We start from the raw sequence: 55,304 nt of genomic DNA, 5'->3' as shown, positions 1-55,304 counted from the left end.
ACCTTCGCGCTGCTGGTAGCGCACGTCGGGCGAGCGGCCCAGGCCCAGCAAGAAGATGTGCTCGCGCTCGACGTCGGTGAGCATCAGCGCATGCGCGATACGCTCGAGCACCTCCGCCGAGGGGGCGCCGCCGCGCCCCTGCTCCAGCCACGTGTACCAGGTGGGGCTGATGTGGGCGCGTTGCGCCACTTCCTCGCGCCGCAGCCCCGGCGTGCGCCGGCGCAGCGCGGAATAGCCCAGCGCCGCCGGGTCCAGCTTGGTCCGCCGGACTTTCAGATACGCGCCGAGCAAGCTCTTGTTGGCAACAACTACCAATGGACTGGCCCCCTGATGAAATCGATGGGCTTCCCCGGTTTCCCGGACGCCCGACTTGGCCCTTCAAGCGCTGTTGCTCGAATTGAACCGGGCTGAGGTCGTTCAATTTTGAGTGTTTTCTGAGCGGGTTGTAAAACCGCTCGATGCAGTCGAACACATCGGCCCGGGCTTGTTCTCTCGTTCGGTAGACGCTGCGCGTGCAACGTTCGGTCTTTGAAGTCGACAAGAAGCTTGCCGCGCCGCGCCGCGCTTCGGGTCGACGGCGGCGTGGTACCAACCCTCGCACAGCGGGCAACTGCGAGCCGACGAAAAGAATCGACTTCGGTGGCTCACCATGGGCACCGGCGTGAGGCCCGGCGGACTAGAATGCACGCCTGTCTAGCATTGTGGATGCCTAGGATGAAGTCGATTGCATTCTTGCTGGTCGCCCTCTGCGTCGGCGCCACTTCCGGCATTGCGTCATCTGCTGATGCGCCAATCGGCGGCATGCCTGCGAAGGCCAAGCCCGACCTGGCCAAAGGAGAGCAGGCTTACAGCGCCAAGGCCTGCGTCGCCTGCCATGCCGCTGACGGGAACTCGAGCATTCCAGCCAATCCCAAGCTCGCGCAGCAGCATCCCGAATACCTTCTCAAGCAACTGACGGAGTTCAAGTCGGGCAAGCGAAAGAACGCCATCATGAGCGGCATGGCCGCGACCTTGACCGACGACGAGATGCGTGATGTGTCATGGTTCCTGGCCTCCAAGGTTGTAAAGCCGGGCTTCGCCAAGGAACGCGACCTGGTCACCATCGGCGAGAAGATCTACCGGGGCGGCATTGCAGAGCGCAGCGTGCCGGCCTGCGCGGGCTGCCACAGTCCCAACGGCGCCGGCATTCCGGCCCAGTACCCGCGCATCGCGGGCCAGCATGCGGACTACGTCGCCGCCCAGCTCACCGCATTCCGCGACGGCGTTCGGCTCAACAGCGTGCCGATGACCGGCGTGGCGGCCAAGCTCAACGACCGCGAGATCAAGGCGGTCTCCGACTACATCGCGGGCCTGCGCTGAGCCTTCAGCGATCGCAGGCGGCAGCACACGTCCTCTGCTTCACCCAGGCCCTCGCGTTCCTTTGCGCGCAGCGTTTTGCAAGTCCGGGCGTCGGGCAAGGCTCGGACGCCGATCGGACGACCGGCCGCCCGCTCGGCCAGCACAGCTCGCTGAAGATCACCGGCCAGAACTGGCCCCGGTCGTCGGGCACGATGCAATACAAGAACGACCAGCCGCGGTAACTGAACGGCTCGAAGTCCGGCGTGCTCGACAGCTTGCGTCCGCTTTTCATGCGCGCCTCATCACATCGTTCAGGCGCGAGCGGTGCAGCGCCCGAACTTTTGCCGCAATCAGGCCCGGCATCTCTTCGTGCGCAAGGTGTCCAGCACCGTCCAGCCGGTCCAAGCTCGCACCCGGCACCCGTTGCTGAACCCACCGTGATTGGGCAGGCGGCACGGCGAGGTCCGATGCGCCGGCCAACAGGTGCAGCCGCGGTCCCAGTTCCGGCAGACGCGAGCACAGCGGCGCCACGTTCCAGCGCGCCATCATGTGCAGCGCGGCGGCCACATGGACCGGGTTGCCGACCAGCCGCGCGTAGAGCGCCACGCCGCGCGCGTCGAGCATGGAACCCGTGTTCCCGATCAGGCGCCGCACGGCCTTGGTATCCGCGGCGCTCCAAGCGAAGAGCCGAGCGGCCATCGAGTTGACGGACATCGCCCGCGCGACCTTCGGAAGCAGCAGGCCCGCGAGACCGGTGAACGGCAAGAATGCGCCGTTAAGCGCCACCACGGCATCCGCGTCGAGGTGCTCGAAGAGACACAGCTGCGCCGCGATGGCGGCCCCGGCCGAATGACCGACGACCACCTCCGGCCTCAGCTGCAGCTGCGCGAGCAGCGCGGTCACCATGCGGGACATGCCGTCCAGCGACATGTGCGCGCCGGGGGGCATCGAGCTAAAGCCATGTCCGGGCAGGTCGATGGCCACGCAGGAGAAATGCGGCGCGAGCAGCGGCATGAGGTCGCGCCACGAATGGCTCGCCGCACCGGTGCCGTGGAGCAGCAGCAAGACCGGCCCGCGGCCCATCTGCTGCACATGCCAACGGATGCCCGCGGCCTGCACGAAGCTGCTGTGCTGGCGGTGCGGCCAGTCCAGGCCGTCCACGTTCCAGTCCAGCGCGCGGCTCATGGCGCAGTCCGGTGCACGACTGCGGCGCGAACGACCCGCGACATTTCCAGCGCGTCGGCATGCGGCAGCGGCAGGTAGACCGCGCCCATCGCCTCGGCCAGCTTGCGTGCCGGCGGTTGCGGATGGGGCGAGGTGTCGAGCACCAACGTGCGGATGCCCGAGGCGCGCATCAGCCGTGCCGAGTGGAGCGCCTCCAGCCCGGCACGCTCGCGGCCACCGGTGCCGTCGAGCGCCACGTTCGCGCAGCCGTCGGTGAGCAGCACGGCCACCGGCGTGCGGCCGCGCCGCCGCGTGACTTCGGCCAGCGCGAGCGTCACATCGATGGCGGTGGCCAGCGGCGTGCCTCCGCCTCCCGCCAGGCCCGCCAGGCTGCGCCGCGCCCGCACCAGCGACCGCGTGGGCGGCAGCAGCACCTGCGCCGACCGTCCGCGAAAGGCGATCAGCGAGACGCTGTCGCGGCGCACGTAGCAATCGGCCAGCAGCAACTCGACCGCGCCCTTCGCCTCGCCGAGGCGATGCAGCGCGGAGGAGCCGGACGCGTCCACGGCGAACACGGTCGTGGTTTCGCTGCGCTGCTTGACGCGCGCGATGCGGAAGTCTTCGCGCCGCACCAGCACCGCGGGGTGGGTCTGTGCCGGGTCGGGCGGCGCAGCGTTTCGGCGGCGCAGCGCCTGCCAGGGGGCCGCAGCGCGCAGCGTGTCGATGAGGCTCAGCCGCGCACCCTCGCGCGGATGGCCTGGCCGCACGCCGTCAGGCCGGCCGCGCAGGCCACCGGACACCGGCGTTCCGGCGCGTCCAGCGCTGCGAGGCTGGCGCCGCTCGGCGTGCCGCGAAGTCAGCAGCGCAAGCAGCCCGGGCGGGAGCACGGCGGATGCCGCTTCAAGCACGCGGTCCTCCGCCGGCATGCTCGCATCGCCCGGCGCGGGGTCGGTTTCGGTATCGGTTTCGGCATCGGTGCGCGGAGGTGCCGGTGCTTCCTGCGGTCCAGGCTGTGTGTCGTTCGCCGGGGCGTCGTCCTGTTCGTCCGCCTGCCGATCCGGTTCGGGCGCCGACTCTGCATCCGGCAGGACCGTGGCCCGCGGCAGCAGCACCAGCCGCGCCGCGAGCGTTGCGTCCGACGCGTCGGCTTCCCGGCGCCCATGCAGCGCCGCATGGGCGCGCGCGGCACGCACCGCGAGCACCGAGCCGCGCATCGAGTCCACACCGAGCGCCAATGCCGCCGCGCACAGCGCTTCGCGCAACGCGGCGGGCACCGCCACATCGGGCAGCAGCGCGCGCGCATCCGCGATGTGCTCTCGCGTCCAGCCGTGCACGGGCCCGTCGTCGGCCACGGCGCGCTGGTGCGAAAAGTCGAGGCTGAAGGCGAGCCGGTCGCGCAGCGCATCGGCCAGGCGTTCGTCCGCGGCGATGCCTTCGTCCAGCGCGACGAGCCCGATGCGCGCCGGATGGCAGCCGGCCACGCCCTGGCGCTCGATGCGGACCTGCTGCGTGTCGAGCACCGCGGCCAGATGGGCCGCCGTGCGCGGCGGGATGCGCTCGGCCATGCAGGCGATCACGATGCCGCCGTCGGACTCGACCAGCAGCCCGCTCTGCGCCACCGGCCGGCCGGCCCGCAGGGTGGCGGCGAGGTCCAGGCCGCCGAGCAGCCGGTCGTCCTGCACATGCAGCGGCAGCCGGCGCAACGGCGATCCTTCGGGCAGCAGTGCCGCGACATCACGCAGCCACGCGTCGCGCGCCGATCCGGCGGGCGAGCGGACGACAACGCCGCCCAGCCCGACCGCATCCAGGCACAGCAGCGCCGCCACCAGGGCCGCATCGCTGGCCGGTGTGGCGGCCGCCGCGCCCGCGCTCATAGTCCCAGCAATTCTTCGACGGCCTTGCCGACCCGCACGGTCGAGCCGCTGTCGTCCAGCGGATTGCGGCGCAGCCGGTGGCGAAGCGCCAGCGGCGCGACGCGTCGCAGGTGGCTGGCGTCCAGCAATTCCTGGCCGTCGAGCGCGGCCAACGCGCGCGCCGCACGGATCATCGTGAGCTCGCCGCGCAGGCCGTCGGTGCCCAGGCTGATGCACAGGCGCGCCGCGCATTCCAGAACCGCGTCGGGCACCTGCACCCGGCCGAGCAAGGCCTTGGCGGCCAGGATGCGCCGGCGCACCTTGGCGTCGTGCGGCAGCCAGTGCCGCAGGAAGGCTGCCTCGTCACGATCGAAGGCGTCGCGCCGCCGAATCACCTCGACCCGCACCGCCAGGTCGCGCGGCGTGGTCACCTCCACCGACAGGCCGAAGCGGTCGAGCAGCTGAGGGCGCAGTTCGCCTTCCTCCGGATTGCCGCTGCCGATCAACACGAAGCGCGCCGGGTGGCGCACGCTCAGGCCCTCGCGCTCCAGCACGTTCTCGCCCGATGCCGCAACGTCGATCAGCAGGTCGACCAGATGGTCTTCCAGCAGGTTCACCTCGTCGATGTACAGAAAGCCGCGGTGCGCGCGCGCCAGCAGGCCGGGCTCGAAACGCTTGACGCCCTGGGACAGCGCGCGCTCCAGGTCGAGCGCGCCCACCACACGGTCTTCGGTGGCGCCCAGCGGCAGGTCGACCACCGGTACGGGCACGCGCTCGGTGCGCATCGCGGTCTTGGCCTTCTTCAGGGCCGCGCAGTGCTCGCAGGCGGCGCCCGAGGCGGCGGGGTCGCAGTGATAGGGGCAGCCGGCCACGGCCTGCATCGGCGGGAGCAGCGCGGCCAGCGCGCGCACGGCGGTCGATTTTCCGGTGCCCCTGTCGCCGAAGACGAGCACGCCGCCTACAGCGGGATCCACCGCCGCGATCAGGATCGCCGTCTTCATCTCGTCCTGGCCGACGATGGCCGAAAAAGGAAAGACCATGGCTGCACTCCAAGCCTGAATCAGTGGTTCATAGGCGCAAGTGTCATATTTAATTGACAATGCAACGTGTCAGACTATACAACGGTTCCTCCGAAGCCCGTTTGATAAAAAGGACCATCCCATGAGCAACCCAAGTCGCAGGACGTTCGTGATCAGCGTCGTCGCCGGCAGCGCCGGCCTCGCCGCGTCGCAAGCCTCGGCCCAGGCAGCCACGCTGACCGAAACCGACCCCCAGGCTGCCGCGCTCGGCTATAAGGCCGACGCAACCAAGGTCGACAAGGCCAAGTACCCCCAGCACCAGTCCGATCAGATTTGCAGCGGCTGCCAGCTCTTCCAGGGCAAGGCCAGCGATGCGACCGGCCCGTGCCAGCTCTATGCCGGCAAGATCGTTGCCGCCAAGGGCTGGTGCAGCGCGTGGGTCAAGAAGGCCGCCTGAGCATCCTTGCGGAACCTTGACCGCGCGCGTCCCGCGAGGCCGCGCGCGGACGCGCCGAACCGGGCGCGATGCGGGCGATGCGCGCATCCACCAGTTGCTGGCCCTGCGCGCACAGGAATGCCTCGAAAGCCCTTGCCACCGGCGAGAGCTGGCGGGTCGCCAGGTGCATCACATGCCAGTCGCGCTCGATCGGATTCTCGGCAATCGGCAGCAGCGCGAGCAGCCCGGCATTCATTTCGAGCACGCAGGTGTGCAGGGACAGAAACGCCACGCCGAAGCCGGCGGCGCACATCTGCTTGATGGCCTCGTTGCTCGAGAGTTCGGAGCCGACGCGCAGCGGCAGCGCCGCGTCCTTGAACATGCGTTCGACCGTGGCCCGCGTGCCCGAGCCGCGCTCGCGCACCAGGATGCTCTCGTCGGCCAGACGCTCGATGGCGGGCCGCCTGTCGGCCATGAGCGGATGCCCGGGCGCGGCCACGAAGGCCATCGGATGTTTCGCAAAGGCGTGCGACTCCGTCTTCAGCTCGGCCGGCGGCCGGCCCATGATCGCCAGTTCCACGCTCTGCCCCGCCAGCATGCGAACCACCGCATCACGGTTGCCTACCTGCAGCTTCACCTTGACCTTCGGGTTGGCATTGGCGAAGTCGACCAGCAGCGGCGGCAGCAGGTACTCGGCGGTGGTGACCGCGCCCACGCGCAAGGTGCCCGAGAACACGCCCTGGAGCGTGGCCATCTGGTCGCCCGCTTCCTGCCAGAGCGCCAGCAGCCGCGCCGCGTAGTTCGCCAACAGTTCGCCAGCCTCGGTCAGGCGGATGCCCCGCCCCGATCGCTGCACCAGCGGCGTGCCGGCGGAGGCCTCGAGCGCGCCGATCTGGATCGACACGGCCGGCGGGGTCAGGTGCATCTCGGCGGCGGCGAGCGACACGCTGCCAAGGCGCGCCACCGCATCGAAGGCGGCAAGCTGCCGGAAGGTGGCATTGCGTGCAAGCGTCATCGATTCATATTAGGAAAACCTTAGGTGTTCGTAAATAGATTTAACTTTTCGTGATGCTTCGGCTTGCCTACATTGGGCTCCTTGTCGGCCCGCCACGGCCGTCCATCCACCATCCTCCAAGGAGCGGCCGCATGCGGTACATGAACGCGCCGGACACCCGGGAGCCCGGCATGCAGATCGATGCCCTCATCTTCGACGTCGACGGAACCATCGCCGACACCGAGGAGGCGCACCGCGTCGCCTTCAACCGGGCCTTCGAATGGCATGGCCTCGGCTGGCACTGGCCGGCCGCGGAGTACCGAGAACTGCTGAAGGTGGCCGGCGGCAAGGAGCGCATCCGCAGCTACCTCGATGCGCTGCCGGTGTCCGACGCCGAGCGCGGCCGCCTGGGCACCATGGTGCGCGACATCCACTTCGACAAGACCCGGCTCTACAGCGCCGCCATCAAGGACGGCGGTGTACCCCTGCGCGTCGGCGTGGCGCGCCTGCTCGACGAGGCGCTGGCGCGCGGCTGCAAGCTCGCCATTGCCAGCACCGCCACCGCCGCCACCATCGACGCCTTGCTGCAGTCGGCCTTCGGCCCGCGCGGGCTCGACATGTTCACCGTGATCGCATGCGGCGACCATGTGGCGCGCAAGAAGCCGGCCCCCGACATCTACCAGCTCGCATTGCGCGCACTCGAGGTGCGGCCCGGCCATGCGGTCGCTTTCGAAGACTCGGCCCACGGGCTGCGCGCGGCCACGGCGGCGGGCCTGTGCACCATCGTCACCTCCAACTTCTGGACCGAGCAGCACGACTTCGTCGACGCCGCGCTCGTGCTGCCCCACCTGGGCGGCCCCGAGTTTCCGCTGCCCGGCGAGCCGGGCCGGCAGCTCAGCGGCGCGGCATGGCTCACCTGCGAGGAGGTGGCGCGCATCGCGCTGCGCCATGCGTCCATGGTGCAGTGAGGCACCGCGCGCGGCGCGCCCCGATCCCCCGCTCTTCCTACGTGCCGGCGGCGCGGCGGCGTACACATGGCAGGTGTTCTGCGACGGAAAGTGCGCTCCCCAAGACAAAACTGGAGCCGCGATGTCGCATGCCTCCAAGACCGCTTTGCGGCAGCTCGCGGTCCTCGCATTGGTCAGCGCTGCAGCACTCATGTCTTCGGCCGCAGCGGCCGCAGGCAACGCCACGACGGACGAGGTGCGGCGCGGCGCCTACCTGGCCAACGCGGGCGACTGCCTCGCATGCCACACCAGCAAGGGCGGCAAGCCCTTCGCCGGCGGCCTGTACATGGACACGCCCTTCGGCCAGATCTCCACACCGAACATCACGCCCGACAAGCAGACCGGCATCGGCAACTGGAGCGACGAGCAGTTCTACCGGGCCTTGCACGACGGCATCGGACACCGCGGCGAATATCTGTATCCGGTGATGCCGTACCCCTGGTACACCACCGTCACCCGCGACGACGTGATGGCCATCAAGGCATTCCTGATGACGCAGCCCGCGGTGAATAATCCGCGCCCGCCCCTGAAGCTCACCTTTCCGTTCAGCGTGCGCGAATCGCTGCTCGCCTGGCGGCAGGTGTTCTTCAAGCCGGGCACCGTCGTGCACGACCCGGCCGCGACCGACGAAGTCAACCGCGGGCGCTACCTCGCCGAAGGGCTGGCGCACTGCGGCGAATGCCACAACGCCCGGCCCGTGGCCGGCACGTCGAAGTGGAAGGGCTCGCTGCAAGGCGGGGTCATCGACTCCTGGTACGCGCCCAACATCACCTCCGATGCCCGGGACGGCGTCGGCAAATGGAGCAACGCGGAGATCGCGAACTACCTGAAGACCGGCATCGCGCCCGGCAAGACGCTGGCCCTGGGGCCGATGGCGCAAACCGTGCACAGCCTGAGCCAGCTGAGCGATGCCGACCTGCTCGCCATCGCCGCCTACCTGAAAGCCACGCCGCCCGCGGCAGTCAAGGGCAACGACCAGAAGCTGGCGCTCTTCAAGGGCCGCGACGCGCGCGGCGGCGAGGCCTACCTGAACTTCTGCGCCTCCTGCCATGGCCTGGACGGCAAGGGAATGGCAGGGGTGATACCCGCGCTCGACGGCAACGGTGCCGTCACTGCCAAGGGCCCGCAGAACGTGATCAACGTGATCGTGGGCGGGCTGGAGGCCCGCGAAAAGTACGCGCCGATGCCAGCCATCGGCGCGGGCATGTCCGACCAGGACATTGCCGACGTCACCAACTACGTGCGCCAGACATGGGCCAACGGCGCGCCCGCCACGGCGGAGGCTGGCATGGCCGCCGAGGCGCGGCGCAAGGCCGACACGCTGATGAACGCAGGCGGCGCGAGCGGTTGCCCGGCGGTGGACACGCCGAGCCTGGGCAAGGCGCTGGAGAGCCAGCAGGCCGACATCGCCGCGCAGCTCTCGGGCATGACCGACGCGACGATGCCGGCCCGGGCGCAACACATGGTGGCGCAGCTGCGGGCCCGCGCGCCCAAGGCGAACCATGCGGAGCTGATCAACGGCCTGTCTTTGGCCTACTGCAATGTGCTGCGCGGCGACAAGAAGATCGAGGCGAGCGAGCAGTCGTTGCGGCTGGGACGGTTCAGCCAGCTGGTGTTCATGGCTGCGGACGGACAGAAGCTGCACTAGCCGCACCGGCCGCACCGGCCGCGGCAGTCCAGCGCTTCCACATGTCGGCACCGTGGGCCGCGCCGGCGGCCATCAGGCACAGCGCAATCCACAAGGTGCCGGTGCCGCCCATCGCGCACCGCAAGGCAGCCATCAGGCACAGGCCCGAGACCAGGTTGAGAAGATAGCTGCCGGGCCTCGGACCGCCGCCGGTGAGCCGGTGGTGCGCGAGCAGCACGATGCCTTCGACGGCGGTGAGCACGATCACCCCGTCGACCAGCCAGAGAAAGTTCAAGCCGGGGTCCATGCGAACGCGTTCAGCGGAAGGGCCCGTTGAGCCGCACCGTTTCCCAGTTGAGCACCGCCGCAATGGCCACCCACAGCAGGTAGGGCAGCAGCAAGACCGCCGCCACCCTGGACACCCGCACCAGCAGCAGCACCAGTGCCAGCACCGACAGCCAGAGAAAGGGCACCTCGATCAGCGACCAGTCCGGCCGGTGCAGCCGGAAGTACAGCAGGCTCCAGAGCACGTTGAGAAAGCCGTTCAGCGCGAACAGCGCCAGCATCCACTCGCGCACGCCGCCGCGCGGCGCGCGCCGCCAGCCGATCACGCCGGCGCTCGCGGCCAGCGCGAAGATGGTGGTCCAGATCGGGCCGAAGGCCGCGTCCGGTGGCTTCCACGCCGGCTGCACGAGGCCGCGGTACCAGGGGCCCAGGTCGGTCATGAGCGCACCCAGCACCGCCACGCACAGCGCGGCGAGCGCCGCCACCGCCACCGGCTTCCACAGGCGTCCCCGGCGCGGCGCCGTCATACGCGCGCGAACCCCAGGAGGTGCGCGACGTCCTTGAAGAAGATGCGCACATGGGCCATGGGTTTCTTTCGCACCAGCGTCTTGTTCATGTACGACTCGAAGGTCAGTTGCTGCACGTCGCGGTCCTCGCAGATCTTCACGAAGCGCTCGCGGCGACGGTCGGTGCAATACCAGAACCACTGCATCACGCCCAGCACGCGGAACACCGTGCCGTGCGCCTTCATGAAGCGCTGCCGGGCCTGCCTGAGGCATCGCGCGTCACCGCCTTGCAGCAGCTGCGCCACCGCTTCGGCGGCGAAGCGCCCGCCGGCCATGGCGTAGTAGATGCCTTCGCCCGACGCCGGCGCGACCACGCCCGCCGCATCGCCCGCGAGCACGACGTCGCGGCCGTTGTCCCAGCGCGGCAAGGGCTTCATCGGCAGCGGCGCGCCTTCGCGCCGCAGCGTCGCGGCATCGGCCAGGCCGGCGGCCGTGCGCAGCCGGCCGACCGCCGAGCGCAGCGAGAAGCCCTTGTCGGCGCTGCCGGTGCCGATGCTCAGCGTGTCGCCGTGCGGAAACACCCAGCCGTAGAAGTCGGGCGACAGCTGGCCCTGGTAGTACACGTCGCAGCGCGATCCGTCGTAGCCCTCGGGCTTGGCCGCCGGCGCCTGCACTATCTCGTGGTACGCGAACACATAGCGTGCCGTGCGGGCCCGCGGAATCGCATCGGCCGCCACGCGGGAGCACGCGCCGTCGGCGCCGATCACGCTGCGCGCCCGCACCCGGCCGGGCTGCGTGCCGGCCTTGCAGCGCTCGGGGCGCCCGGCATAGTGGACGATGCTCACACCGTCCTGGTCGCGCGCGAGGCGCTCGAAGCTGCCGATGCGCCGCACCGCGCCCGCCTGCGCCGCGCGCTCGCGCAGCCACTCGTCGAAGACCTCGCGGTCCACCATGCCGACGAAGCCGTTGTCGATCGGGATGTCGACGCACTTGCCGCTGGGCGCCACCATGCGCGCTGAGCGCGCCCTGGCGACCAGCAGGGCATCGGGAATCTCGAAGTCCTTGATGAGCCGCGGCGGTATCGCGCCGCCGCAAGGCTTGACGCGTCCGGCCCGGTCCAGCAGCAGCACCGAGCGGCCCTGCCGCGCCAGGTCGTGCGCCGCCGTGGCGCCGGCGGGGCCGCCGCCGACGACGACCACGTCGAAGGTCTCGACATCGGAATCCAGGGGTTCCAGGGATTGCATGACATCACCTCGTTTTCAGGCCCGCCTCGACCACACCCGGGGACACGGGCCGGGCGGCGGGCTCGCGTCGGACTTTTCCGGCCAGGCCGGCCGCGAGCACGAACAACACCGCCTCGGCCGCGAAGACCGCGGCATAAGCCAGGCCCGGCGTGCCGATGAAGACCCGCGCCAGGTCGCTCGCGGCCGTGCCCAGCAGGCCTCCGAGCCCGAAGGCCACCGCCTGCGCCGCGCCCCACAGGCCCATGCGCACGCCTTCGCGCGATGCGCGGCCTTCGCCGGCCAGCGACATCATCGCGGCGATGGCCGCGATGGAGAACGCACCGTTGGCCACGCCCAGCACGAACACGTTGGCCCTGAACGGCCACGCCGTGCCGACGATGCCCGCCGCCACCAGCCCGAGCAGCGCCACGGCCGACACCAGGCAGCCGCCGACCTGCCAGGCGCGCAGCGACCCGAAACGACGTGCATTGCGCCCGCGGCCGGCCAGCGCGGCCGCCAGCATGCCCAGCAGCACGCCCGCATGCTGGGTGCCCGACAGGCGCGTCGATTCGCCCGGCGTGAAGCCCAGCGCCGAGCCCGCGAAAGGCTCCAGGATCAGGTCCTGCGCGCTGTAGGCAAGCATCGAGATGAAGACGAAGAGCGTGAAGCGGCGCGCCGCGGGCTCCGCCCAGACCTGGGCCAGCGCCTCGCGAAACCCGACGCCGGCGGGTGCTGCGCGCGCCGCATCGGCGACCGGAGCCGACCTGTCCGACCTGCCTTCGATGCCGGCCATCGCCACGCAGGTCAGCACGAAGGCCGCGACCGACACCGCCGCGCTGACCGCCACCAGCCGCGCTGGCGAGAAAGGATCGAGCAGCGAACCGGCCACGCCGGCCGTGACGGCGAATCCGGCGATCATCATCAGCCACACCGTGGTCGCCGCCGAGGCGCGCTGCGACGCCTCGACGCGCTGCGCCAGCAGCACCAGGAGCGAGGTTCCGGCCGCACTCACGCCGATGCCCAGCACCGCGAAGGACAGCACGGCGGCGAAGATCCCCGCGACCGGATGGCTCGCCATCGATGCCGTGGCGCAGGCCGCGCCGAAACCGCCGGCCGCCAGCATCGCCATGCCGCCCACGATCCAGGGCGTTCGCCGCCGCCCGCTGTCCGAGCCGTGGCCCATGCGCGGGCGCAGCACCTGCACCAGGTAGTGCATGGCCACCAGCGCGCCTGGCAGCAACGCCGGCAGCGCCAGCTCGACCACCATCACGCGGTTCAGGGTCGAGGTGGTCAGCACCACCACCGCGCCCAGGCAGGCCTGCACGAGCCCGAGCCGCAGGATCGCCGGCCAGCCAAAGTTTGCTTTCATGGCGTGCTCCCGGCGCCGCGAAGCGCGAAGGCGCTGATCATCATGCCGCTCACGAAGACCGGCACGCCGAAACCGCTGTACCAGCGCGCGCGCGCGCCGACGTCCTGCAAAAAGTAGTCCATCAGCACCAGCTGCAGCATGACAAGCAGCCCGATGACCACCGCATGCGCGGGCCGGTGCCAGTGCACCAGCAGCAGCACCACGGCCCACTGCGGCAGCGCCATGAACCAGCAGGCCACGCGCGCCGCGCGCTGCGCGCCCAGCTGCACCGGCAGCGAGCGCACGCCCATCTGCCGGTCGCCCTCGATCGCCTTGAAGTCGTTGAGCGTCATGATCCCGTGCGCGCCGATGCTGAACAGCAGGGCCAGCCACAGCGAGCGGCTGCCGGGCATGGCGCCGCCGGCCATGACCGCCGCGCCGGTGATCCACGCCAGGCCCTCGTAGCACAGGCCGCAGGCCGCATTGCCCCACCAGCCGTTCTGCTTGAGCCGCAACGGCGGCGCGCTGTAAGCCCAGGCCAGCGCGAGGCCGACCACCGCCGCAACAAAGGCCCATCGGCCGAGCAGCGACGCCCACGCCAGCGACAGCAGCGTCCAGCCGATGGCCACATACAGGCCCCAGCGGCCCGGCATGCGGCCCGAGGGAATCGGGCGCTGGGGCTCGTTGATCGCGTCCACATGCCGGTCGAACCAGTCGTTGACCGCCTGGCTGCTCGCGCACACCAGCGGGCCGGCCAACACGATGCCCATGATTGCGACGGTCCAGCGTCCATCGAGGCTCGCTCCGGAGGCGATCACGCCGCAGGCGAAGGCCCACATCGGCGGAAACCAGGTGATCGGCTTGAGCAGCTCGGTAACCGCGGACAGCGCTGGACGGGGCATGCGAGCAAGTGTCTCGCCTGACGCACCAGACTGTCAACCGAGATTTACACTCGCCGCCGTCCGGCTACTGTTTTTCGCTTTCCGGGGAGAGCTCGCCCAGGCCGTAGCGCCGCAGCTTCACATACAGGCTCTGGCGCGACACGCCGAGCATCTCGGCCGCCGCGGCGCGGTTGTCGCGGGTGAGGTCGAGCGCTGCCTCGATGCACAGCTGCTCGATGAGGTCGGTGGTCTCGCCCACGATGTCCTTCATCGGCATGCGGCCGACCAGCTCGGACAGCTGCCCGGCCGAGTGCGGCAGCTCCTTGGCCGCCCGCGCGTCGATGCCCTGGCGGCGGCTCACGTCGCGGATGGTGAAGCCCAGGTAGGCCTCGTCGTTGTCGCGCACCAGCGTGGCGGAGATTTCGACGTTGGAGACCAGCCCGTGCTCGCAGCGCAGGCTGGTGGGAAAGAGCCGCAGCGACCCACGCTGGCGCAGGGTCGATATGAGCACGCTGAGCTCGACGCCGGTGCGCCCGATCCAGCGGCCCAGCGACTCGCCGCGCACCTGCTCCTCGTTGGCCAGCTGCACCACCTCGACGAAGGCCTCGTTGGCCGAGATGACCTGTCCGTTGATGTCCGTGACCACGATGCAGTCGGGCGCGCTCTGCACGATCTTGAGCAGTACCGCATTGGCATTGGTCCGGTCGGGCGACACCACCTCGGCGGCCACGCGCGAGAGCCGCACCACCATCAGCACGCCGTTCTCCTGGCGAAAGACCGAGCCCGAGACGGTGACTTCGCCGCCGCCGTCGGCCACGTGCGCCTGGACGTCCTCGGCCCGGCCCGCCGTGCGCAGCGCCGCGACCATCGACTGCACCGCCGCATTGCTGCGCGCGTCCAGCCCGGCCGGAAAAGTGGCGCCCACCAGCCGGCGCACGTTGTCGCCGAACAGCTGCACGGCGGCGGGGTTGGCTTCAACGATCTTCTGCGTCGCGGCATCGACGATGAGCACCGCATCCGACACCGCCTGAAACAGCTGCCGGTAACGCGACTGCGCATCGCGCAGCTTCCAGTGGTCGTGCAGGTTCTCCTGCTGGGCGTCGACCACGGCCTGCTGCAGCGCCGTCATGCCGCGAAGGTCGCGGCCGAAGACGACGGTACGGCCGATGTCGCGGTAGCGCGCCTTGGCGCGCAACCGGATGGCCGTGCTGCTCAGCTGCAGGTGCGCGCCCTTGGCGTTCTCGCAGGTCAGCTGCCGCCATTCGAGGGGCTCTTCAGCCGCGGCATTGCGAAGCAGCCACTCCGCGTTCGCGCGGGAGTCCTTGGCGACGCTGTCGACCCAGGGCTTTCCTATCCAGTCCTCGCAGCCCAGGTCATCCAGGCTGTTGCCGCCCAGCGCGAGATCGCGGACCACTCCGTCCGCATCGAGGATCAGCACCACATCGGAAGACGCGGCGATCAGTTGTCCGATCAGTCCAGCCGGCAGGTCGCCCAGGTGCTTGGCGTGAGCCGCAAAACTCTTCATGGCTGAAAAGCAGTTCTCGCATCGTTCTTCAAGAATGACCTTCTGGTTCAGGCGCGGTTGTCAATGGCTGTGCAGACGCAATGCGATCAATTGTTCGGCCTGGACGGGGGCCTTTTTCCCGTCGAGTCCGCATGCATCGGCGCCGACGAACTTTACACGCTCGGGATGCCCAGCAAAGATCGGACCACCCACCATCACGCACACGTCCTTGTTGCGCGAAACCTGACGCACGTCCAGGATGGTGCGGCGCAGCGGCTGCAGCCGCGTCTCGCTGCCGGCGGCCAGGCCGATCACGTCGAACCACTCGGCGTGGGCCAGCTCCACGGCGCTGTGGTCCAGCGGCGCATGGCCGCGGTCGACCTCCCAGCCCGCATGGTGGAAGAACTCGGCCACCATCGACAGGCCGAAGGTCTGCTGCTCGCCGCAGGCCGGCAGCAGCAGCACGCGCCGGGCGTTGCCGCGAAAGGGCCGCTGGCCGCCGTCGGCACCGTTCAGCGAAGGACTCAGCTCGTGCAGCAGTTGCTGCAGACGCGCCAGGCCGAGCGTGACATGCGTGAAGTCGCACAGGTCCTGTGTCCACAGGTAGTTCAGGTGCTGCGCCGCCGGCGCCAGCAGGTCGAGATAAATGGTTTCGACCGACATGCCGCGCTGCCCGAGCAGGTCGACGAACGCCTGCGCGGGCGGGTGTTCGCGGGCCAGCACCAGCTGGACGAACTCTTCGACGTCGCGGGCGGTGGGCCGGTGGCCGCTGCTCTCGTCGGGCGGGCTGGACGGGGCCGGAACCCGATGCACGTCCACCAGCCGGGGAATGATGTCGAACTCGAGGGTGCGGGTGAGCCTCGTCTGCCGGTCGCTCATGGCGACCCGGTCGTTCGGCGCCCGGCTCCAGGGCGGCGGTGATGCGTCCGATGCCCAATCGGGTGCCGCTTCGGGCGGCTGCATCGAACCATCGAGATCCAGAGCTTGTCGAGCCAGTCGAGGCATGGCTTGTCTCCTGGTGGGGTTGTCTCTTCGCGATGTTGTTCTTGACGGCAATTCCGGCGACGGATCATGACGCACGAAAGCCGCGCTGTCGACTGTCTGCTCCAGCACGCCCGCTTGCGGCTTGCGGCGCCGGGCCTGGTCGCTCCCCAGTCCGAAAAGCGGCAGCACGTTGCTCGCCCGCGGCGCCTCCCCGCGGCCGGCGGCGGGCTTGGGTGCTGGAGCGATGTCGCGGGGATGCTTCATGGCGGCGTGTTGTCTGACAGGCATGTCATCGACGCGATGATTCCGCGCCGCCGGCCGACTGTCAATTTTTATTTACGTCCAATCTAGTTGACACACCGTGCGCGCCGATCTAGATTGGCCGCATGCGCAACCAGACATCTCCGACGGGCCTCAGCCGCGGCGCCGTGCGTGCACCGAGCCGGCCGCTCTACACGCCGGAGGAGCGCCGCCGCCGCGATACGTCGGGCTGGACGCTGGTGCAGGGCGTGCTGGCCCCGTTGCAGTTCCTGATCTTCGCGGTCAGCCTCGCGCTGGTGCTGCGCTACCTGTGGACCGGCCAGGGCCACACGGCCGCGGTGACTTCGGTGGTGGTCAAGACGCTGGCGCTCTACGCCATCATGGTGACCGGCTCCATCTGGGAGAAGGTGGTGTTCGGCAAGTATCTGTTCGCGCCGGCCTTCTACTGGGAGGACGTGTTCAGCATGCTGGTGCTGGCCCTGCACACCGCGTACCTCGCGGCGCTGGCCACCGGCGCGCTGGGCGACCGGCCGCTCATGTACCTGGCGCTCGCGGCCTATGCGGCCTATGTGGTCAATGCCACGCAGTTCGTGCTCAAGCTGCGCGCCGCCCGGCTGGACATGGCGCGGCAGGCGCTGGAACCGCAGACCGACACTGCGCACAACGGCGGGGTGGCCGCATGAGCGCCGTCGCCAGCGCCGTCATCGCGATTCGCGAACAGCCGCGCGCCGGCGGCTGCGAAGACGCGCCGGTACTGCGCGAGCGCGGCCAGCGCGAGGTGTTTTGCGGCCTCACCGGGATCATCTGGCTGCACCGCAAGGTGCAGGACGCCTTCTTTCTGGTGGTGGGTTCGCGCACCTGCGCGCACCTGATCCAGTCGGCCGCGGGCGTGATGATCTTTGCCGAGCCCCGTTTCGCCACCGCGATCATCGACGAGCGCGACCTCTCGGGCCTGGCCGACGTCAACGACGAGCTCGACCGCGTGGTCACCCGCCTGCTCGCGCGCCGCCCGGAGATCCGGCTGCTGTTCCTGGTGGGCTCCTGCCCCTCGGAGGTGATCAAGCTGGACCTGTCGCGCGCGGCCTCGCGGCTGTCCAAGGCGCATTCGCCGCAGGTGCGCGTGCTCAACTATTCGGGCAGCGGCATCGAGACCACCTTCACCCAGGGCGAGGATGCCTGCCTGGCCTCGATGGTGCCGGTGCTGGCGCCACGCCCCGCGCAGGCGCCGCCCGAACTGCTGGTGGTCGGCACGCTGGCCGACGTGGTCGAAGACCAGTTCGCCCGCCTGTTCTCGCAGATGGGCATCGCCGCGCGCTTCTTTCCGCCGCGGCGCGCCAACGCCATGCCCGAGGTCGGGCCGGGCACGCGCTTTTTGCTGGCCCAGCCGTTCCTGGCCGATACCGCCCGCGCCCTCGAAGAGCGCGGCGCCACCCGGATCGAAGCGCCCTTCCCCCTGGGCGCGGAAGGCACCACGCGCTGGCTGGGCGCCGCCGCCGAGGCCTTCGGCATCGCGCAGGCCGACTTCGAGCGGGTGACGGGCCCGGCCCGCGAACGCGCGGCGCAGGCGCTGGCCAGGCACCGCGTGCAGCTGGCCGGCAAGCGCATCTTCTTCTTCCCCGACTCGCAGCTGGAAATTCCGATCGCACGCTTCCTCTCGCGCGAGATGGGCATGACGCTGACCGAGGTCGGCACGCCCTACCTGCACCGCCAGCACCTGGCGCAGGAGCTTGCGCTGCTGCCCGGCGGCACCGTGCTGTCCGAGGGCCAGGACGTCGACCGCCAGCTTGAACGCTGCCGCGCATTGCGTCCGGACATCGTGGTCTGCGGGCTCGGCCTGGCCAACCCGCTGGAGGCCGAAGGCCTGACCACCAAGTGGTCGATCGAGCTGGTCTTCACGCCGCTGCAGGGCTACGAGCAGGCGGGCGACCTGGCCGAGCTGTTCACGCGTCCGCTGGTGCGGCGGCTGCGGCTGGCCGCCTGAAGAATAAGAACAACGAGGCGCCACGACCATGCAGCTCACTCTCTGGACCTACGAAGGGCCACCCCACGTCGGGGCGATGCGCGTGGCCACCGCCATGAAGGACGTGCACTACGTGCTGCACGCGCCGCAGGGCGACACCTATGCGGACCTGCTGTTCACGATGATCGAGCGCCTGCCTCGCCGGCCGCCGGTCACCTACACCACCTTCCAGGCCCGCGACCTGGGCGGCGACACGGCCGAGCTGTTCCAGCGCGCGGCGCGCGAGGCCTTCGAGCGCTTCAGGCCGGCCGCGATGATGGTCGGCGCGTCGTGCACCGCGGAACTGATCCAGGACGACCCGGGCGGCCTCGCCCGCGCGCTGAACCTGCCGATCCCCGTGGTCGCCCTCGAACTGCCGTCCTACCAGCGCAAGGAGAACTGGGGCGCGAGCGAAACCTTCTATCAGCTGGTGCGCGCCCTGGCCGGCCCGCAGGTGCCGCCGCCCGGCACTGCGCGCGCGCCGCGGCCCGCCGATCGGCGCCCGTGCTGCAACCTGCTGGGCGCCACCGCGCTGGGCTTCAGGCACCGCGACGACGTGCAGGAGATCAGCGGCCTGCTGCACAGCCTGGGCATCGACGTGCACGTGGTCGCGCCGCTGCAGGCCGGCGCCGCCGACCTGGCCCGCCTGGGCGAGGCCGACTTCAACGTGGTGCTGTACCCCGAGATCGCCAACCTCACGGCCCAGTGGCTGCAACGCAGCTTCGGCCAGCCGTGCACGAAGACCGTGCCCATCGGCACCGGCGCCACCCGCGACTTCATCGCCGAGGTCGCCGAGTTCGCGGGCATCGATCCGGCCAGGGCGCAGCACGACGCCGCCGCGCGCGCGCCCTGGTATGCGCGCTCGGTCGATGCGACCTACCTCACCGGCAAGCGCGTCTTCATCTTCGGCGATGCCACGCATGCGGTGGCGGCGGCCCGCGTGGCCGCCGCCGAGCTGGGCTTCACCGTGGTGGGCCTGGGCACCTACAGCCGCGAATTCGCCCGCGAGGTGCGCGACGCCGCGCGGCTGTACGAGGTGACGCCGCTGATCAGCGACGACTACCTGGAGATCGAGGCCGCCATCGCGGCGGTGCAGCCCGAGCTGGTGCTGGGCACGCAGATGGAGCGCCACATCGCCAAGCGCCTGGGCGTGCCCTGCGCGGTGATCTCGGCCCCGGTGCATGTGCAGGACTATCCGGCGCGCTACTCGCCGCAGATGGGTTTCGAGGGCGCCAACGTGCTGTTCGACACCTGGGTCCATCCGCTGATGATGGGCCTGGAGGAGCACCTCATCGGCATGTTCCGCGGCGACTTCGAGTTTCACGAGGATGCCGCGCCTTCGCATCTGGGCCAGGCCACGGTCGCACCCGCAGCCGCCGTCGACGCCGCCGCGCCGCAAGCAGCCGCGGCCGAACGCGCCGCCGCCTGGGCGTCGGAGGCCGAGCAGGAGTTGCGCAAGATCCCGTTCTTCGTGCGCGGCAAGGCGCGCAGGAACACCGAGCGCTATGCGCTGGACCGCGGAGTGCCGCTGATCACCATCGAGACTCTCTATGACGCCAAAGCCCATTTCAGCCAGTGAACGCGGCGCGACCGGTGTCCCGATGCACGTGGTCATCGTGACCATGGACAGCCACCTCGCAAGCGCCACCGAACGCGCCTGGCGCGGCCTGCGCAAGACGCTGCCCGCGCTGCGGCTCAGCGTGCATGCCGCGGCCGAATGGGGCGACCGGCCCGACGCCCTCGCACGCTGCAAGGCCGACATCGCGCAGGGCGACATCGTGGTGGCGACCATGCTTTTCATGGAGGAGCACTTCCTGCCGGTGCTGCCCGCGCTGCAGGCGCGGCGCGACAGCTGCGACGCCATGGTCTGCGCCATGTCGGCTTCGGAGGTGACCAAGCTCACGCGCATGGGCAGGTTCGACATGTCGGCCCCCGAGACCGGCGCACTGGCCTTCCTCAAGCGGCTGCGCGGCAAGCCGGCCGACGGCGCCGACGCCGCCAGCCGCACCACGGCCGGCGCGCGGCAGATGAAGACGCTGCGCCGGCTGCCCAAGATCCTTCGCTTCATTCCGGGCACCGCGCAGGACGTGCGGGCCTACTTCCTCACACTGCAGTACTGGCTCGCCGGCTCTGAGGCGAACATCGCGAACATGGTCCATTTCCTGGTGGACCGCTACGCCGAAGGCCCGCGCCGCGCCATGCGCGGCATCGCCAAGACGCACGAGCCGGTGGACTACCCCGAGGTCGGCGTCTACCACCCGGGCATGAAGCAGCGCCTGGACTGCAGCGTCGAGGCGCTGCCGCGCGTGGCGCGCAGCGGCCAGCGCGGCACGGTGGGCCTGCTGCTCATGCGCTCCTACCTCCTGGCCGGCAATACCGACCATTACGACGGCGTGATCACCGCGCTGGAGGCCCGTGGCCTGCGCGTGATTCCGGCCTTTGCCACCGGGCTGGATTCGCGCCCGGCCATCGACGCCTTCTTCCGCCCCGAGGGCCGCGGCACCATCGACGCGCTGGTCTCGCTCACCGGCTTCTCGCTGGTCGGCGGCCCGGCATACAACGACGCCCGCGCGGCCGAGGACATCCTGGCCTCGCTCGACGTGCCCTACCTGGCGGTCACGCCGGTGGAGTTCCAGTCGCTGGACCAGTGGGGCGAATCGCCGCGCGGCCTCCTTCCGGTCGAGGCGACCATGATGGTCGCCATTCCGGAGCTCGACGGCGCCACCGGCTCGATGGTCTTCGGCGGGCGCGGCAGCGCGGCGCAGATCGCCTGCACCGGCTGCGCCCACGCCTGCACCTTCCGCAACGAGACCGGCGTGCACGACATGCACAGCTGCATCGAACGCGCGGACATGCTCGCTGCGCGCGTGGGCAAGCTGGTCGACCTGCGCCGCGCCGAGCGCGCCGAGCGCAAGGTGGCGGCGGTGGTCTTCAACTTTCCGCCCAACGCCGGCAACACCGGCACGGCCGCCTTCCTGTCGGTGTTCGAGTCCCTCTTCAACACCATGCGGGCCATGCGCGACGCCGGCTACCAGGTCGCGCTGCCGGCCAGCGTCGACGAACTGCGCCAGCGGGTGATCGAGGGCAACGCCGCGCGCTTCGGTGCCATGGCCAACGTCCATGTGCGCATCGCCGCGGACGACCACGTGCGGCGCGAAAAGCACCTGCAGGAAATCGAGACCCAGTGGGGCCCGGCGCCCGGCAAGCAGCAAAGCGACGGCGGCGGCATCTTCGTGCTGGGCGAGCGCTTCGGCAACCTGTTCGTCGGCATCCAGCCTGCCTTCGGCTACGAGGGCGACCCGATGCGGCTCCTGTTCGAGAAGGGCTTTGCGCCGACGCATGCCTTCTCTGCCTTCTACCGATGGCTGCGCGAGGATTTCGGCGCGCATGCGGTGCTGCACTTCGGCACCCACGGCGCGCTCGAATTCATGCCGGGCAAGCAGAACGGCATGTCGGCACGCTGCTGGCCCGACCGGCTGATCGGCGACCTGCCCAACTTCTACCTGTACGCCTCGAACAACCCTTCCGAGGGCACCATCGCCAAGCGCCGCGCGGCCGCCACGCTGATCAGCTACCTCACGCCGCCGGTCGCCGCTGCCGGCCTGTACAAGGGCCTGGTCGAACTCAAGAACATGCTGGAACGCTTTCGCGGGCTGGAAAGCAGCGAGGGCGAAGGCGAGGAGCTGGCCCGCATGATCCAGTCGAACGCTGCCGTGCTCGAACTGGCCGCGGCCGAGCCGCCCTGGGGCGAGGACACGCCGGCGCGCATCGTCGCGCTCAACGAGGCGGTGCTGGAGCTGGAGTACACGCTCATTCCCTGCGGACTGCATGTGGTGGGCGAGGCGCCGAACCCGGCCGAGCGCACCGACCTGCTGATGTCGCTGGCCGAGGCCTCGCACGGCATGCGGCCGCCGCGCGCCGTCGTCGAGGCGATCGTCGCGGGCCGCACGCCCGAGCAGGCGCTCGCCGGCTGCCAAGCCGAGGCCGAGGCCGAGGCCCAGGGCGGCCCCGACATGCTGCCCGTCCTGCAAGAGCTCGCCGCGCTCGACCCGCTGCTGGCCACCGACCACGAACTCGACGGCATCCTGCGCGCGCTCGACGGCCGGTTCCTGCGCCCGGCGGCCGGCGGCGACCTGCTGCGCACCCCGTCGATCCTGCCGACCGGGCGCAACCTGCACGGCTTCGACCCCTTCCGCATCCCCAGCAGCTATGCGGTGCAGGACGGCGCGCGCCAGGCGGCGCGCCTGCTCGAGCGGCACATGGCGGACGGCCACGCCTTTCCGGAATCGATCGCGCTCGTGCTCTGGGGCACCGACAACCTGAAGACCGAGGGCGCACCGATCGGCCAGGCGCTCGCGCTCATGGGCGCACGCCCGCGCTTCGACGGCTACGGCCGGCTGGCCGGCGGCGAGCTGATGACGCTGCAAGAGCTCGGGCGCCCGCGCGTGGACGTGGTGATCACGCTGTCGGGCATCTTCCGCGACCTGCTGCCCCTGCAGATCAAGCTGCTGGCCGAAGTCGCCTTCCTGGCCGCGGGCGCGGACGAACCGCCGGCGCAGAACTTCATCCGCAAGCACGCGCTGGCCTACCAGGCCGAGCACGGCGGCGACCTGGAGACCGCGTCGCTGCGCGTCTTCGGCAATGCCGAGGGCGCCTACGGTGCCAACGTGAACAGCCTGATCGACAACCGCCGCTGGGACGACGCCGACGAGATCGCCGAGACCTACAGCCGCCGCAAGGGCTTCGCCTACGGCCGGGCCGGCCGGCCGGTGCAGCAGGCGCAGCTGCTGCGCAGCGTGCTGTCGGGCGTGGAGCTGGCCTACCAGAACCTGGATTCGGTCGAGCTGGGCGTGACCACCATCGACACCTACTTCGACACGCTGGGCGGCATCAGCCGCGCGATCAAGCGCGCCAAGGGCGCCGATGCCGCGATGGCGCCGGTCTACATCGGCGACCAGACGCAGGACGGCGGCAGCGGCACGGTGCGCACGCTGAGCGAGCAGGTCGCGCTGGAGACCCGCACCCGCATGCTCAACCCCAAGTGGTACGAAGGCATGCTCAAGCACGGCTACGAGGGCGTGCGGCAGCTGGAGGTGCACGTGACCAACACCATGGGCTGGTCGGCCACCACCAGCCAGGTCCAGCCCTGGGTGTACCAGCAGTTGAGCGAGACCTTCTTGCTCGATCCCGCGATGCGCTCGCGCATCGCCGAACTCAACCCGACCGCGTCGGCCCGCGTCGCCAGCCGTCTGCTGGAAGCGTCGGAGCGGCATTTCTGGAAACCGGACGACACCATGCTCGAGGCGCTGCGGCGCGCGGGCGAGGAACTCGAGGACCGGCTCGAAGGTGTCTACGAAGGAAGCCCCGCATGAACACCGTGACCGTGCCTTTCCCCGACATCAAGAAGCCGGGGCCGCGTCCGCAGCCGGCGTCGTCGCCGTCGAAGTCAGCCCGCAGCGACGGCGAGGGCAGCGTGCAGGTGCAGCTGGACCCGGACCTGAAGATCGGCAACGCCAAGGTCTTCGCGATCTACGGCAAGGGCGGCATCGGCAAGAGCACCACTTCCAGCAACCTGTCGGTGGCGTTCTCGCGCCTGGGCAAGCGGGTGCTGCAGATCGGCTGCGACCCCAAGCACGACTCCACCTTCACGCTCACCAAGAAGCTCATGCCCACCGTCATCGACGTGCTCGAGTCGGTCGACTTCCATCCCGAGGAACTGCGCGTGGAGGACTTCGTCTTTCCCGGCTACAACGGCGTGATGTGCGTGGAGGCGGGCGGGCCGCCTGCCGGCACCGGCTGCGGCGGCTACGTGGTGGGGCAGACCGTCAAGCTGCTCAAGGAGCACCACCTGCTGGACGAGACCGACGTGGTCATCTTCGACGTGCTGGGCGACGTGGTCTGCGGCGGCTTTGCCGCGCCGCTGCAGCATGCCGACCGCGCGCTCATCGTGACGGCCAACGACTTCGATTCGATCTTCGCGATGAACCGCATCGTGCAGGCCATCGGCGCCAAGGCCAAGAACTACAACGTGCGGCTGGGCGGCGTGATCGCCAACCGCAGCAAGGACACCGACCAGATCGACAAGTTCAACGCGCAGATCGGCCTGCGGCTGATGGCGCACTTTCCCGACCTGGACGTGATCCGACGCAGCCGGCTGAAGAAATCCACGCTGTTCGAAATGGAGCATTCGCCCGAGCTGGAGGCGGTGCAGAACGAATACATGCGGCTGGCCGCCGCGCTCTGGCTGGGCTCGGAGCCCCTCAACGCGGTGCCCATGAAGGACCGCGACATCTTCGACCTGCTGGGCTTCGACTGAAGCGCGAAGGAAAGGACACGCCATGGCGAACGTCAGCTACCTGCAAAGACGCGGCGAGATCGAAACCTACTTCGACCGCACCGCCGCCCAGGCCTGGGCACGGCTCACCTCGGACGCGCCGGTCGGGCGCATCCGCGCCAGCGTGCGCGCCGGGCGCGACCGCATGCGCCAAACCCTGCTCGACTGGCTGCCCGCGGACCTGCACGGCATGCGGCTGCTCGATGCGGGCTGCGGCACCGGCGCGCTGGCGGTGGAGGCCGCACGCCGGGGCGCGCGCGTGGTGGCGATCGACCTGTCGCCTACGCTGGTGGCACTGGCGCGGGAGCGCCAACCGGCGGCGCTGATCGGCGGCACGCGCGCCGAGGGCGCGGGCCGCATCGACTTTCGTGCGGGCGACATGCTCGACCCGGCACTGGGACGCTTCGACTACATCGTGGGCATGGACTCGCTCATCCACTACCGCACGCCCGATGCGGTGCGGGTGCTGGCGGGCCTGGCCCAGCGGGCCGACCGCGCGGTGCTCTTCACCTTCGCGCCCAGCAATCCGGCGCTGATCGTCTTTCGGGCGGCGGGCCGGCTGTTTCCGCGCGGCAACCGCGCACCGTGGATCGAGCCTGTGGCCGAAAAGTCGCTGCACCGCCTGATCGCCGCCGAGCCGCTGCTGGCCCCCTGGCACCGCGGCCGCACGCAGCGGGTGGCCAGCGGCTTCTACACCTCGCAGGCCCTGGAGATGGTGCGCGCATGAACACGATCACCCGCCTGAACGACCGCGTGGCCAGCAAGTGGAGCCTGATCGCCACGCGCTTCCTGCCCTTCGCGGACGTGGCCACGCGCGAGCTGCCGCTGGGCCGGCTGCTGCGGCTGTCGCTGTTCCAGGTGACGGTGGGCATGGCGCTGGCCCTGCTCAACGGCACGCTGAACCGGGTGATGATCGTGGAGCTCAACGTGCCGGCATGGCTGGTGTCCACCATGATCGCGCTGCCGCTGATCTTCGCGCCGATGCGGGCCCTGGTGGGCTTTCGCTCGGACCACCACCGCTCGGCCCTCGGCTGGAAGCGCGTGCCCTACATCTGGATGGGCACGCTCATGCAGTTCGGCGGGCTGGCGATCATGCCGTTCGCGCTGATCGTGCTGTCCGGCGACACCAACGGGCCGGTGATCTACGGGCAGATCGGCGCGGCCATCGCGTTCCTGCTGGTCGGCGCGGGCCTGCACACCACCCAGACCGGCGGACTCGCCCTGGCCACCGACCTGGCCACGCCGGAGAACCGGCCGCGCGTGGTGGCGCTGCTCTACGTGATGCTGCTGGTGGGAACCATGGTGAGCGCGCTGGGCTTCGGCGCCCTGCTGCAGGAGTTCAAGCAGGTCAAGCTGATCCAGGTGATTCAAGGCGCGGCGCTGCTCACCATGGTGCTGAACCTCATCGCGCTGTGGAAGCAGGAGGCGCGCGTGCCTTCGCGCACCGCGGCGACGCCGGGCGAGCCGCGGCCTTCGTTCCGCGACTCGTGGCGTGCCTTCGTGCAGGGCGGGCGTTCGGCGCGCCTGCTGGTCGCGGTGGGCCTGGGGAGCGCCGGCTTCAGCATGCAGGACGTGCTGCTGGAGCCCTACGGCGGCGAGATCATGCACATGGCGGTGGCCTCGACCACGCAGCTCACCGCGATGATCGCCTGCGGCGCGCTGGCGGCCTTCGTGCTGGCCGCGCGCTGGTTCCTCCATGGCGGCGAGCCGCACCGGCTGGCCTCCATCGGCGTGGTGGTCGGCATCTTCGCCTTCGCGGCGGTGGTGTTCGCCGACCCGGTGGGCTCGCAGCTGATGTTCCGCATCGGCGCGCTGCTGATCGGCTTCGGCGGCGGCCTGTTCTCGGTGGCCACGCTCACCGCAGCCATGGGCCACGACACGGGCGCGCGCAACGGCCTCGCGCTGGGCGCCTGGGGCGCGGTGCAGGCCTCGGCCGGCGGCCTGGCGATCGGGCTGGGCGGCTGGCTGCGCGACGGCATCACCTACCTGGCGTCGCACGGCACGCTGGGCGCGGTGATGTCGGCGCCGTCCATCGGCTACAGCGTCGTGTACTACATCGAGATCGTGCTGCTGTTCGCGACGCTCATTGCGATCGGCCCGCTGGTGCGCACGCCGCGCAACCGGCGACCGCCCGCTGCGGACGCCGACGCCGCCACCAGGCCGGGCAAGTTCGGCCTGACCGAGTTTCCGGGCTGACGGCCAGGCGCCGGGCCACGCACCCTCACACGAAGGAGACACACCATGGGAAACGGAGCCATTACCGGTTACATCGACGTCGCGCAGATCGTGCTCTACATGTTCTGGATCTTCTTCGCGGGTCTCATCTACTACCTTCACCGGGAGAACAAGCGGGAGGGCTATCCGCTGGAGAGCGACCGCTCCGGGCACATCGACGTGCAGGGCTTTCCGGCCGTGCCCAGCCCCAAGACCTTCCTGCTGCGCGACGGCCGCACGGTGCAGGCGCCCAACCGGTTGCGCGAAGAGCGAGACCTGGCGGCCGAGCCCCTCGGCGCCTGGCTGGGCGCGCCGCTGGAGCCCACCGGCAACCCGATGCGCGACGGCATCGGCCCGGGCGCCTGGGCGCAGCGCGCGGACATTGCCGACACCACCATCGACGACGAACTGCGCATCGTGCCGCTGCGCCACGCGCCCGGCTTCGGCCTGTCGAGGAAAGACCCCAACCCCGTGGGCATGCCCGTCTTCGGCGCTGACGGCCTCGTGGGCGGCGACGTCGTCGACCTGTGGGTGGACCGCGCCGAGGCCGTCTTCCGCTACCTCGAGCTCGAGGTGCCGGGCGAGGCCGGGCCGCGGCGCGTGCTGTTGCCGATGAACTTCGCGAAGGTCGAGAAACACCGGGTCCGGGTGCAGTCCATTCTCAGCACCCAGTTCGCCTTCGTGCCCGGCACGCGACTGCCCGAGCAGATCACGCTGCTCGAGGAAGACAAGGTCATGGCCTACTACGGCGGCGGCACGCTCTACGCGACGCCGCAACGCCAGGAGCCGCTGCTGTGAAGGCCGCCAACCTCACGCCGCCCGGCGACGACCACGACTTCGAGCCGGCCTACGGCCTGCCCGAGAAGCTGCCCGCACGCGAGCGCCTGCTCTGGCAAGGCTCGCCCGACTGGAAGCGCATGACCCGCAGCGCCCTGCACGTGCGCGGACTGGCGGTGTACTTCGCGGTGCTCATCGTGTGGCGCGGCGCCAACACGCTGGCCGGCGGCGGCGGCGCGCTCGACGCGCTCGCGGCCATGGCCTGGCTGCTGCCGCTCGCCGCGCTGGCCATCGGCACCCTCGTCGGCCTGGGCTGGCTCACGGCACGCACCAGCGTCTATACCGTCACCGACCGCCGTGTGGTCATGCGCGTGGGCATCGTGCTGACCGTGACCTTCAACCTGCCCTACAGCGCCATCGACGCGGCCTCGCTGCATCACAACGCCGACGGCACCGGCGACATCGCGCTGGCCCTGAACGACGAGGCGCAGATCGCCTACGTGCACCTGTGGCCGCATGCGCGCCCCTGGCATGTGAAGCGGACCCAGCCGATGCTGCGCGCGCTGCCCCAGGCGCGCGAAGTGGCGGCGCTGCTGGCCGGCGCGCTGGCGGCGTCGGCGGGCATTCCGCGCCGCGGGCTGCATGCGGTGGCACCGGCGGTGGGCACCCGCGAAGCCGGCGAGGCCGCGCCGGAACCCATGACCGCCTGAGGACCCGCCAATGAACACGATGCAGCCCCCGCCTCAAACCCGCTCACCGGACGCGCTGCCGCGCGGCATGCTCGTGGCGCTCGGCAGCCTGGTGCTGTGCACGCTCGTCGGCGTGAGCTTCGTGCGTTTCACCGGCATCGGCGTGGTCCATGTGCCGCAGGCCGAGGCCGTGAGCGTGCGCGAGTTCCTGTTCGAGGACCTTGCCAGCGGCGGCATCCGGGTGAAGGACGCGCGCACCGGCCGCGTGGTGCACGAGGTGGCCCCCGAGACCAACGGCTTCCTGCGCGGCACCATGCGCGGGCTGGCGCGGGAGCGCTACCGGCGCGGCATCGGGCCGGAGATTGCGTTTCGCATGATCGGGCGGGCCGACGGCAAGCTCACGCTCGAAGACCCGGCCACGGGCCGCACCGTCGACCTCGGCTCGTTCGGGCCGACCAACGCGGCGGCCTTCGCCGGGCTGATGAACGGCGGCCCGGCCGACACGCAAGCTCTCCAGGCCATTCAGGCTACCCGAGCCACCCGCTGAAGGAACATCCCATGTCCACCCCGGCCTCTTTGGCACCTCGCGCGCCCGGCAGCTCCACCGAGACCGCCCTGCGCGACACCATGCTCACGCCGCGCTTCTACACCACCGACTTCAAGGCGATGGACCGCATCGACGTGGAGCCGATCCGCGCGCAGTGGAACGCGCTCATGGAGGAGTTCCGGGCCGACAACAACACCGACCACTTCCAGCGGCCGGCCGAGCTGGCCGCCAACTGCGCGCAGCTGCCGCCGGCGCTCTACAAGGAGTTCTCGGACTTCCTGGTGAGTTCGATCACCTCGGAGTTCTCGGGTTGCGTGCTCTATGCCGAGATCAGGAAGCAGGTGACCAACCCCGACATGAAGGAGCTGTTCGGCTACATGGCGCGCGACGAAAGCCGGCATGCGGGCTTCATCAACCAATGGCTCAAGGACTTCGGCATCGGCGTGGACCTGGGCTTTCTGGCGCGGGCCAAGAAGTACACCTATTTCAGGCCGAAGTTCATTTTCTATGCGACCTACCTGTCCGAGAAGATCGGCTATGCCCGCTACATCGCGATCTACCGCCAGGTCGAGCGGCATCCGGAGCTGTGCTTTCATCCGATCTTCCGGTGGTTCGAGCGCTGGTGCAACGACGAGTTCAGGCACGGCGAGGCCTTCGCGCTGCTGATGCGGGCCGACCCGCGGCTGCTCAAGGGCGTCAACAAGCTGTGGATCCGCTTCTTCGTGCTGGCTGTCTTCGCGACCATGTACGTGCGCGACCACCAGCGCCCCGAGATGCATGCGGCCATGGGCCTGGACCCCACGGCCTACGACTTCACCGTGTTCCGCATCACCTCGGACATCACGCGCCAGGTGTTTCCGCTGACGCTGGACATCGATGCGCCGGCCTTCCATGCCGGCCTGGAGACGCTGCGGCGCATCTCGGTCGCGACCGAGGCCGCCAAGGCGCGCGGCGGCGTGCCCGGGGCGCTGCAACGCGCCGCGCTGGCCGCGCGCGGCGCGGTTGCGTTCGGCCGGCTCTTCCTGATGCGCGCCAAGCCCAACGCGCTGCCCGACAACGCGCGCATGGCGCCGACTTGGTAGGCGCCCCCGAAGCGCCGAAGTCCCCCGCATGTCCCAGTACCTGCTGCCCATGCTCTACACGGTCTTCGTGTGGTGGTTCAGCACGGGCGTGATCCTGTACCTGAACGGCCTGCCGCGCTGGACCTTCCGCTGGACCATGGGCGGCGCCACCGTGCTGCTGGCGCTGGCGCTGCTGGGCCTTTACGCAACGCGCAACGACCTGCGCGTGACCGGCGCCTACCTGGCCTTCACCTGCGCGCTGCTGGTCTGGGCCTGGCAGGAGGTGGCCTTTCTGCTGGGGTACGTGACCGGTCCGCGGCGCGTGCCCTGCCCGCCCGATGCGCGCGGCTGGCGGCGAGCCGGCTTCGCGCTGCAGGCCTTGCTGCACCATGAGTTCGCGCTGATCGTGCTGGGGGCGGCGGTGGTGGCGCTGACCTGGAGCGGCAGCAACCCCACCGGGCTTTTCACCTTCGCCGTCCTGTGGGTCATGCGGCAGAGCGCCAAGCTCAACGTCTTCCTGGGGGTGCGCAACCTCAACGAAGACTTTCTGCCCGCGCACCTGAAGTACCTGCAGACCTATTTCACCCGCAAGCCGATGAATTCGCTGTTTCCGGTGTCGGTGGCGGTGTCGACCTGGCTGGTCGTGCTGGTATGGCAGGCCGCGCTGGCCGAGGGCGTGCGCAGCTTCGACGCCACCGCACTCAGCTTCGCCGCCACGCTGCTGTCGCTGGCCATCCTGGAGCATTGGTTCATGGTGCTGCCGCTGCCGTCCGAAGCGCTGTGGAGCTGGGGCCGGCGATCGCGCGCGCTGACGCCCGGCGAGCGCGTCGGATCCGAGCGTTTGTGAGGATGGCGCATGGCGCGGCTCCATGTCTAGAATCCGGCCATTCGCGGCATCCCATGCCGTCGAGGAGACGCGACGTGAGTTCCAGAGACGGCGAACTTCCCGATCTGGCTGCCCTGGCGGCCTGGGCGCCTGAACTTGCGAAGACCTTCGTCTCGCTGTCCAGCGACATCGCGCTGGTGATCGACCAGGCGGGCGTGATCCGCAACGTCGCGCAGGGCGAGGTCGACCCGATGGCTCCGCTGGCCAACGACTGGGTCGGCCGCCCGTGGGTCGACACCGTGAGCGGCGACACGCGCGCCAAGATAGAGAACATGCTGCGCGAAGTCACCACCACCGGCATTGCGCGACGGCGCGAGGTGAGCCATCCGTTCCAACTGGGCGGCAGCATCCCGGTGGCCTATTGCGCGATCCGCTTCGGCAGCGACGGCCCGGTGCTGGCCACCGGCCGGGACCTGCGCGCCATCGCCGCCATCCAGCAGCGCTTTCTCGATTCGCAGCAGGAGCTGGAGCGCGGCTACTGGCAGGCGCGCCAGGCCGAAACCCGCTACCGCCTGCTGTTCCAGGTGGCGACCGATGCAGTGCTGGTGGTCGACGGCCACACGCTCGCCATCCTCGAAGTCAACCAGGCCGCTTCGCAGATGTTCGACATCGCCGGCGAGCAGATGGTCGGCCGGCAGGTCACCACCGGCTTCGAGGAGCGCTCCCGCCTCGGCATCGAGGCGCTGCTGCATTCGGCCCGCGCCTCAGGCAGCAGCGGCGAGATCCGCGCCCGCCTCCTGGGCCGGATGGCGCTCACCAGCGTGGCCGCCACGCCTTTTCGCGCCGAGGACGCGATGCGCCTCCTGGTGCGGGTGCGCGCGGTCGATGCCATCCCTCCCGTACCGGCGCTGAGCGACTCGCTGGTGCGGCTGGTCGACGACACCAGCGACGGCGTGGTCGTGACCGATGCCAGCGGCCGGGTGCTGATGGCCAACACCGCCTTCCTCAAGCTGGTGCGGCTGGACGACGAATCCCAGCTGAGGGGCCGCCTGATCGTCGACTGGCTGGGCACGCCCGAGCACCCCATGGCCACCTTGCTGCCACAGGTGCGGCGTGACGGCGTCGCGCGCCGGGTGCCGTCGTGGATCAAGGTGGCCGGCGCGCCGCTGGTCCAGGCCGAGGTGTCGGCCGCGCTGCTCACCGAAGGCGACCAGGAATGCATCGGCTTCACCATTCATCTGCTGCCCGCGAACGACGGCGACGAGCATTCGCACCTCGAACTGAACCTGGGCATGCAGCATCTGACCGAGCGTCTCGGGCAGGTGCCTGTCGCCCAGCTCATGGCCGCGGCGGCCGCGCTCGCCGAGCGCCATTTCGTGTCGGCCGCGCTCGCGCAGTCGCACAACGATGCCGGCGACGCGGCCCGGTTGCTCGGAATGACGGGCGAGGCCTTCGCGCTGATGCGCCGACGCGCCGACGACGGTCCTGCCATTGAAGGCAGTGACGGCGCCACGCCGCAAGGAGGCCGGTGATGCTCGGCAGCCCCGCGTTCGGCAAGGCCGACCTCACGAACTGCGAGCGCGAGCTGATCCACCTGGCGGGCTCCGTCCAGCCCCACGGCGTGCTGCTCGCGCTGCAGGAGCCCGGTCTGCGGGTGCTGCAGGCCAGCGCCAATGCACAGGCGCTGCTGGGCGTGTCGCTGCAGCAGCTGCTGGAGGCCCCCGTGGGCCAACTGGGCGGCGACATCGAGCGCTGCGTGCGCCGCATCGCGTCGCAGGGCCGGCTGACCGATCCCGAAGCGCTGCGCTGCCGCGTCGAGGTGCACGGCAGCGAGCGCGAGTTCGAGGGCACCATGCACCGCATTCCGGGCGAGGTGCTGCTGCTGGAGATCGAACCCGTAGGCCCGGGGACCACGATCGAGACGGTCGATGTGCCCAGCGAAAAGCTGCTCGGCCTGCTGGGCGACGCGGTGCAGCGCATCAGCGCCGCCTCGAACATCGGCACGCTGTCCGACACGCTGGTCAAGTGCTGCCGCGACATGCTGGGCTACGACCGGGTGATGGTCTACAAGTTCGACCCCGACGGCCACGGCAAGATCATTGCCGAGGCGCGCGACCCGCGACTGGATTCCCTGCTTGGCCACCACTACCCGGCCACCGACATTCCGCAGCGCGCGCGCGAGCTGTACCTGCGCACCCGGCTGCGGGTGCTGGCCGACGTGCACTACGTCGCCTCGCCGCTGGTGCCGCAGCGCCTGCCCGGGCACGACGAAGAGCTCGACATGTCCTCGTGCTACCTGCGCAGCATGTCGCCGCTGCACCTGCAGTACCTGAAGAACATGGGCGTGACCGCCACGCTGGTGGTGTCGCTGGTGCGCGAGGGCCGCCTGTGGGGCCTGATCGCCTGCCACCACTACAGCGCGCGCAACCTGCGCTTTGCCATGCGCGCGGCGGCGGACCTGCTGGCCGAGGTGGTGTCCACCCGCATCGCGGCCATCGAGAACTACGCCTATGCGCAGGTCGCGATCCAGGTGCGCCGGCTCGAGCAGCGGCTGGTGGAGGCCACCTCGACCGAGGGCGACTGGCGCCTGGCGCTGTTTCGCAATCCCCGCACGCTGCTGCAACCGTTGGAGGCCACCGGTGCGGCGCTGTTCCAGGAGGGCGAGCTGCTGACCGCCGGCGAGACCCCCAACCATGCAGAGTTGCGCGAGCTGATGCGCTGGATCGATGCGCAACGCTTCGACGGCCTTTTCAGCTGCGCGTCGGTGGAGCGGGCCGAGCCGTCGCTCGCCTCGCTCACGCCCACGGCCAGCGGCGTCGTCGTGGTGCGGCTGTCGTCGTCGCGGCCCGACTACCTGATGTGGTTCCGCAAGGAGCAGCTCACCAGCGTGACCTGGGCCGGCGATCCGTCCAAGCCGGTGCTCGACGCCAACGACCCGCTGACCCTGTCGCCGCGCCGCTCGTTCGCGGCATGGTCGGAGATCGTGCGCGGCACTGCCCTGCCCTGGTCGGTGACCGAGCTGGCGCTGGCCCGCGCCTTCGGCGCGGCGCTGATCGACATCATCGTGCAGGTGAATGCGGTGCGTTTTCTGATCGCCGAGCATCAGCTCGCGCAAATCCGCCTCACTGTCTCCAACGCCAACGAGCCGGTGCTGATCGCCGATCCGAACGGCCGGGCGCTGTTCGCCAACCGCTGCTTCTTCGAGATGATCGGGCGCGGCGCCGAGGCGGACGTGCCCACCGAGCTCGGCGATGCAGCCCAGTGGTTCGTGGAACCCGCGCGGGTGCGGGACATGCTGCGCACCCTGGTGCAGGAGCGGCATTCGTGGCGCGGCGAGCTGTCGCTGGACCTGGGCCATGGCGCCAGCCTGCCCACGTCGTTGCGCGCGGAGCCGGTGTCGGCGCGCGACGGGTCCGTGCTGGGCTTCTTCCTGATCTTCACCGACCTGAGCGACAGCCGGCGTGCCGCCGCCGCACGCGAACACCTGGAGCAATCGCTCTCCAAGGCGATGCGCGACGAAGCGCTGTCACGCCAGGCCGATGCGGCCGACGTGATCGGTGCCATTGTTTCCAACGCCAGCCTCGCCGCGATGGACATCGCAGACGGCAACATGGGGCCCACCGTGGTACCGCTGCTGGCCGAACTCGAGGCCTCGACGCGACGCGCCGCCTCGCTGTACGACCGCATGAAGGCCTTCGTCGGCTGAGCGGCTGACCCCCAGCGCGGGGTGCGGCGAGCGAGTGCCGCGCCGCCTCGCCCTTTACTTGATCACCGCCATCTGCACGCGCCGGGCCGCCGGGTCTTCGCCGGCCACGTTGGCCGCGGCCGACTGCGGCTTGTCGAGCACGATGCGCTCGGCCGCGACGCCGGCGGCCACCAGCGCGTCGCGCACGGCCATGGCGCGCTGCTTGGCGAGCTCCTCGTTCTGCGCCGTATCGCCGCTCGCGGAGTGGTAGCCCGACAGGCTCACCCGCGCCGCGGCATCGGCCTTGAGCGCTGCGATGGCCGGTGCCAGCGCCTGCGCGGCCTCGGGCGAGACGGTACTGGAGCCTGTCGCGAACAGCACGTCGACGCCCGCTGCGGGCAAGCCGACCGCAGCGCCGGACGCCGTGGCCGCGGTGGCGGTCGCGGCCTCCGCCGCCGGGGCCGATGCGCCCTGCACCACCGCGCGGACCTTCGCGAGTTCGGGGTGGTTGGGCAACATGCTCGCGCCATAGAGCGGCTTGAAGGCCCCCTGGTGGCAGGTGGCGCAGTTGATCTTGGGTGCGTCGCCGGCGGGCCCGAGCCGCGCGGCCGGGAACAGCGGCGTGAGCGGGTCCAGGTACTGCGTGTTCAGGTCGCGCACCATGCGGATGCCGTACCAGGCCACGGCGCGCGGCGGCGCGCTGGTTTCCCAGTCGGCGAAGGAGCGCGTGTTGTGGCAGTAGGTGCAGTTCACGCCCAGCGACTGCGACATGTGCATCATCAGCCCGTAGGTCCACTCGGCCTGCTTGATCGATTGCCGGTTGCCGTTCTGCAGCGCGGTCGCGCCGACCACGCGCACGTTCTCCCCCTTGTCCAGGAAAGGCGAGAACGGATCGTTGGGCAGCGACGCCATCGCCACGCTGGCGGCCGGCGCGTTCTGGCCGGCCTTGTTGCCGGCATAGGCCGCCTTCTGCGGCTCGCCCATGGTCCAGGTGTTCAGCGGCACCGGGTTGCCGCGGTGGCAGGTGTAGCAGGTGACGCCGGTGTCGGCCACGTGGGTCTTCCAGTCGGCGTTCAGGTGCTGCGTCATCTGCAGCATGCGCCGCGCGACCACCTTGGTGTAGACCGCGTCGGACGCCATGTTCTCGCCCTGGTGGCAGTAGGTGCAGCCCTGCTGCGGCGCCACCCAGGCCGTCATGGACACCATCAGCCGGGTGAACTCGCCCACGCTCAGGTCGTTGAGAACCTTCACGTTCTGGAACACCTGGCCTGCCGTCGGGCCGGCGGCCGGCGCCGCAGGCGAGTCGGCCGGCAGCGCATTCTTGGCGGCCTGCGTCTCCACGGTGCGCGGGTTGTACACCTCCTGCATGCCGGTGCCACGGTAGCCGCGCTGCACCACGTCGATCGGCGGACGCTCGCAGCCGGCCAGCAACAGCAGCACGCCGGCCGCGGCACCCCAGGCCAGGCGGGCGAACCGTCCTTGCGCAGTGTGGTCGGCGTTCATGGCCGCACTCCCGGCAGCGTCGACGGGTCGATCACCGGCGCGAACACCGCCGGATAGATCGGCGCCACATGGTGCTTGACCGCCCACAGGTACCAGTTGTCCACCACCGTGCCGGTCAGCAGGATGCCGATGCCGCCGGTGAGCGGGCACAGCACCGCGAACCACCAGGCCCAGCGGTGGATCGACTCCATCGTGGCGTTGAATCCCATGCACCAGCGCCAGAACAGCGCGGCCCGCTCGGAGGCCGTGCCGCGGTCGACGATCTGCTCGATCTCGCGCTCGCCGCCGAAGCGGCTCACCGCCAGGATGGTCGCGCCGTGCATCGCGAACAGCAGCGTCGAGCCGTACAGGAAGGCGATCGACAGCATGTGGAACGGGTTGTAGAAGAGGTTGCCGTAGCGGATGGAGAAGGCCGCCGTCCAGTCCAGGTGCGGAAAGATGCCGAAGGGCACCGCCTCGCCCCAGCTGCCCATCAACAGCGGCCGGATGAAGCCCAGCACCAGCATCAGCCAGATCGCGGCGGCGAAGGCCCAGGCCACGTGCGTGCCGATCTTCAGCGCGCGCGCGCGGCGGTACATGCGCGCCCACCACAGCAGCACCGCAGCGGTCATGAAGAAGCCGGCCATCAGCCACCAGCCGCCTTCGTTGAGCGGTGGAAAGAGTTTGAGCCCCATCGACGGCGGCGGCGGCTCCAGCGCCAGCCAGGGCAGCTGGCGCACGAACTGCACCGGGTCCCAGTTGACCGAGGCGAACATGTTGAGCCCGACGATCTCGAAGGCGATGAAGCCGCACAGCAGCGACGCCAGCCCGAACCACCCCAGGTAGATGGGCCCGACCTGCGCATCGCCGATGCGCCCGAGCAGGTGCACGTGCAGCGGCGGGCCTTCGCGCTCGTTGTTGCCGCGCTCCAGCGGCACGCCCGCGTAGGCGGGTGCGACGACCTGCACGCGGGTGAAGATGTTCTGGTATTCGGCCATCGATGTCTCCTCTGGGACGCTGCGGGTCCGGCGCGTGCGTTGGGTTGATCAGTGCCAGATCGGCAGGTTGAGCCACCAGGTCCACCACTCGGGCCAGCCCCGGGTCCAGAACGGGCCGCTGATGACGATGCACACGGCGCTCCAGAAGGCCGCCGACAGCGCCAGGAACAGGCCCAGGCGGTGGATGCCGAGCGTGCCGATCGAGTAGCCGATGGTGTCGCGGAAGAAGGTGTTCTCGTGCTCGGCGGTCTTGACCGTCTCGCCCTTGCCAGGGTTGGTGGCCGCCAGCACCAGGCCGCCGTGCATCGACAGCGCCAGCACCGTGGTGAAGAAGAAGCTCACGGCCAGCATGTGGGCCGGGTTGTAGTGAAAGTGCAGGTACTGGTAGCCGGTGTTCGACACCCAGTCCAGGTGGCTCATGATCCCGTAGGGAAAGCCGTTGCCCCAGGCGCCCATCAGCACCGGGCGCACGATCTCCAGCGTGATGTACGCCAGGATCGCGAACGAGAACGCGAAGGGCACGTGGTAGCCGATGCCCAGCTTGCGGCAGATCTCCACCTGCCTCAGCGCCCACGACACGAAGGCGCCGCTGGCGAACACGGTGACCAGCTGCCACAGCCCGCCTTCCATGAGCGGGGCCAGACGCAGCCCGTACTTGAGGTCGGGCGGCGCGATGTTGATCTGCCATAGGTTCCAGGTCGGCCCCTGCGAAGCGCCCCACACGAGGAGCAGCGTGCCCACCAGCGCGCAGAAGATGGTGGTGACGCCGAAGAAGCCGACGTAGAACGGCCCGACCCAGAAGTCGAACAGGTCGCCACCGATGAGGGTGCCCCCGCGGATGCGGTACTTTCGCTCGAAGCTCAGCATGGCCATGATCATTTCCCCGGGGTCAAGACGCGACGGCACAGGGCCGTCCGGATGACGATCGGAATGCGGGGCATATGGACCTGCAAGGACCTGGACCCGCGCTCCGAACGCACGTAGGCAACGAAGCGGCTATTTGCCCGCCGGTGCCGTCGCCGGCGCGGGCATGGGAGCCATCTGCGCTGCGACCGGACTGCTCTTTCGCGGCCCTTCGAGCCAGTTGAAGCGGTCGGTGCTGAGCAGGATGAAGTGAATCACCAGCGCCAGCACGAAGAGGAACGTGAACAGGGCGACGAGCGTCCTGCGCGGATCGAACAACATCCAGATTCGCCACATGTCGTGTCTCCTCTAGGCATTGAAGCCGATGGATACCGCCGCGAGCGCGACATCCTTGGCGTCGTTGAAGATCGCCGCATAACCGCCGGCACCCGGAAGCCAGGGCCTCCATTGCCAAGCCAGGAAATGGGCGACGACCGCAATCAACGTGAAGATGATGAAGCTCGTCATGAAGATGCTGTGAAACTCCTTGGCTTCCTGCTCGGTCAGACCGGACAGTGAGCCTTCTCTATCTTTTGGAACCATGGTATTTACTCCGTATCGGCCTGATGGCCACGCACCGCGCACATCCCCCGCGGCGGGGATCGAAGCGGCCGCAGGCCGCCACAACTTCTGCGGCGGACCCGCAGGCCCGCCAGGTTCTTGTTCTCATGAAGGGCAGCACGCAGTTCATGCCGGCTCCCCCTGGCGCAGCGCATCGCGCGTGCGCGCCACGCGCGCCGAGGTGATGCGCTCTTCGCCGGCGCGCGCCGCGTCGCGCTCGATCCGGTCGCGCAGCCGCTTGGCCGCCGAGATCTGCACCAGCACCGGTTGTGCCTCGACGAAGTCGTCGAGCAACTGGCGGGCGTCGTCGTCCCACGGGCTGTCGGGCCGCGCATCGGTCCGCCCATCGGGCCGCGCCGGCGTCGCATCGACGCGGTCGAGCTCGGTGCCCAGCGGCAGGATGTGGAACAGCGCATCGAACAGCGCGTTGCAGAACTCCTGGATGAGAAAGGTCGCGCCCGAGTAGCCCATGAAGGGCGTGCCGGTGTGGCGCCGGATGATCGGCAGCGGGAACGAGGCGGGAACGAAGGCGGTCTTCATCATTCCGCCGCCGCCGCACTCGGCCAGGTACATGCGCTCGTTGTAGCTGCCGTACAGCACCAGCGGCGTCTTCTCGTGCACCAGGCGCCGGGTCTCGGCGTTGTCGGTCTTGGCGCCCGCCACGCGGGCCACCGCGAAGTGGCACGGCAGGCCCATCTCGTCTTCCAGGAAGTGGCGCAGGCCCCGCGCATAGGTCTCGTTGGCCACCACGCCGAAGCTGGCGGTGCCGAAGAAGTCCTGCGTCACCGAGCGCCACAGGTCCCAGATCGGCTTGAGGGTGCTGTGCTTCTCGCGCTCGATGAACGGCTCGGGGTCCAGGTGCAGCAGGCCACCGAGCGCGCGCAGGAAGGCTGTCGTGCTGTGCAGCCCGATCGGCGCCTGCAGGAACGGCCGCTCCAGGGCTTCGCACAGCATGCGGCCGAACTCGCGGTACATGCAGATGTTGACGTCGGCCTCGTCCAGGCGCGACACGTCGGCCAGGTGCGTGCCCAGCGGAAACACCAGGTTCACCTCGGCGCCGATGCCCTGCACCAGGCGCCGTATCTCGGCCAGGTCGCTGGGCGCGTTGAAGGTGCCGTAGCTCGGTCCGATGATGTTCACCCGCGGCTTCTCGCCGGCGGGCCGCTCGCCGAAGGGCTTGCGCACCGACGGGTGCTTCAGGCCGTACTCCGACCACAGCCAGTACATCGCGCGGTCGGCGCACTGCCACTGGTCCTCGTCGATGGTGCGCGGCAGGAAGCGCTGGATGGTGGTGCCCGAGGGCGTCACGCCGCCGCCGATCATCTCGGCGATGGAGCCGGTGACTACCACCGAGGGCAGGTCGGGGTCGAGCGCGGCGTGCGCGCGGCGCATCGAGGCCTCGGTGCCCTCGCGGCCCAGCTGTTCTTCGGCCAGGCCCGTGACCACGATCGGCAGCTCGTGCGGCGGCAGCGCATCGGTGTAGTGCAGCACCGAGGTGACCGGCAGGTTCTCGCAGCCCACGGGTCCGTCGATGACGACCTGCAGGCCCTTGATGGCGGTGAACACGTAGACGGCACCCCAGTAGCCGCCGGCGCGATCGTGGTCGAGCACGAGCATCAGATCATCTCCTCGGCCTTGCGCTTCTTCAGGGCCTTCTGGGCCTGGCGGCGCGTGTCGGCCTTGAAGTCGGGGCGATCCTGCGGCACGCCGTGCGCGCTTTCCCACACGCCCGCCGCATGGCCCGCGCCGGTGTCGCCGAAGAAGGCCTTCATCGCCTCGAAGCGCGCCTTGTTGCCGATGGTCGCGTTGATCACCGTCGCGAGCGAGCCCGCGCCGGCCGGTCCCATGAGGGGCCGCGCCGAAATGAGGTTGGTGAAGTACAGCGCCGGCGTGCACTGCTCCTTGGCCGCCTGCACCACCGGTGTGGTGCCGATGGCCAGGTCGGGCTTCCATTCGTGCAGGGCGGCCAGGTCCTGTTCGAGCGAGGCGCGAAACTGCACGTGCACCCCACGGGCCTCCAGCCACTGCCGGTCTTCGTCGTTCCATGCGGTGCGCGGGCAGGCGGTGCCCACGTAGCGCAGGTCGGCGCCGCTGTCCACCAGCAGGCGGCCGACCAGCAATTCGGAACCCTCGTAGCCGCTGAGCGTGATGCGGCCCTTGATCGGCATCTTCGCGAGCGCGCCGCGGATGGCCGGCAGCATCGCGTTCTTGACCGCGTCGATCCTGCCCTGCGGCACGTTGGCCGCGGTGCCGATGGCCTGCAGCCAGGCCTCGGTGCCGTCATGGCCGACCGGCGCCGAGCCGACGATGGGGCGGCCCGCCGCCTCGAACTCGCGCAGGCTCGCGGTGTAGAACGGGTGGATCGCGGCCACCGCCACGCAGTCGAGCGCCGCATAGAGCTCGCGCCATTCGCGCGTGGGCACCGTCGGCCCGGCCGCCAGGCCCATGGGCTCCAGCATGCGGGCGATGACCATCGGGTCGGCCGGGAACATCTCGCCCATCAGCGCGATGGCAGGCTTGTCGGCCCTGCCGGGGCGCGGCGGCTGCACCGGCCCGGCCATGACCTCGGCGCGCGCGTACCTGAGCATGGCGCCGGCCAGCACGTCCTTGGCCTCGGCGTGGGTGGGCACGCCGAAGCCGGGCACGTCGATGCCGATGATGCGCACGCCGTTGATCTCGCGCGGCAGGATCTGCAGCGGCACGCCGCTGGCCGTGGGCACGCACAGGTTGATGATGACGATGGCGTCGTACAACGCCGGATCGGCCTGCTTGTGGACCGCCTCGCGGATGTCCTCGAACAGCTTGCCCGTCACCAGCGTCTCGGAGTTGAACGGCACGTAGCCAACGCTGCGCCTGGCGCCGTAGAAATGCGAGGTGAAGGTCAGCCCGTACACGCAGCATGCCGAGCCCGACAGGATGGTGGAAGTGCGCCGCATGCGCAGGCCCACGCGCAGCGCGCCGAAGGCCGGGCACATGCTCTGGGGCTGGTCGTGCGGGCCGGCATGGGGCGCCGGCGGATAGTCCTTGGCGTACTGCGCGAGCGTCTCCGACTTGCCCGCCGCACCGGCCGCCGCGCGCATCGCATCCGCGCCCGAATGGCAACCCACGCCGTCGCCCTGGACGGCCGCAGGCACCGGCAGTGCGACGACTGGAATGGAAATGGGGCGCTGTGTCATGGCGTGGCTTTCAGGCGTCGTCGTAGACCACTTCGAGCGTCGGCCGGGCGGTGTCGGACTTGCCGCACATGTCGAACTGCGTGGCGGGCTCCAGCACCACGTTGCGGCCCACCGATTCGGCCGAAAACAGGCCCAGGAGCTGGTCCTGCGTCATCGGGCGGGGCCGCATCGGCTGCGAGGTGCCCACGTTCTCGGCCAGCTGCTCGAAGAGCGGCCCCCAGGGCGTGCCGGGCACGCCGATGATCTCGTAGCTGGCGCTCTTGCGCCGGATGTCGTCATTGGCCGGAATGACCGACAGCACCGGAATGCCCACCTGCTGCGCGAAGGCCGACGCCTCGCCGGTGCCGTCGTCCCGGTTGATCACCATGCCGGCCACGCCCACGTTGCCGCCGAGCTTGCGGAAGTACTCGACCGCCGAGCAGACGTTGTTGGCCACGTAGAGCGACTGCAGGTCGTTGCTCGCCACCACGATCACCTTCTGGCACATGTCGCGCGCGATCGGCAGGCCGAAGCCGCCGCACACCACGTCGCCCAGGAAGTCGAGCAGCACGTAGTCGAAGCCCCACTCGTGAAAGCCCAGCTTCTCCAGCAGCTCGAAGCCGTGGATGATGCCGCGCCCGCCGCAGCCACGCCCCACCTCGGGACCGCCCAGCTCCATCGCATACACGCCGTCGCGCTTGAAGCACACGTCGCCGATGGCGACGGCCTCGCCGGCCAGCTTCTTGCGCGACGAGGTCTCGATGATGGTCGGGCAGGCCCGGCCGCCGAACAGCAGCGAGGTGGTGTCGCTCTTGGGGTCGCAGCCGATCAGCAGCACCTTCTTGCCCTGCTGCGCCAGCATGTAGCTCAGGTTGGCGAGCGTGAAGCTCTTGCCGATGCCGCCCTTGCCGTAGATGGCGATGATCTGCGTTTCCTTGGTGACGGGCGCGGTGCTCACCGCATCGGGCTCGATGGCGGCCTCTGCGCGCAGCGCCTGCTGCTGCATGAAGCGCACCGGCGTTCCCTCGGCGATGGCGTGGGGGGTGGATGTCATTGGCAGCTTCTCCAGTCGAGGACCATCTTCAGGCAGGCGGGATCGCCGAATGCGGTGCGGTAGGCGCTGTCGGCCTCGGTGGCCTGGGCGCGGTGGGTGATGAGGCCGTCCAGCCGCAGCCGCCCCGACTGCATGAGCGCCCGGGCCGCGGCCAGGTCGTGCGGCTGCCATTGCGCCGCCACCCGGATGCGCGCCTCGCGCATGAAGGCGGGCGCGAAGACGAACGACAGCGGCTCGTCGTAGAAGCCCGCCAGCACGATCTCGCCGCTCGGTGCGAGCCGCCCGATGAGGGTGTCCAGCAGCGTGGGGTCGCCGCTCACGTCGCAGATGCTGCGGTAGTCGCGGCGCGTGTCGGTGGCGGGGTCGCGCACCTCGTAGCCCTGTCCGCCCTCGCGCCTTCGGGCATCGGTTTCCCAGACGACCGGCGCGCCGCCCATGGCGACCGCGATGCGCGCCACCATGCGGCCCAGCACGCCGTGACCGACGATCAGATCGGGCTGAACCCCGCCGCCGGCCGAACTCACGTGGTGGGCGGTGGCGGCCAGGGCCAGCAGCACGCCCTGCTCGGCACTCAAGTCGCCGGCGTCCCATGCCAGGGTGCGCGAGCCCGGCAGCACCACGGTGGATGCGGCGCCGCCGAACAGGCCGCGCACGTCGCCGAAGCACCGGGCGCCCGGCACGAAGACGCGCTGCCCGACGGTTCCGCCCGAATGCCGGCCGGCGCTGCGCACCACGCCCACCGACTCGTAGCCCGGCACCAGCGGATAGCCCATGCCCGGAAAGTCGGGCATGCGGCCCGACCAGAGCAGCCGTTCGGTGCCGGTGCTGATGCCGCTCCATTCGATGTCGACCACAACGTCCTCGTCGGTCGGCGCGCTCAGGGCCAGGCGGCTCAGCGACAGCTCGCGGGGCTTGTGCAGCACCACGGCCAGGGCTGTCATCGGGCTCGCGGAACTTGGGTGCGCAGAACCTGGATTCAGGGCGTGTGTCATTTTCTTTTTACTAATTGAACTGTCTAGTTTTAATTACACATCCAGAAGCTCGATCACGCAAGGCCTGTTCGCGCCACGATGAGCCCGACCTGCAACGGCATGCGCGTCGCCACCGCTTTCACCTCCACGAAACCCACCGCGCGCAACATGGCCTGCAGCGCCGCCGAACTGCGTGGCTTGCCCTTGCCCATCGCGAGCAGGTAGAAGCCGAAATAGGCGCCGCCCATGGCCTGGGCGCCCGGCGTGTCCGCCATGGGCTCGGCCAGCAGCAGGGTGCCGCCCGGTGGGAGCGCGCGCCGCACGGCGTTGAGGATGCAGAGCGCCGCGGCGTCGTCGTGGTCGTGAATGACCCGCACCAGCGTCGCGATGTCCGCGCCCGTGGGCAACGAATCGGCCAGGAAGCTGCCGCTCTCGATGCGCAGCCGCGCGCCGATGCCGGCCGCCGCGCAGCGCAGGCGCGCGCGCTCGGTCACGGCCGGCAGGTCGAACAGCACCAACTGCAAGGCCGGGGCCCGCGCCGCCGCGCCGATGAGGAAGCTGCCCTCGCCGCCGCCCACGTCGAGCAGGCAGCGGTGGCCGTGCAGCGGATAGGCATCGAGGATCTCGTCGCAGACCAGCGGCTGCGACGCGGCCATCAGCGCCGAGTACCCGGCCACGCTGTCGCCCGACAGATCGTCGGGACTGACCGCCCCGGCATAGGGCCAGTAGCTCGCCAGGGCCGTGCCGCGCGCGTCGCCGCGCAGCAGCGCCACCGGGTCCGCCAGGTCGGCATAGAGCGCGCGGTGGTGCATCACCATGGCGGCGATCGCGGTGTTGCCGACCATGGGCGCGCCCAGTTCGCCCAGGCCGAAACGGCCGCCGCTGCGGGCCTCGACCAGGCGCAGCGCCACCGCCGCGGCCAGCAGGCGTTCGGCCGACGCCGGCGGCAGGTCCGTGCGTTGCGCGACGTCGTCCAGGGCCAGCGGCCCGCCCGAGAGCATGTCGAAGAGCTTCAGCTGCACGCAGGCCAGCAGCACCTGCGAATAGACGAAGCCGGCCACCAGGTCGAACAGTGCGCCGGCGCGCTGCCGCGCGATGGGCCGCGTCGGCACGAACGCGGCGGCGCGCCGCTGGAACACCGGGCTCGCGAGCAGGCGATCGCGCACGGCCAGCCATCGATCGCCCCATGCCGTGCGCCACGACGGTGCCGCGGGGCGGCTGTCCACCGGCAGGGTGTGCATGTTGCGGGCCTCCGGCGCGGGCGGCGGATCAGGCCGCCGCCGCGCGCATCACTTCGCCGCGCGATGCCGGCGGCACCAGCCGCTCGGCCTCGTTGCGCACCAGGGCGCGCAGGCCCGCCGAGCCGGCGCAGTCGGGCACCGCGTCGATGGCGCGCGCGACCAGTTCGTCGAAGTACCGGGCCGCGCCCTCGAGCCCCAGCTCAGTCGCCGCGCTGGGCCGCAGCAAGGCCAGGTCGCGGCCGGCCGGCTTGCCCAGCACGCTGGGGTCGCCGATCACGTCGCGGATGTCGTCGGCAGCCTGGTAGGCCTCGCCGAGCCAGTCGCCGAAAGCGCGCCAGGGTTGAGGATCGGCGCCCGCGGCCTGCGCGCCGCCCATGGTCGCGGCGGCAAAGAGAGCGCCGGTCTTGGCGCGCTGGTAGTCGCGCAGGTTCACCCGCGGCTCCGACTCCCAGGCCTGGCCGGCGACGGCACCGAAGGGCATGCCCACGCTCTGCGCCACCATGGTGACCAAGGCGGGCAGGCGCTGGGGCGAGCGCGCGGCGCCCGCGGTCAGCGTCTGGAAGGCCAGGATGATCAGCGCATCGCCCGCCAGCACCGCCAGGCTCTGGCCGTAGGCGTAGTGCACCGAGGCGCGCCCGCGCCGGGTGGGCGCGTTGTCGAAGCACGGCAGGTCGTCGTGCACAAGCGACGCGCAATGCAGCAGCTCGATGGCGCTGGCCGTGGCGCTCGACAGTTCAGGGTCGTCGTCGCCGCAGGCGGCCGCCACCGCCAGGCACAGCTGCGGCCGCACCCGGGCGCCGCCGGGAAACACCGCATGCCGGATCGCGCCGGCCAGCTTGGTGGGGCATCCGGGCGCCTCGCCCTGGGAGACGGCCATGGCGAGCGAATGTTCGATGCGCGTGAGCGGTTTCATCTGGAGCACCTCTGTAATATTTGATAGTCACACTCAAGTGTCAATTAGAATAGACACATGCACTCCCATCGTCAACCGGGCAAGCGATGACAGGCGATCGCGTCGTGATCGTCGGTGCCGGCGTCGGCGGCCTGTGCGCAGCGCTGGAACTGGCCTCGCGCGGCATGGACGTGCATGTGATCGAACGCGCGCCCACGCCGGGCGGCAAGATGCGCGAGCTGGAGGTCGACGGCGCGCGCATGGACGCCGGGCCCACCGTCTTCACGATGCGCTGGGTGTTCGACGAGCTGCTCGCGCGCGCCGGCACGCGGCTGGAAGACCACCTGCGTCTGCAGCGCGCCGAGGTGCTCGCGCGCCACGCCTGGGACGACGGCTCGCGGCTCGATCTGTTCGCTGACGCCGAACGCAGCGCCGACGCCATCGGCAGCTTCGCGGGCGCCGAGGCCGCCCGGGGCTACCGCGCGTTCCAGGTGCGGGCCGCACAGATCTACGACACGCTGGAAGGCCCCTTCCTGCGCGGCACCCGCCCCACGCCGCTGTCGCTGGTTTCGCGCGCCGGTTTGCGCGGCATGCCGGCGCTGGCGCGCATCTCGCCTTTCGGCAACCTGTGGAACGAACTGGGCGGGTACTTTCGCGATCCGCGGCTGCGGCAGCTCTTCGGGCGCTATGCCACCTACTGCGGCGCCTCGCCCTGGCTCGCGCCGGCCACGCTGATGCTGGTGGCCCATGTCGAACAGCAGGGCGTGTGGCTGGTGGAAGGCGGCATGCACCGCATCGCGCAGATGCTCGCGCGCCTGGCCGCCGAGCGCGGCGCGCGGCTGCAGTACGGCGCCGAGGTGGCCGACATCCTGGTCCGCGGCGGCCGGGCCGTCGGCGTGCGGCTGGCCAGCGGCGAACGGGTGGAGGCCGGCGCGGTGGTCTTCAACGGCGACGTCGCGGCGCTTGGCCGGGGCCTCCTGGGCTCGCACGGCGCGCGCGCCGTGCCGGCCAGGGCCCGGCCCGAACGCTCGCTCTCGGCGCTCACCTTCAACCTGCGGGCCGAGGCGCACGGCTTCCCGCTCATGCGCCACTCGGTCTTCTTCTCGCGCGACTACGCGGCCGAGTTCGACGACATCCTGCGCCGCGGGCGGCTGCCGTCGGAGCCGACGGTGTACGTCTGCGCGCAGGACCGCCCGGCCCACGAGGCGCCTGGCTCGGCCCCCGCCACGGCCGGCGCCGAACGGCTGCTGTGCATCGTCAACGCGCCGCCGTCGGGCGACACCCACACCTTCACCCCCGAGGAGATCCGCACATGCCAGCAGACAACCTTCGCGCGGCTGGCCCGTTGCGGCCTGCGGCTGGACTGCGAGGCGGCGCAGATGCAGGTCACCACGCCGCGGCAGTTCGAGCAGCTGTTTCCGGGGACGGGGGGCGCGCTCTACGGCCAGGCCTCGCACGGCTGGGCGGCGAGCTTCTCGCGCCCGGGGGCGCGCAGCCGCCTGCCGGGCCTGTACCTGGCGGGCGGCAGCACGCACCCGGGTCCGGGCGTTCCGATGGCGGCGCTGTCGGGCCGGCTGGCGGCGGCCAGCCTGCTGGCCGACCGCGCTTCGACCTCGCGGTGGCGCACGGCGGCTATGCCTGGTGGTATGTCGATGCGCTGAGCGACGACGGGCAGCACGGCCTCACCGTCATCGGTTTCGTCGGCAGCGTGTTCTCGCCCTACTACGCCTGGGCCCGCGGGCGCCATGGCGGCGTGGCCGACCCGCTGGACCATTGCGCGATCAACGTGGCGCTGTACGGCCCTGCGCGCAGCCTGTCGCGCTGGGCCATGACCGAGCGCCGCCGCGCCAGCGTGCAGCGCGACGCCGCGTCGCTGCAGGTCGGCGCGAGCCACATGCATTGGGAGGGCGATGCGCTGGTGATCGACATCGACGAGCTGACGGCCCCGCTGCCGTCGCGGCTGCGGGGCCGGGTGCGGGTGCATCCGCGCGCGCTGGCGAACCGTTCTTTCGCGCTGGATGCCGCGGGCCGCCACCGCTGGCAGCCGATCGCGCCCAGCGCGCGTGTGGAGGTGGCCTTCGAGCAGCCCCCCTGCCGGTGGCAGGGCACCGGCTACATCGACGCGAACACGGGTGACCGGCCATTGGAAGCCGACTTCGCGCACTGGTCCTGGTCGCGCAGCGCGCGCAGCCAAGGCCGCTCGGCGGTGCTGTACGAGGTGGCGCGCCGCGACGGCGGCACCGCGCTGCTCGCACTCGGCTTCGATGCCCACGGCGAAGCGAGAGGGTTCGACGCACCGCCGCCGGCCGCGCTGGCGCGCAGCGGCTGGCGGCTGGACCGCCCCACCCGCTGCGACGCGGGCGCTGTGCCGGCGCTGCGCCGCACCTTCGAGGACGCACCCTTCTATGCGCGCAGCCTGATCGATACCACGCTGCAGGGCGAGCGCGCGCCGGCCGTGCACGAGAGCCTGTCGCTCACGCGGCTGGACACGCCCTGGTGCCGCGCGATGCTGCCCTTTCGCATGCCGCGCGCCCTGCGCTGAAGGCACGCCGTGCGGCTCTTCAAGTTCCTGCATCTGATCGGCCTGGCGGGCCTGGCGGGCGGACTGGCCGCGCAGCTGCTGCTCGCGCGCACCGACCCGCTCTCCGCCGCCGCCGGCGCGGCGGTCGCCCGGTGGTTGACCGGGCCGGCGCTGCTTCTGCTCATCGCCAGCGGCCTCCTGGGCATTGCCGCGCGCCCGGCCTGGCTCGAGGAGCGCTGGATGCTGGCCAAGGTGCTGCTGATGCTGGTGATCGCACCGGCGGTCTGGTTCGGCGCGGGCATTGCCACCCTGGTCCTGGCGTTGGCCCTGGCGCTCGCCGCGGCGGCCCTCGGCGTCTGGCGGCCGGGGCGCCGCGCGAACTGAGGAAAGACCGTGCAGCACCCGATTTCAGCTTCATCTTCACTGCGTCCGCGCCGTGTGTTCGTGCTCGGCGCGACCGGCACCATCGGCTGCGCGACCGTGCGCGCACTGGTGTCGCGCTGCCACGAGGTCGTGTGCTTGGTGCGCCCTCGGGCCGGTGTCGGCGGCCGCTTGGCGGCGGAAGACAGCGCGCGCCTGCTCGCGGGCGCGACGCTCCGGCTGGGCGAGGCGACCGATGCCGCATCGCTCGCGCGCGACGGCTTTCGCGGCGAGCGCTTCGACGCCCTGGTCTCGTGCCTGGCCTCGCGCAGCGGCGCGCCCGCGGACGCCTGGGCCATCGACCACCTCGCGCATGTGCAGGCGTTGCGTGCCGCGCAGGCGGCGGGCGTGTCGCATGTGGTGCTGCTGTCGGCCCTCTGCGTGCAGAAGCCGCTGCTCGCGTTCCAGCAGGCCAAGCTGGCCTTCGAAAAAGAGCTGGCCGAAAGCGGCGTCGATTATTCGATCGTGCGGCCCACCGCCTTCTTCAAGTCCTTGTCGGGGCAGGTCGAACGGGTGCGGCGCGGCCAGCCGTTCCTGGTGTTCGGCGACGGTCGCCTGACCGCCTGCAAGCCGGTGAGCGACGCCGACCTGGCGGCCTACCTGGCCGACTGCCTGGACGACCCGCAGCGCCGCAACCGGGTGCTGCCCATCGGCGGGCCCGGACCCGCGATCACACCGCGCGAGCAGGGGGAGGCGCTGTTCAGTGCGTTGGGCCGGCCGCCGCGCTTCAGGCAGGTGCCGGTGGCGATGCTCGACGCGATCGTGGGCGGGCTGGCTGCGCTCGGCCACGTGATGCCGGCGCTGGCGGCCAAGGCCGAACTGGCGCGCATCGGCCGCTACTACGCCACCGAATCGATGCTGGTGCTCGACGCCCGCACCGGCCGCTACGACGCGGCGGCCACGCCGTCGACCGGGCGCGAGACCCTGTTCGATTTCTATGCCGGCCTCGCGCACGGCGCGGCGCTGCCGCAGCGCGGCGACCACGCGGTGTTCTGATGGAAGGCACCGCGCGGCGGCGGCGCGGTGCTCAGGGTCGGTCGTCGCGCGGCGCGGGCCCGGGCTTTTGCTTCTTCTTGTCGCGCCGCAGCGCATACAGCTCCCAGAAGCCGAAACCCACCACCACCCCGAGCACGCCGAGCATCTCGAGCGTGATGATCAGGCCCGAGCTCATGGCCGGTGTTCTCAGGCAGGCGTGGCGGGGCGCGCCGACTTGCCGCGCTCACGCCGCTCCAGCCGCTCCAGCCGCTCCAGCCGCTCGAAGAGGTCGATGACCCAGACCACGCTTTCCGAGGGGCCGCGCTTGCGTGCCGCCGGCGCGCGCGGCGCGGTGGCCGACACCGCGTCGACCAGGAAGGCATTGGCCGCCAGCACCGGCCACGCATCGCTTGCGCGACCGGGTCGCACGGCGACCAGCGCGCGCAGCAGCAAGCCCAGCTTGCGCGTGGTGGGCACGACGGCGCGCGCGCTCACCGAATCGCAGCCGGCGCGTTGCACCTGCCCGCCGATGTCGGCATACAGGAAGCGCGCCGCATTGATGCCCGGCCTGCAAGCCAGCGGCAACCGGGCGACGCCGCTGCCCACTCGCGCGTAAAGCACGTCCGCGGCCGCCAGCAGGCGCCGCACCACCGACCCCAGCGCGGGCGTGAAGACCGGCCGCGCCAGCCAGGCTTGCGGGTCGATGCCGGCCTCGCGCATCCATTGGCGCGGCAGGTAGAGCCGGCCCATGGCCGCGTCTTCGCCCACGTCGCGCGCGATGTTCGACAGCTGCATCGCCACGCCCAGGTCGCAGGCGCGCGCCACCGCCTCCGGCGAGCGGGCCCGCATGAGCAGGGCCATCATCGCGCCGACGGTGCCGGCCACGCGGGCCGCGTAGGCATGCAGATCTTCGAGCGTCTCGTAGCTGCGGCCCTCGGCATCCCAGGCAAAGCCCTCGATCAGGGCCTCGGGCAAGGCGCGCGGAATGTCGAAGGCGCCCACCACGCCGGCCAGTGCGCGGTCGGCGGGCGCGGCCAGCGCCGAGGCCGGCGCACCCGCGTCGTAGATGCGCGCGAGCCGCGCGCGCAGCAGTGCCACCGCGGCGGCTTCGTCGGCACCCTGGTCCACCGCGTCGTCGGCCATGCGGCAAAAGGCATAGAGCGCGCAGGCCGCGTCGCGCACCTCACGCGGCAGCAGCAGCGAGGCCGCGAGAAAGGTGCGCGAGCCCTGCCGCAGCGCCGCGCGGCAGGCGGCGATGTCCGCGGAGTCAATGCGGGCGCGCGGTGCGCCTCGCACGGTGCCCAGCTGCGTCTCAGCGGGCGAGGCTGGCATGGCGGGAAGCGAGCGAATCTGCATGAGGCACCACCGTGTCCAGGATGCGGGCCGATGAAAGAACGCCGGGCAAGCCGGCGCCGGGATGGGTGCCCGCCCCCACGAGGTACAGGCGGTCTATGTCTTCGCTGCGGTTGTGCGGGCGGAACCATGCGCTCTGCGACAGCACCGGCTCCAGCCCGAAGGCCGCGCCGCGAAAGGACGAGAGCCGATTTTGGAAGTCCTGCGGGGTCAGCAGGCGCGAACTGGCGATCTGGTTCTCCAGGTCGGGCAGCAAGGTCGCCTGCAGCTTCTTCTGGATCGCCAGCCGGTAGGGCTCGGCCTGGCGCTCCCAGTCGGTGCCGCCTTGCAGGTGCGGCACGGGCGACAGCACGTAGAAGGCGTCGCAGCCGGGCGGCGCCAGCGAGGGATCGGTGGCGGTCGGCCGGTGCAGGTAGAGGCTGAAGTCCTCGGCCAGGTGCTTGCGCACGAAGATGTCCGACAGCAGCGCCTCGTAGCGCGGCCCGAGCGCAATGGTGTGGTGCGCCACGTCGGGGTACTGGCGGCGCGTGCCGAAGTACCACACGAACAGGCTCATCGAATAGCGCGCCTTCTCGATGCGGCGGTCGGTCCAGCGCCGGCGGTGTTCGGGCGCGACCAGGTGCCGGTAGGTCCAGGCCGAGTCGGCATTGGAGACCACCACATCGGCCCGCAGCGTGCTGCCGTCGGCCATACGCACGCCGGTGGCGGTGCCGTTCTTCACGGTGATCTCGGCCACCGCCTGGCGGCATCGCACGCTGCCGCCCTGCCCTTCGATCAGCGACACCAGCCCCTTCACGAGGCTGCCGGTGCCGCCCATCGCGAAATGCACGCCCCAGCGGCGCTCCAGGAACGCGATGAGGCAGTAGACCGAAGTGGTCGCAAAGGGGTTGCCGCCGACCAGCAGCGACTGGAAGGTGAGCACCATGCGCAGCCGCTCGTCGCGCACATGCTTGCCGGCCAGCGAATGCACCGTGCGGTAGGCCTCCAGCTTGAGCAGTTGCGGCAGCACGCGCGCCATGTCGCTCCAGCGGTCGAAAGGCACGTCGCCCAGCTGCTCGAAGCCGACCTTGTAGATCGCCTCGCTGGCCTTTAGGAAGTTCTCGTAGCCCTGCACGTCGCCGGGTGCCAGGCGCGCCACCTCGGCGCGCATGGCCTCGGCGTCGCCCGAATAGTCGAAGGTGGTGCCGTCGTCGAAACGGATGCGATAGAAGGGCGACACCGGGCGCAGCTCGACGTCGTCGGCCAGGCGCCTGCCGCACAGCGCCCACAGCTCCTCGAACAGGAACGGCGCGGTGATCACCGTGGGGCCGGCGTCGAAGGTGAAGCCGTCCTGCCGGTACACATAGGCGCGGCCGCCGGGCGCGTCCAGCTGCTCCAGCACCGTCACGCGGTAGCCGCGCGCGCCCAGCCGCACCGCAGCCGCCAGTCCGCCGAAACCGCTGCCGATGACGATCGCCTCCGGCTGCGCGCGCGGGCCCGTGGCGCGGGCGCTTGCGGCACGGACCGGCGGCACGGCCTGGACTGTGGTTGTCAACATCTTGCACATAGTATGAGTGTCAGGTTAAATTGACAACATGGTCTGCCCGACGCTTGAACTTCGCGAACTGGCTTGCGTGCGCGGCGGCCGTGCCGTGTTCAGCGGACTGAATCTTTCGGTGCGCGCCGGCCGGCTGCTGCGGGTGAAGGGGCCCAACGGCGCGGGCAAGACCAGCCTGCTGCGGCTGGTCTGCGGGTTGCTGCGGCCCGCAGCGGGCCAGGTGCTGTGGGAGGGCACAGGCATTGGCCAACTGCGCGAGGCCTTTCATCGCCAGTTGATCTACATCGGCCATGCGGCGGCGCTCAAGGACGACCTGAGCGCGAGCGAGAACCTGCAGCTGGCTGCCCGCCTGTCGGGCCACTGCGCCACCGGGCCCGAGGTGGTGGCCGCGCTCGGCGCCGTCGGCCTTCAGGGCAGGGAACGCACGCCGGCGCGCAGCCTGTCGCAAGGCCAGCGCCGGCGCGCGGCGCTCGCGCGGCTCGCGCTCGGCGCGCAGGCGCCGCTGTGGGTGCTCGACGAGCCCTTCGAGGCGCTCGACGACGCGGCGTCGGCGTGGCTGGTGCACGGCATCGCCGCGCAGGTGCAGCGCGGTGGCGTGGTGCTGCTCACCAGCCACGACGCGGCGCTGTCATTTCCCCACGGCATGCCGCAGATGGAGCTGGCGCTGTGAACACCCTCGCGCTGCCCGCCGCACCGGTCGCGCAGCCCGGCATGCTGCAGGGCGTTGCCTGCCTGGTCGAGCGCGACCTGCGCCTGGCCTGGCGGCGCCCGGCCGACCCGCTGGCCGCGCTGCTGTTCTTCGTGATCGTGGTGAGCCTCTTTCCGCTGGGCATCGGCCCCGAGCCGGAGCTGCTGCGCCGCATGGCGCCGGGCATCGTCTGGGTCGCCGCATTGCTGGCCTCGATGCTGTCGCTGGCGCGCCTGTTCGCCGACGACCTGCAGGACGGCACGCTGGAGTCGCAACTGCTCTCGGCCACGCCGCTCGCGCTGCTGGTGCTGGGCAAGGCCTTGGCGCACTGGCTCTGCACGGGGCTGCCGCTGGCGCTGGTCTCGCCGCTCCTGGCGCTGCAGTTCGGCCTGGCGCCGCACGCGATGGGCGTGCTGGCCGCGTCGCTGCTGCTGGGCACGCCGGTGCTGAGCCTGGTCGGCGCGATCGGCGCGGCGCTCACCGTGGGCGTGCGCGGCGCCGGCATGCTGCTGTCGCTGCTGGTGCTGCCGCTGGTGGTGCCGGTGCTGATCTTCGGCGCCAACGCGGTGGATGCCAGCAACGCCGGCATGGGCGTGGCCGGCCATTTCTCGCTGCTCGGCGCCATGCTGGTGCTGGCCCTGGCGGGCGCGCCGCCGGCGGCCGCCGCGGCGCTGCGCATCGCGTTCGAATGAAAGGACTCGCCATGTCTTTCGTCACCACCTCGGCATCGCCCGCACGCAGGGCGCCTGCGGGCAGCCTCTTCGCGCTCGCGTCGCCCGCCCGCTTCTATCCGGTGGCGGGCCGCATCGCGACGGTGTCGGCGCTGCTGGCGGCAGCGCTCGCCGTGGCCGGCCTGGTGATCGGGCTGGGCATCGCGCCCACCGACGCCCAGCAGGGTGAGGCCTACCGGATCATCTTCGTGCACGTGCCGGTCGCCTGGATGTCGATGGTGCTGTACCTCGCGATGGCATTCTGGGCCGGCATCGGCCTGGCCTTCAACGCACGGCTGCCGGCCATGTTCGCGCGCGCCCTCGCCCCCACAGGCGCGCTCATGACCTTCCTGGCGCTGTGGACCGGCGCGCTGTGGGGCAAGCCGACCTGGGGCGCCTGGTGGGTGTGGGATGCGCGGCTCACCTCCGAGCTGATCCTGCTGTTCCTCTACCTCGGCTTCCTGGCGCTGCACGGCGCCATCGACGACGTGCGGCGGGCCGACCGCGCGGCCGCGGTGCTGGCGCTGGTGGGCGTGGTCAACGTGCCCATCATCTATTTCTCGGTGAAGTGGTGGAACACGCTGCACCAGGGCGCGTCGGTCAGCTTCTCGAAGGCGCCGAGCATGGCCACGCCGATGCTCACCGGCATGCTGGTGATGGTGGCGGCGGTGTGGCTCTACTGCATTGCCGTGAGCCTGCTGCGGCTTCGCACCCTGATGCTCGAGCGCGAGCGCGACACGGCCTGGGCCCGCCGCGCACTGGAGGCCCGATGAACTGGAACGGCTGGAGCGACTTCGTCGCAATGGGCGGCTACGGCCTCTACGTGTGGGGCGCCTTCGGCATGGCGGCGCTGGTGGTGCTGCTCGAAGCGGTGCAGCTTCGCGCCAGGCGCCGCGGGCTGCGGGCTGCGCAGTCTGGAAACATCGTGGGAGACCTCCCGTGAAGGCGCGCAGCCGGCGCGGCCTGGCGATCCTTGCAGGCCTGGCGGCGGTGGGCATCGCGAGCGCGCTGGTGCTCAACGCGTTCCGCAGCAACCTGGTGTTCTTCTTCAGCCCCTCGCAGGTCGCGGCCAGGGAGGCGCCGCTGGAGCGCGGCTTTCGCCTCGGCGGCCTGGTGGAGCAAGGCAGCATCCGGCGCAGCGGGCAGGGCCTGACGGTGCACTTCGTGGTGACCGACACCGCGCGCACGGTGCCGGTGGTCTACACGGGCCTCCTGCCCGACCTGTTTCGCGAAGGCAAGGGCGTGGTGGCGCAGGGCCGGCTGGGCGCCGACGGCGTGTTC

At 70.6% G+C, this 55,304-nt stretch carries 54 protein-coding genes and 1 pseudogene (2 of these 55 cut by a window edge); 27 read left to right on the top strand and 28 right to left on the bottom strand.

The window, feature by feature from the left end:
* Both AC0IYU_RS27615 and AC0IYU_RS27610 read right to left on the bottom strand, forming a co-directional pair.
* Positions 1–315: the 5' portion of a helix-turn-helix transcriptional regulator gene (locus tag AC0IYU_RS27615; RefSeq protein WP_472123662.1), read on the bottom strand. It extends 522 nt beyond the left edge of the window; the window shows 315 of its 837 coding nt (coding positions 1–315); the start codon lies at positions 313–315; its stop codon lies off the left edge, out of view.
* Between the two features lie 70 nt (positions 316–385).
* A pseudogene (locus AC0IYU_RS27610) lies at positions 386–547 on the bottom strand (IS3 family transposase); the annotation flags it as partial.
* A 167-nt stretch (positions 548–714) separates the two neighbouring features.
* Here AC0IYU_RS27610 and AC0IYU_RS27605 point away from each other — a divergent pair.
* The gene (locus tag AC0IYU_RS27605) at positions 715–1,359 is read left to right on the top strand and encodes a c-type cytochrome (RefSeq protein WP_472123658.1); all 645 of its coding nucleotides are present in this window, start codon (positions 715–717) and stop codon (positions 1,357–1,359) included.
* Between the two features lie 4 nt (positions 1,360–1,363).
* On the opposite strand, the gene AC0IYU_RS27600 is transcribed toward AC0IYU_RS27605, so the two are convergent.
* From AC0IYU_RS27600 to bchI, 4 genes are read right to left on the bottom strand one after another with little or no spacing between them, the layout of a single operon-like run.
* Positions 1,364–1,630, bottom strand: a complete 267-nt coding sequence (locus tag AC0IYU_RS27600; RefSeq protein WP_472123656.1) for a hypothetical protein — start codon at positions 1,628–1,630, stop codon at positions 1,364–1,366.
* Positions 1,627–2,523: an alpha/beta fold hydrolase BchO gene (gene bchO / locus AC0IYU_RS27595; RefSeq protein ID WP_472123653.1), complete on the bottom strand. Its 897-nt coding sequence runs from the start codon at positions 2,521–2,523 to the stop codon at positions 1,627–1,629. Before bchO ends, AC0IYU_RS27600 begins: the two co-directional genes overlap by 4 nt.
* Entirely contained in the window at positions 2,520–4,376 is a 1,857-nt protein-coding gene (locus AC0IYU_RS27590) for a magnesium chelatase subunit D (RefSeq protein WP_472123650.1), read from the bottom strand. The genes bchO and AC0IYU_RS27590 overlap by 4 nt, the downstream gene beginning before the upstream one ends.
* The gene (bchI, locus tag AC0IYU_RS27585; RefSeq protein WP_472123647.1) at positions 4,373–5,395 is read right to left on the bottom strand and encodes a magnesium chelatase ATPase subunit I; all 1,023 of its coding nucleotides are present in this window, start codon (positions 5,393–5,395) and stop codon (positions 4,373–4,375) included. The genes AC0IYU_RS27590 and bchI overlap by 4 nt, the downstream gene beginning before the upstream one ends.
* A 121-nt stretch (positions 5,396–5,516) precedes the next feature.
* On the opposite strand from bchI, the gene AC0IYU_RS27580 reads away from it, so the two are divergent.
* Complete coding sequence (locus tag AC0IYU_RS27580) at positions 5,517–5,831, top strand: high-potential iron-sulfur protein (RefSeq protein WP_472123645.1); 315 nt, start codon at positions 5,517–5,519, stop codon at positions 5,829–5,831.
* On the opposite strand, the gene AC0IYU_RS27575 is transcribed toward AC0IYU_RS27580, so the two are convergent.
* A complete protein-coding gene (locus AC0IYU_RS27575) occupies positions 5,815–6,825 on the bottom strand; it encodes a LysR family transcriptional regulator (RefSeq protein WP_472123642.1) in 1,011 nt (336 codons plus the stop codon). The two genes, AC0IYU_RS27580 and AC0IYU_RS27575, sit on opposite strands and share 17 nt — an antisense overlap.
* Before the next feature lie 131 nt (positions 6,826–6,956).
* On the opposite strand from AC0IYU_RS27575, the gene AC0IYU_RS27570 reads away from it, so the two are divergent.
* Together AC0IYU_RS27570 and AC0IYU_RS27565 are read left to right on the top strand one after the other, a co-directional pair.
* Positions 6,957–7,772: an HAD-IA family hydrolase gene (locus AC0IYU_RS27570; RefSeq protein WP_472123640.1), complete on the top strand. Its 816-nt coding sequence runs from the start codon at positions 6,957–6,959 to the stop codon at positions 7,770–7,772.
* Positions 7,773–7,962: 190 nt separating this feature from the next.
* Positions 7,963–9,459 carry a c-type cytochrome gene (locus tag AC0IYU_RS27565; RefSeq protein WP_472123637.1) on the top strand — a complete coding sequence of 499 codons (1,497 nt, stop codon included), beginning with the start codon at positions 7,963–7,965 and terminating at the stop codon, positions 9,457–9,459.
* Here the strand turns inward: AC0IYU_RS27565 and AC0IYU_RS27560 are convergent.
* The 7 genes from AC0IYU_RS27560 to AC0IYU_RS27530 form a co-directional block, all read right to left on the bottom strand.
* Positions 9,428–9,745 carry a hypothetical protein gene (locus AC0IYU_RS27560; protein ID WP_472123634.1) on the bottom strand — a complete coding sequence of 106 codons (318 nt, stop codon included), beginning with the start codon at positions 9,743–9,745 and terminating at the stop codon, positions 9,428–9,430. The genes AC0IYU_RS27565 and AC0IYU_RS27560 overlap by 32 nt on opposite strands.
* 10 nt (positions 9,746–9,755) lie before the next feature.
* The gene (locus AC0IYU_RS27555) at positions 9,756–10,250 is read right to left on the bottom strand and encodes a TspO/MBR family protein (protein WP_472123631.1); all 495 of its coding nucleotides are present in this window, start codon (positions 10,248–10,250) and stop codon (positions 9,756–9,758) included.
* Positions 10,247–11,473 (bottom strand): geranylgeranyl diphosphate reductase, encoded by a 1,227-nt coding sequence (locus AC0IYU_RS27550; protein WP_472123628.1) that lies wholly within the window; start codon positions 11,471–11,473, stop codon positions 10,247–10,249. The genes AC0IYU_RS27555 and AC0IYU_RS27550 overlap by 4 nt, the downstream gene beginning before the upstream one ends.
* Positions 11,474–11,477: 4 nt before the next feature.
* The gene (locus AC0IYU_RS27545; RefSeq protein WP_472123626.1) at positions 11,478–12,821 is read right to left on the bottom strand and encodes a BCD family MFS transporter; all 1,344 of its coding nucleotides are present in this window, start codon (positions 12,819–12,821) and stop codon (positions 11,478–11,480) included.
* On the bottom strand, positions 12,818–13,702 hold the full coding sequence (gene chlG / locus AC0IYU_RS27540) for a chlorophyll synthase ChlG (protein WP_472123623.1): 885 nt from the start codon (positions 13,700–13,702) through the stop codon (positions 12,818–12,820). The genes AC0IYU_RS27545 and chlG overlap by 4 nt, the downstream gene beginning before the upstream one ends.
* Before the next feature lie 64 nt (positions 13,703–13,766).
* Entirely contained in the window at positions 13,767–15,206 is a 1,440-nt protein-coding gene (gene ppsR, locus AC0IYU_RS27535; RefSeq protein ID WP_472123620.1) for a transcriptional regulator PpsR, read from the bottom strand.
* 60 nt (positions 15,207–15,266) lie between these two features.
* A complete protein-coding gene (locus AC0IYU_RS27530) occupies positions 15,267–16,433 on the bottom strand; it encodes a cobalamin B12-binding domain-containing protein (RefSeq protein WP_472123617.1) in 1,167 nt (388 codons plus the stop codon).
* 122 nt (positions 16,434–16,555) lie between these two features.
* Here AC0IYU_RS27530 and bchF point away from each other — a divergent pair, with 122 nt between their 5' ends.
* The 14 genes from bchF to AC0IYU_RS27460 all read left to right on the top strand — a co-directional run bounded on the left by bchF (position 16,556) and on the right by AC0IYU_RS27460 (position 34,583).
* Positions 16,556–17,113 carry a 2-vinyl bacteriochlorophyllide hydratase gene (gene bchF, locus AC0IYU_RS27525; protein WP_472123614.1) on the top strand — a complete coding sequence of 186 codons (558 nt, stop codon included), beginning with the start codon at positions 16,556–16,558 and terminating at the stop codon, positions 17,111–17,113.
* Positions 17,110–18,411: a ferredoxin:protochlorophyllide reductase (ATP-dependent) subunit N gene (locus tag AC0IYU_RS27520; RefSeq protein WP_472123611.1), complete on the top strand. Its 1,302-nt coding sequence runs from the start codon at positions 17,110–17,112 to the stop codon at positions 18,409–18,411. Before bchF ends, AC0IYU_RS27520 begins: the two co-directional genes overlap by 4 nt.
* A gap of 28 nt (positions 18,412–18,439) precedes the next feature.
* Positions 18,440–20,008: a ferredoxin:protochlorophyllide reductase (ATP-dependent) subunit B gene (gene bchB / locus AC0IYU_RS27515; protein ID WP_472123608.1), complete on the top strand. Its 1,569-nt coding sequence runs from the start codon at positions 18,440–18,442 to the stop codon at positions 20,006–20,008.
* Positions 19,980–23,801, top strand: a complete 3,822-nt coding sequence (locus AC0IYU_RS27510) for a magnesium chelatase subunit H (protein WP_472123605.1) — start codon at positions 19,980–19,982, stop codon at positions 23,799–23,801. The genes bchB and AC0IYU_RS27510 overlap by 29 nt, the downstream gene beginning before the upstream one ends.
* Positions 23,798–24,745 carry a ferredoxin:protochlorophyllide reductase (ATP-dependent) iron-sulfur ATP-binding protein gene (bchL, locus tag AC0IYU_RS27505; protein ID WP_472123601.1) on the top strand — a complete coding sequence of 316 codons (948 nt, stop codon included), beginning with the start codon at positions 23,798–23,800 and terminating at the stop codon, positions 24,743–24,745. The genes AC0IYU_RS27510 and bchL overlap by 4 nt, the downstream gene beginning before the upstream one ends.
* A 22-nt stretch (positions 24,746–24,767) precedes the next feature.
* A complete protein-coding gene (bchM, locus tag AC0IYU_RS27500) occupies positions 24,768–25,490 on the top strand; it encodes a magnesium protoporphyrin IX methyltransferase (RefSeq protein WP_472123599.1) in 723 nt (240 codons plus the stop codon).
* Positions 25,487–26,959 carry a BCD family MFS transporter gene (locus tag AC0IYU_RS27495; protein ID WP_472123596.1) on the top strand — a complete coding sequence of 491 codons (1,473 nt, stop codon included), beginning with the start codon at positions 25,487–25,489 and terminating at the stop codon, positions 26,957–26,959. Before bchM ends, AC0IYU_RS27495 begins: the two co-directional genes overlap by 4 nt.
* Positions 26,960–27,004: 45 nt before the next feature.
* Entirely contained in the window at positions 27,005–27,775 is a 771-nt protein-coding gene (puhA, locus tag AC0IYU_RS27490) for a photosynthetic reaction center subunit H (RefSeq protein WP_472123594.1), read from the top strand.
* The gene (gene puhB, locus AC0IYU_RS27485) at positions 27,772–28,464 is read left to right on the top strand and encodes a photosynthetic complex putative assembly protein PuhB (RefSeq protein WP_472123591.1); all 693 of its coding nucleotides are present in this window, start codon (positions 27,772–27,774) and stop codon (positions 28,462–28,464) included. Before puhA ends, puhB begins: the two co-directional genes overlap by 4 nt.
* Before the next feature lie 10 nt (positions 28,465–28,474).
* Positions 28,475–28,990, top strand: coding sequence for a photosynthetic complex assembly protein PuhC (gene puhC / locus AC0IYU_RS27480; RefSeq protein ID WP_472123588.1), 516 nt, complete (start codon positions 28,475–28,477; stop codon positions 28,988–28,990).
* Positions 28,991–29,001: 11 nt separating this feature from the next.
* Positions 29,002–30,072: a magnesium-protoporphyrin IX monomethyl ester (oxidative) cyclase gene (gene acsF / locus AC0IYU_RS27475; protein WP_472123585.1), complete on the top strand. Its 1,071-nt coding sequence runs from the start codon at positions 29,002–29,004 to the stop codon at positions 30,070–30,072.
* A gap of 28 nt (positions 30,073–30,100) precedes the next feature.
* Positions 30,101–30,898 carry a putative photosynthetic complex assembly protein PuhE gene (puhE, locus tag AC0IYU_RS27470; protein ID WP_472123582.1) on the top strand — a complete coding sequence of 266 codons (798 nt, stop codon included), beginning with the start codon at positions 30,101–30,103 and terminating at the stop codon, positions 30,896–30,898.
* A 74-nt stretch (positions 30,899–30,972) separates the two neighbouring features.
* Positions 30,973–32,409 carry a transcriptional regulator PpsR gene (ppsR, locus tag AC0IYU_RS27465; protein WP_472123580.1) on the top strand — a complete coding sequence of 479 codons (1,437 nt, stop codon included), beginning with the start codon at positions 30,973–30,975 and terminating at the stop codon, positions 32,407–32,409.
* Positions 32,409–34,583 (top strand): GAF domain-containing protein, encoded by a 2,175-nt coding sequence (locus tag AC0IYU_RS27460; protein ID WP_472123577.1) that lies wholly within the window; start codon positions 32,409–32,411, stop codon positions 34,581–34,583. The genes ppsR (AC0IYU_RS27465) and AC0IYU_RS27460 overlap by 1 nt, the downstream gene beginning before the upstream one ends.
* A gap of 54 nt (positions 34,584–34,637) precedes the next feature.
* Here AC0IYU_RS27460 and pufC read toward each other — a convergent pair whose 3' ends face one another.
* The 11 genes from pufC to AC0IYU_RS27405 form a co-directional block, all read right to left on the bottom strand.
* Positions 34,638–36,065: a photosynthetic reaction center cytochrome PufC gene (gene pufC, locus AC0IYU_RS27455; protein ID WP_472123574.1), complete on the bottom strand. Its 1,428-nt coding sequence runs from the start codon at positions 36,063–36,065 to the stop codon at positions 34,638–34,640.
* On the bottom strand, positions 36,062–37,042 hold the full coding sequence (gene pufM / locus AC0IYU_RS27450) for a photosynthetic reaction center subunit M (RefSeq protein WP_435446492.1): 981 nt from the start codon (positions 37,040–37,042) through the stop codon (positions 36,062–36,064). Before pufM ends, pufC begins: the two co-directional genes overlap by 4 nt.
* A 48-nt stretch (positions 37,043–37,090) precedes the next feature.
* Positions 37,091–37,915, bottom strand: a complete 825-nt coding sequence (gene pufL, locus AC0IYU_RS27445; RefSeq protein ID WP_472123571.1) for a photosynthetic reaction center subunit L — start codon at positions 37,913–37,915, stop codon at positions 37,091–37,093.
* Positions 37,916–38,038: 123 nt separating this feature from the next.
* Positions 38,039–38,242, bottom strand: a complete 204-nt coding sequence (gene pufA, locus AC0IYU_RS27440; protein WP_435446490.1) for a light-harvesting antenna LH1, alpha subunit — start codon at positions 38,240–38,242, stop codon at positions 38,039–38,041.
* Between the two features lie 12 nt (positions 38,243–38,254).
* Positions 38,255–38,488: a light-harvesting antenna LH1, beta subunit gene (pufB, locus tag AC0IYU_RS27435; RefSeq protein ID WP_472123568.1), complete on the bottom strand. Its 234-nt coding sequence runs from the start codon at positions 38,486–38,488 to the stop codon at positions 38,255–38,257.
* A 144-nt stretch (positions 38,489–38,632) separates the two neighbouring features.
* Positions 38,633–40,123: a chlorophyllide a reductase subunit Z gene (bchZ, locus tag AC0IYU_RS27430; protein WP_472123565.1), complete on the bottom strand. Its 1,491-nt coding sequence runs from the start codon at positions 40,121–40,123 to the stop codon at positions 38,633–38,635.
* Positions 40,123–41,682 carry a chlorophyllide a reductase subunit Y gene (bchY, locus tag AC0IYU_RS27425; RefSeq protein WP_472123562.1) on the bottom strand — a complete coding sequence of 520 codons (1,560 nt, stop codon included), beginning with the start codon at positions 41,680–41,682 and terminating at the stop codon, positions 40,123–40,125. The genes bchZ and bchY overlap by 1 nt, the downstream gene beginning before the upstream one ends.
* A gap of 10 nt (positions 41,683–41,692) precedes the next feature.
* Complete coding sequence (locus AC0IYU_RS27420; RefSeq protein WP_472123559.1) at positions 41,693–42,715, bottom strand: chlorophyllide a reductase iron protein subunit X; 1,023 nt, start codon at positions 42,713–42,715, stop codon at positions 41,693–41,695.
* Entirely contained in the window at positions 42,712–43,656 is a 945-nt protein-coding gene (gene bchC / locus AC0IYU_RS27415; RefSeq protein ID WP_472123556.1) for a chlorophyll synthesis pathway protein BchC, read from the bottom strand. Before bchC ends, AC0IYU_RS27420 begins: the two co-directional genes overlap by 4 nt.
* 104 nt (positions 43,657–43,760) lie before the next feature.
* Positions 43,761–44,927: a methyltransferase gene (locus AC0IYU_RS27410; protein WP_472123553.1), complete on the bottom strand. Its 1,167-nt coding sequence runs from the start codon at positions 44,925–44,927 to the stop codon at positions 43,761–43,763.
* A gap of 28 nt (positions 44,928–44,955) precedes the next feature.
* A complete protein-coding gene (locus AC0IYU_RS27405; RefSeq protein WP_472123550.1) occupies positions 44,956–45,840 on the bottom strand; it encodes a polyprenyl synthetase family protein in 885 nt (294 codons plus the stop codon).
* Positions 45,841–45,926: 86 nt separating this feature from the next.
* Between AC0IYU_RS27405 and crtD the strand changes: the two genes are divergently transcribed.
* From crtD to AC0IYU_RS27385, 4 genes are read left to right on the top strand one after another with little or no spacing between them, the layout of a single operon-like run.
* Positions 45,927–47,480: a 1-hydroxycarotenoid 3,4-desaturase CrtD gene (crtD, locus tag AC0IYU_RS27400; protein ID WP_472123548.1), complete on the top strand. Its 1,554-nt coding sequence runs from the start codon at positions 45,927–45,929 to the stop codon at positions 47,478–47,480.
* Positions 47,438–48,361, top strand: coding sequence for a carotenoid 1,2-hydratase (locus AC0IYU_RS27395; RefSeq protein ID WP_472123545.1), 924 nt, complete (start codon positions 47,438–47,440; stop codon positions 48,359–48,361). Before crtD ends, AC0IYU_RS27395 begins: the two co-directional genes overlap by 43 nt.
* Before the next feature lie 9 nt (positions 48,362–48,370).
* The gene (locus AC0IYU_RS27390; RefSeq protein WP_472123542.1) at positions 48,371–48,724 is read left to right on the top strand and encodes a hypothetical protein; all 354 of its coding nucleotides are present in this window, start codon (positions 48,371–48,373) and stop codon (positions 48,722–48,724) included.
* Between the two features lie 9 nt (positions 48,725–48,733).
* The gene (locus tag AC0IYU_RS27385) at positions 48,734–49,756 is read left to right on the top strand and encodes an NAD(P)H-binding protein (RefSeq protein ID WP_472123539.1); all 1,023 of its coding nucleotides are present in this window, start codon (positions 48,734–48,736) and stop codon (positions 49,754–49,756) included.
* A 31-nt stretch (positions 49,757–49,787) separates the two neighbouring features.
* On the opposite strand, the gene AC0IYU_RS27380 is transcribed toward AC0IYU_RS27385, so the two are convergent.
* The 3 genes from AC0IYU_RS27380 to AC0IYU_RS27370 are packed head-to-tail and all read right to left on the bottom strand — an operon-like array spanning position 49,788 to position 52,625.
* Positions 49,788–49,931, bottom strand: a complete 144-nt coding sequence (locus AC0IYU_RS27380) for a hypothetical protein (protein WP_472123536.1) — start codon at positions 49,929–49,931, stop codon at positions 49,788–49,790.
* A gap of 11 nt (positions 49,932–49,942) precedes the next feature.
* On the bottom strand, positions 49,943–51,067 hold the full coding sequence (locus tag AC0IYU_RS27375) for a phytoene/squalene synthase family protein (RefSeq protein ID WP_472123533.1): 1,125 nt from the start codon (positions 51,065–51,067) through the stop codon (positions 49,943–49,945).
* Entirely contained in the window at positions 51,048–52,625 is a 1,578-nt protein-coding gene (locus tag AC0IYU_RS27370) for a phytoene desaturase (RefSeq protein ID WP_472123530.1), read from the bottom strand. Before AC0IYU_RS27370 ends, AC0IYU_RS27375 begins: the two co-directional genes overlap by 20 nt.
* 37 nt (positions 52,626–52,662) lie before the next feature.
* On the opposite strand from AC0IYU_RS27370, the gene ccmA reads away from it, so the two are divergent.
* The 5 genes in view from ccmA to ccmE are tightly spaced (at most 41 nt apart) and all read left to right on the top strand, a layout consistent with a single transcriptional unit that may run on beyond the window.
* Positions 52,663–53,295 (top strand): cytochrome c biogenesis heme-transporting ATPase CcmA, encoded by a 633-nt coding sequence (gene ccmA / locus AC0IYU_RS27365; protein WP_472123527.1) that lies wholly within the window; start codon positions 52,663–52,665, stop codon positions 53,293–53,295.
* Between the two features lie 41 nt (positions 53,296–53,336).
* Positions 53,337–54,005, top strand: coding sequence for a heme exporter protein CcmB (ccmB, locus tag AC0IYU_RS27360; RefSeq protein WP_472123736.1), 669 nt, complete (start codon positions 53,337–53,339; stop codon positions 54,003–54,005).
* Positions 54,006–54,016: 11 nt separating this feature from the next.
* Positions 54,017–54,796: a heme ABC transporter permease CcmC gene (gene ccmC, locus AC0IYU_RS27355; RefSeq protein ID WP_472123525.1), complete on the top strand. Its 780-nt coding sequence runs from the start codon at positions 54,017–54,019 to the stop codon at positions 54,794–54,796.
* Positions 54,793–54,966 (top strand): heme exporter protein CcmD, encoded by a 174-nt coding sequence (ccmD, locus tag AC0IYU_RS27350; RefSeq protein ID WP_472123522.1) that lies wholly within the window; start codon positions 54,793–54,795, stop codon positions 54,964–54,966. The genes ccmC and ccmD overlap by 4 nt, the downstream gene beginning before the upstream one ends.
* A protein-coding gene (ccmE, locus tag AC0IYU_RS27345) for a cytochrome c maturation protein CcmE (RefSeq protein ID WP_472123519.1) crosses the window boundary here: on the top strand, positions 54,963–55,304 show its 5' portion. It continues 108 nt past the right edge of the window; the window shows 342 of its 450 coding nt (coding positions 1–342); the start codon lies at positions 54,963–54,965; its stop codon lies off the right edge, out of view. The genes ccmD and ccmE overlap by 4 nt, the downstream gene beginning before the upstream one ends.

The organism is Variovorax sp. AC103 (genome assembly GCF_979254005.1).
Note: the sequence above shows the minus strand (reverse complement) of the source record. Positions and strands in the feature narration are given on the sequence as shown.

Coding starts and splice junctions, on each gene's coding strand:
- AC0IYU_RS27550 (WP_472123628.1), bottom strand. CDS start 11,473: ATGCAATCCCTGGAACCCCTGGATTCCGATGTCGAGACCTTCGACGTG.
- AC0IYU_RS27405 (WP_472123550.1), bottom strand. CDS start 45,840: ATGAAACCGCTCACGCGCATCGAACATTCGCTCGCCATGGCCGTCTCC.
- pufA (WP_435446490.1), bottom strand. CDS start 38,242: ATGTGGCGAATCTGGATGTTGTTCGATCCGCGCAGGACGCTCGTCGCC.
- ccmC (WP_472123525.1), top strand. CDS start 54,017: ATGTCTTTCGTCACCACCTCGGCATCGCCCGCACGCAGGGCGCCTGCG.
- AC0IYU_RS27375 (WP_472123533.1), bottom strand. CDS start 51,067: ATGCCAGCCTCGCCCGCTGAGACGCAGCTGGGCACCGTGCGAGGCGCA.
- AC0IYU_RS27600 (WP_472123656.1), bottom strand. CDS start 1,630: ATGAAAAGCGGACGCAAGCTGTCGAGCACGCCGGACTTCGAGCCGTTC.
- ccmD (WP_472123522.1), top strand. CDS start 54,793: ATGAACTGGAACGGCTGGAGCGACTTCGTCGCAATGGGCGGCTACGGC.
- AC0IYU_RS27420 (WP_472123559.1), bottom strand. CDS start 42,715: ATGACATCCACCCCCCACGCCATCGCCGAGGGAACGCCGGTGCGCTTC.
- bchZ (WP_472123565.1), bottom strand. CDS start 40,123: ATGCTCGTGCTCGACCACGATCGCGCCGGCGGCTACTGGGGTGCCGTC.
- bchC (WP_472123556.1), bottom strand. CDS start 43,656: ATGACAGCCCTGGCCGTGGTGCTGCACAAGCCCCGCGAGCTGTCGCTG.
- AC0IYU_RS27460 (WP_472123577.1), top strand. CDS start 32,409: ATGCTCGGCAGCCCCGCGTTCGGCAAGGCCGACCTCACGAACTGCGAG.
- ccmA (WP_472123527.1), top strand. CDS start 52,663: ATGGTCTGCCCGACGCTTGAACTTCGCGAACTGGCTTGCGTGCGCGGC.
- pufB (WP_472123568.1), bottom strand. CDS start 38,488: ATGGTTCCAAAAGATAGAGAAGGCTCACTGTCCGGTCTGACCGAGCAG.
- AC0IYU_RS27580 (WP_472123645.1), top strand. CDS start 5,517: ATGAGCAACCCAAGTCGCAGGACGTTCGTGATCAGCGTCGTCGCCGGC.
- AC0IYU_RS27410 (WP_472123553.1), bottom strand. CDS start 44,927: ATGCACACCCTGCCGGTGGACAGCCGCCCCGCGGCACCGTCGTGGCGC.
- bchB (WP_472123608.1), top strand. CDS start 18,440: ATGCAGCTCACTCTCTGGACCTACGAAGGGCCACCCCACGTCGGGGCG.
- bchF (WP_472123614.1), top strand. CDS start 16,556: ATGCGCAACCAGACATCTCCGACGGGCCTCAGCCGCGGCGCCGTGCGT.
- AC0IYU_RS27590 (WP_472123650.1), bottom strand. CDS start 4,376: ATGAGCGCGGGCGCGGCGGCCGCCACACCGGCCAGCGATGCGGCCCTG.
- AC0IYU_RS27575 (WP_472123642.1), bottom strand. CDS start 6,825: ATGACGCTTGCACGCAATGCCACCTTCCGGCAGCTTGCCGCCTTCGAT.
- AC0IYU_RS27495 (WP_472123596.1), top strand. CDS start 25,487: ATGAACACGATCACCCGCCTGAACGACCGCGTGGCCAGCAAGTGGAGC.
- AC0IYU_RS27370 (WP_472123530.1), bottom strand. CDS start 52,625: ATGTTGACAACCACAGTCCAGGCCGTGCCGCCGGTCCGTGCCGCAAGC.
- pufL (WP_472123571.1), bottom strand. CDS start 37,915: ATGGCCATGCTGAGCTTCGAGCGAAAGTACCGCATCCGCGGGGGCACC.
- chlG (WP_472123623.1), bottom strand. CDS start 13,702: ATGCCCCGTCCAGCGCTGTCCGCGGTTACCGAGCTGCTCAAGCCGATC.
- bchL (WP_472123601.1), top strand. CDS start 23,798: ATGAACACCGTGACCGTGCCTTTCCCCGACATCAAGAAGCCGGGGCCG.
- bchI (WP_472123647.1), bottom strand. CDS start 5,395: ATGGTCTTTCCTTTTTCGGCCATCGTCGGCCAGGACGAGATGAAGACG.
- ppsR (WP_472123620.1), bottom strand. CDS start 15,206: ATGAAGAGTTTTGCGGCTCACGCCAAGCACCTGGGCGACCTGCCGGCT.
- AC0IYU_RS27570 (WP_472123640.1), top strand. CDS start 6,957: ATGCGGTACATGAACGCGCCGGACACCCGGGAGCCCGGCATGCAGATC.
- bchO (WP_472123653.1), bottom strand. CDS start 2,523: ATGAGCCGCGCGCTGGACTGGAACGTGGACGGCCTGGACTGGCCGCAC.
- bchY (WP_472123562.1), bottom strand. CDS start 41,682: ATGACACAGCGCCCCATTTCCATTCCAGTCGTCGCACTGCCGGTGCCT.
- acsF (WP_472123585.1), top strand. CDS start 29,002: ATGTCCACCCCGGCCTCTTTGGCACCTCGCGCGCCCGGCAGCTCCACC.
- AC0IYU_RS27530 (WP_472123617.1), bottom strand. CDS start 16,433: ATGAAGCATCCCCGCGACATCGCTCCAGCACCCAAGCCCGCCGCCGGC.
- AC0IYU_RS27605 (WP_472123658.1), top strand. CDS start 715: ATGAAGTCGATTGCATTCTTGCTGGTCGCCCTCTGCGTCGGCGCCACT.
- AC0IYU_RS27545 (WP_472123626.1), bottom strand. CDS start 12,821: ATGAAAGCAAACTTTGGCTGGCCGGCGATCCTGCGGCTCGGGCTCGTG.
- puhE (WP_472123582.1), top strand. CDS start 30,101: ATGTCCCAGTACCTGCTGCCCATGCTCTACACGGTCTTCGTGTGGTGG.
- puhA (WP_472123594.1), top strand. CDS start 27,005: ATGGGAAACGGAGCCATTACCGGTTACATCGACGTCGCGCAGATCGTG.
- crtD (WP_472123548.1), top strand. CDS start 45,927: ATGACAGGCGATCGCGTCGTGATCGTCGGTGCCGGCGTCGGCGGCCTG.
- AC0IYU_RS27510 (WP_472123605.1), top strand. CDS start 19,980: ATGACGCCAAAGCCCATTTCAGCCAGTGAACGCGGCGCGACCGGTGTC.
- pufM (WP_435446492.1), bottom strand. CDS start 37,042: ATGGCCGAATACCAGAACATCTTCACCCGCGTGCAGGTCGTCGCACCC.
- puhC (WP_472123588.1), top strand. CDS start 28,475: ATGAACACGATGCAGCCCCCGCCTCAAACCCGCTCACCGGACGCGCTG.
- AC0IYU_RS27560 (WP_472123634.1), bottom strand. CDS start 9,745: ATGGACCCCGGCTTGAACTTTCTCTGGCTGGTCGACGGGGTGATCGTG.
- AC0IYU_RS27565 (WP_472123637.1), top strand. CDS start 7,963: ATGTCTTCGGCCGCAGCGGCCGCAGGCAACGCCACGACGGACGAGGTG.
- AC0IYU_RS27520 (WP_472123611.1), top strand. CDS start 17,110: ATGAGCGCCGTCGCCAGCGCCGTCATCGCGATTCGCGAACAGCCGCGC.
- AC0IYU_RS27380 (WP_472123536.1), bottom strand. CDS start 49,931: ATGAGCTCGGGCCTGATCATCACGCTCGAGATGCTCGGCGTGCTCGGG.
- ccmB (WP_472123736.1), top strand. CDS start 53,337: ATGCTGCAGGGCGTTGCCTGCCTGGTCGAGCGCGACCTGCGCCTGGCC.
- bchM (WP_472123599.1), top strand. CDS start 24,768: ATGGCGAACGTCAGCTACCTGCAAAGACGCGGCGAGATCGAAACCTAC.
- AC0IYU_RS27555 (WP_472123631.1), bottom strand. CDS start 10,250: ATGACGGCGCCGCGCCGGGGACGCCTGTGGAAGCCGGTGGCGGTGGCG.
- pufC (WP_472123574.1), bottom strand. CDS start 36,065: ATGAACGCCGACCACACTGCGCAAGGACGGTTCGCCCGCCTGGCCTGG.